The organism is Nocardia sp. NRRL S-836 (assembly GCF_001279525.1).
In the GTDB taxonomy this organism is placed as follows: Bacteria; Actinomycetota; Actinomycetes; order Mycobacteriales; family Pseudonocardiaceae; genus Lentzea.
Genome location: NZ_LGDY01000165.1, coordinates 1 through 57671 on the forward strand (window position 1 = coordinate 1; position 57671 = coordinate 57671).

The window sequence follows — 57671 nt, forward strand, 5'->3', positions numbered from 1 at the left end:
GGCCGACGCACGGCCCGGGACCGGCATGCGCGGCTACCAGGCGCGCACCACCCGGTGGCCGACGCACGGCCCGGGACCGGCATGCGCGGCTACCAGGCGGACGCCCGTGAGTGGCCGACGCTCGGCTGCCGGGCGCGCAGTGTTCGGTGGCCGACGTGGGGTCAGGTTCGGCACCGCTCGGTCGCCGACACGCGGCTCGGGGCGGGCACCGCTCCTGGCTGGCGTGCAGCTCGGGACCGGCACGCGAGCCTGAGGCGTGCCGAACCGGACCGCACAGCCGCACGCGTGACCGCCGCCGAACTCGCTCGCCGCGCCGCACACGCGGCTGAGGTGCGGCGCGGGACCGGCACCGCTCCCGACCGACGTACGGCCCAGGACCGGCACCCGCGACTCACGTACGCAGAACCCGCCCGCACACGTGACCGCCGCCGAACTCGCTCGGTGCGCGTTCGCCGACCTCGGAGCGGCTGCCGCAGGCGATGGCCAGCTCGCGCAGCGCCTCCTCGGCCACTCCACTCGTCGACACCGGCGCACCGCTCACCACGGCTGAGCCCAGCCGGCTGGTGCAGTCAGATCAAGTTGCTCCCTTCGCGTCCTCAGCGCGGCGCCACGCGCGGCCCGTCCGCCTCCGGCAGCGGCCGGGCCTGGTCCAGCACCTCGTCGGTGTACTTGTCGAGCAGGCGCGTGCCGATCTGCTGCGCGTACCCGAAGATCACGGCCCACAGCAGCAGCGCGGCGGCCGAGGGGATGCCGATCAGGCCGCTCGTCACGCCCGCTCCCAGCGCCAGGATGCCGACCACCGCCAGTGCCGCGCCGAGCATGATCTTGATCAGGGCCTGGTAGCCGATCATCACGTACGGCGAGAGCGATGGCCGGCGGCGTAAGAGCAGGACCACGGCCGCGAGCACGGCGCCGAACGCGCCGAGCACCTGCACCAGCCAGACGTCCACACCGGACGCCTTCGCGCCGCCGCCGGGGCAGACGGTCGGCAGCGCCTTCTCCTTGGGGTCGACGCACAGCGGGATGATGCCGGGCTTCACGATGCCCACGACGCCGAGCACGGTGTTGATCACCAACAGCACCAGGGACGCGGCGATCAGCTTGTTGCGCAGGGCGCGGGAGCCCGCGTGCGCGAAGTCCGAGTTGTCGTAGGCCGCCCGCAGCGCGTCCACCACGATCGCGCGCTCCACCGCGGGCGGGAACTCCCCCGGCCGCAACGCTTCCAGGGCGCCGCGGCGGGGGTCGTCGTCGTCCAGGTACTGCGCCACCCGCGCCCGCAACCCCGGCAGCCGCCCCAGGAACCCGCGCTCCGCCGAGATCGTCGCCACCTCGGCCTCGTGCAGCGCGCGCCAGGCCCGTTCGATGTGCCAGCCCGACCACCACGACGGGACCATGCGCCACCACGGCTCCCGCGCGTTCAGCATCGCCTCCACCACCGCCGCCTGCTCCTCGGCGGTGCGGCGCCAGACATCGCCCTCGGGGTCGACCGGGTCCGGCGGGCCGAGCGCGGCGAGATCCGCGCGGACCCGGTCCAACCGGGACTGCACGACGAGCCGCCAGTCGGTGACTCTGGGTTTGCGTTCGGCCATGGTTCGATGGTGACAGGCACCCCTGACAATTTCCGGAGCCATCCGTGTGACGTGCGGAAACGTCGCCAAAACCATTCATAGGCTTGCGCTTATATACGCAGCAAGTTATAAAACTGACCGTGGACGTCTTCGAAGCCGTGGCCGAACCCCACCGCAGGCACCTGATCAGCCTGCTGGCCGAACGCGAGCGCACGGCGGGCGAGCTCGTGGACAGCCTGCCGTCGCTCACGCAGCCGGCCGTGTCACGCCACCTGCGCGTGCTCAGGGAGGTCGGTCTGGTCGAGGTGAGGCCGGACGGTCAGCGCCGCATCTACGCGCTCAAACCCGATGGCCTGCAACGCATCGACGACTGGATCACCCCGTACCGCCGCTTCTGGCGCTCCCACCTCGACGCACTCGAACAGCACCTGGAGAACCGATGAACCTCGGCACCGTCACCGTCGAGGGCGACCACGCGGTCCTCGCCTTCGAACGCAGGCTCGGGTTCCCGATCGACCGCGTCTGGTCCGCCATCACCGACGACGCCGAGCGCAAGGCGTGGTTCGGCAACGGCACCGTGGACCCGCACGGCAAGCAGGTCGTCATCGAGCCCGAGGACCCGCCCGCGCCGATGGAGGCCAAGCGGGTCACCGGACGCATCCTGACCTGGCAGCCACCGGAGAACGGCCACGCCGTCTTCGAACACGAGTGGCACCAGCGGATCGTGGAGGACAGCGTCGTGCGCTACGAGCTCACGGCGGACGGCGACGCGACCGTGCTCCGGTTCACCCACCGTGGACTGTCCGAACGCAACGCCAAGGGGTTCGCGCCCGGCACGCACGCGTTCCTCGACCGCGCGGAGGCCCACCTGGGCCACGCCCCGCTGCCGAACTGGGGCGAGCGCTACGCCGAGGTCGCGCCGGACTACCCGGCCTGGCGCTAGTCCCGGCGGGCCGCCATCTCGTGCGCGGCGGCGAAGCGCTTGTCCGGATTGCCGAGGTACGCCCACGGCCACCGAGCGGCGCGCGGCCCGCTGCGTGCGAGGTGGGCGGCGAGCCGGTCGGGCACCTCGGCCTGGAAGTAGCACATCGCGAAGATCTGGTGCGCCCACAGCGAATACGGCCGGCCGTCGGCTCCCGCGAGCAGCCGGTCGGACACGGCGTCGACCTCGGCGCGCTGCTTCTTCCAGTACGAGAGGGTCGCGACCTGCCACATGCGGGACAGCTTGCCGCCCTTCGCCATCTTGTCGAGGTGCATCTCGATGTGCGCGATCGGGACCAGCGCGAGCAGCGGATGCCCGTCGGGCAGGCTCTCGACGCCGGACCGGGCGAACGCGAACATCTCGTCGTGGCTGCCGTACCACTTGGCGGCCTTCGTCTGCAGACGGCGCAGGTTCGCGTTGACCAGGTCGGGGACCCGCTTCACGACCTCTTCGTGGATCTCCGCGGGCTCACCGCGGTGAGTGGGCGCCCCGAGCGTCACGGATATCAGCGCCGCCCACGGCGCCACGTCATCGGGGGCGAGCTCCGCGGCCCGCAGCAGGGTCTGCCGTGCACGACCGGTGAAGTCGGCCAGGCCGGCGAACTGGTCGCGGCTCGTGTGCTTCGCCCGCGCGGCGGTACGGCTGGTCGCGGGTGGCACCGAGCAGGTCGAGGGCGGGACCGAGGTCGCCGGACACCAGGGCGACGGCGGAGCGCAGGAGCTCGTCGTCGTCGAAAGCCGTGTCGACGTAGGCGGGGAGCGAAGGCACGCGCGCAACCTAACAGCGCGTCAAGCGCGGCCGTCCGCAGTTGACCACCGGCGCCGGATCGAACGGACGGGAGGCGCCCCACGACGCCTCCCCCGCGCGGGCTCAGGCGGTCTGCGACGGCTCCACCAGCGCACGGAGCCGGGGCGGCATCCGCTTCTCCAGCCCGTACGGTTCGAGGTGCGCCTGCAACACCCCCGTGAACGCCCGCTCGACGGAAGCGGTGTCCCAGTTCTCGCTCTCCAGGATCGGCTGCTTGAAGTACGGCTGACCCACGATGTGCAGCTGCCGGCCGTTGCAGCGGACGACCTGCCCGGTGATCCCCTCCGACCGGTCCGACAGCAGGAACAGCACCAGCGGCGCCACCTTGCCCGGCGTGCGGTCGGCCGGAATGGCGCGCAGCGAACGCTCGGACTTCCACACCATCCGCGTGTGCGCGACGGGGCACACGGCGTTCACGCGGATGCCTTCCGGCTCGAGGTCGAGCGCCCACGAGTAGCTCAGCGAGGCGACAGCGCCCTTGGTGGCGGAATAGGTGCCGAGTTTGCGCTGCCCGAAGGACGCGCCGGAGGAAATGTTGATGATGGAGCCGCCGCCGAACCCGCGCATGGCGCGCATGGCGGCGATTCCGACGTAGATGACGCCGAGCACGTTCACCTCGACGACTTCCCTGATCGTCTCCGGGTCGTCCTCCCACGGCACCGTCTCGTAGTTCAGGCCCGCGTTGTTGACCAGGCCGTCGATGCGGCCGAATTCGTCGACGCACAGGTCCACGATCTTCGCGGCCTCGCTCGGGTCGGCCACCGTGTGGGTCGAGGCGACCGCGCGGCCGCCGTAGCCGCGGATGTGCTCCGCCACCTTCTCGGCCAGGTCACCGTCGTTGTCGTTGACCACCACCGAGGCACCCGCCAGCGCCGCGTGCATCGCGTAGGCCTCGCCGAGTCCTCGGCCGGCCCCCGTGATGACGATCGCCTTTCCGTCCAGGATCCCCATTGCACGCTCTCTTTCAGTTCTCGGCGGCGGTTCCCCGGAACCCCCCTGTGGTCCTGTATCCGCCTTCGACAAGCGTGCGGACCGAACGGAGCAGCGCAGCGAGTGTTTCGTTGAGGTGTCACCGCAGAGCGCCCAATGGCGCAGAAAGTTCACCCTTGCCTATGTCCTCGACTGATCGGCCCGGTGCCGATGAGGACTTTCGCCCTCAACCGATCGAGTGACCCACCACGACAAAACCGTGTCAAAGAGTCCCGAAGAGTATCGAAAAGGGCCGCCTTCCCGTGGGAAGACGGCCCTGAATTCGACAATTCACCTGTCCGTGTAGGTCAGGTTCTTCCCGCTCGACGGATCGAAGAGCTGGACCTTGTCCGCGTCGAACCAGATGTCCGCCGACGAGCCCGCGGTGGCACCCGACGCCGACGACAGCCGCGTCACGAGCGAGATGCCGTCACCCGGCACGTCGTCCGCGCCCATGTCCGCCGCGAGGTCCTGCAGGTCCGCGGAGGTCACCTGCTCGCCCTTGAGGTTGAAGTAGGCGTACTTGTCCGAGCCCATCGACTCCAGCACGTCCACGTGCGACGAGAACTTGCCGCCGGTGGACAGCACGGAGGCGTCCACCAGCTCCGCGTCCTCGAAGTGCTCGGGGCGGATGCCCATGATCACCTCGCGGGGCGCGTCGGCACCCTCCAGCAGCTGCCGCACCCGGTCCGTCAGCTGCACGTCGCCGAGCGCAGAGCGCAGGCTGCCGTTCTCCAGCGAGGCCGGCACGAAGTTCATCGACGGCGAGCCGATGAAGCCGGCCACGAAGAGGTTCGCGGGGTGCTCGTAGAGGAACTGCGGCGCGCCGATCTGCTGCACGATCCCGCCGCGCATGACCACGACCCGGTCGCCGAGGGTCATCGCCTCGGTCTGGTCGTGCGTCACGTACACCGTGGTCGTGCCGAGCTGCTTCTGCAGACGCGACACCGAGGTGCGCATCTGCACGCGCAGCTTGGCGTCCAGGTTGGACAGCGGCTCGTCCATGAGGAACGCCTTGGGGCTGCGCACGATCGCACGGCCCATCGCCACGCGCTGCCGCTGGCCACCGGACAGGTTGGACGGCTTGCGGTCGAGGTGCTGCGTGAGGTCGAGGATCTCCGCGGCCTCCTTGACCTTCTTCTCGACGGTGGCGTTGTCGACCTTCGCCAGCCGCAACGGGAAGGCCATGTTCTCCTTCACCGTCATGTGCGGGTAGAGCGCGTAGGACTGGAACACCATCGCGATGTCGCGGTCCTTGGGCGCCTTCTCGTTGACCCGCTGCCCGCCGATGCGCAGCTCACCGTCGGTGATGTCCTCCAGGCCCGCGATCATGTTGAGCGTGGTGGACTTCCCGCAGCCGGACGGTCCGACCAGGATGATGAACTCGCCGTCGGCGATCTCGAGGTTGACCTCCTGCACGGCCAGCGCGCCGTCGGGGTACCTCTTGGTCACCTTGTCCAGAACGATCTCTGCCATTGGTCAACTCACCCCTTGACGGCGCCGGAGGTCAGGCCGGCGACGATCCGGCGCTGGAAGAACAACACGAAGAGGATGATCGGGATGGTGATCACGACGGCGGCCGCCGCGATCGACCCGGCCGGGTCCTCGAACTGCGAGCTGCCGGTGAAGAACGACAGCGCCACCGGCACGGTCCGCGACTGCTCGGTCGAGGTGAGCGAGATCGCGAACAGGAAGTCGTTCCAGCAGAAGATGAACACCAGGATCGCCGTCGTGAACACACCCGGCGCGGCCAGCGGTGCGATGACGCGACGGAACGCCTGCCCCGGCGTCGCACCGTCCATCTTCGCCGCCTTCTCGAGCTCCCAGGGGATCTCGCGGAAGAACGCCGACAGGGTGTAGATCGCGAGCGGCAGCGCGAACGTGATGTACGGCAGGATCAGGCCGGGCCAGGTGTCGAAGAGGCCGAGCGAGCGCTCGATCTCGAACAACGGCGACACCAGCGAGACCTGCGGGAACATCGCGATCAGCAGCGAGACGCCGACCAGCACGTTCTTGCCCGGGAAGTCGAGCCTGGCGATGGCGTAGGCCGCCATCGTGCCGAACACCACGGCGATCGCGGTCGCGATGAGCGCGATGCCGATGGAGTTGACCAGCGCCCGCGTGAACTCGGTCGTCGAGAAGATGTTGCGGTAGTTCTCGAGACTCCACTCCCGCGGGATGAAGTTGCCGTCCGCCAGCGTCGCCGACGACTTGAACGACAACGACACGATCCACAGCACCGGCAACAGCGCGTAGATCACCACGACGGCGTTGAGCAGGCCCCAGCTCCACTTCTTGCCGGTGGTCTCCGCTCCTCCGATGCCCGCCATCAGCGCTTCCCCCCGTCGTCGCTGCCCGGGGCAGCGGTGCCGAAGAGCTTGATGAACACGAACGCGATGATCGCGACCATGATGAAGATCAGCACCGACATGGTCGATCCGATGCCGAGGTTCAAGCCCTTGATCAGGTTGTTGTAGGTCAGCATCGACACCGACGACGTGCCCTGCGAGCCCGAGGTGAGCACGAAGAGGTTGTCGAAGATGCGGAACGCGTCGAGCGTGCGGAACAGCAGCGCCACCAGGATCGCCGGCTTCATGATCGGCACGGTGATCTTGATGAACCGCTGCCACCCGCTCGCGCCGTCCATCGCGGCGGCCTTGAGCAGGTCGTCGGGAACGAGCGCGAGACCGGCCATCAGCAGCAGCGCCATGAACGGCGTGGTCTTCCAGATCTCCGCGAGACCCACGACCATGAGCGCCGGGATCTTCTCGGTGAGCACGGGCTCACCGCCGAGCGCCTCCGACAGGTAGCCGGTGCCGGGCGTCCAGGCGAAGCGCCAGGAGAACGCGGCCACGACCGTGACGATGCCGTACGGGATCAGCGTGGTCGTGCGGACGATGCCGCGACCGACCAGCGCGCGGTGCATGATCAGCGCGAGCGACATGCCCAGCACCAGCTCGACCGCGACGGTGACGACGGTCAGCACGACCGTCACCCACACCGCGTTCCACCAGTACGGGCTGCTGAGCACCGTGACGTAGTTGTCGAACCAGATCCACTCGGTCCGGTCGGGGAACTTCAGGTCGAACCGCTGCATCGACAGCAGCAGCGAGTAGATGATCGGCCAGCCCGTCACCGCGATCATGGTGAGCGCCGCCGGTGCGCAGAGCAGCCAGCCGAGCCTGCGCTCGGCCTTCTTGCCCTCGCTCAGCGCGACCTTCTTCTTGCCGGCAGCGGGTTCCGGTGCGACCTCGGTCCTCGCTGCTTGTTCTGTGGCCGCGTGACTCACGGCAGCACCCCCTTGGAGTCGAGTGCGTCCTGGAGCTCCTCGCGCAACCGGTCGCCCGTCGCCTTGGGGTCGATGCTCGCCGGCGGCGACAGGACCGTGGCGATGACGGTCGACGCGTTCTGGTACGCGGGCGTGAGCGGCCGGACACTCGCGTTCTTGAGCGTCTTCTTGATGTCCTCGCGCATCGGGTACGCCTCGGCCATCTCCGGCTCGTCGTAGACGGACTCGATGGTCGGCGGCACGCCGTCCTTGAGCGCGGCGAGCTTCTGGTTCTCCGCACTGCGCAGGCACAGCACCGCGTCGAACGACTGGTCCGGGTGCTTCGTGTAGGCGCTGACGGCGAAGTTGATGCCACCGACGGTGACCTTCGCCGAGTCACCGCCGAACGCCGGGTACGGCGCCCACTTGAAGTTCTTCGCGAACTCCGGCTTCTTCTGCGCCGCCGCGTAGACGTACGGCCAGTTGAGCTGGAACGCCGCGTTGCCGTTCTCCATGGCCAGCCGCGCGTTGTCCTCGGCGGCGTTGGAGAACGACGGGTCGATCGCCTTGGACGTGGCGAGCTTCTTCAGCGCCGCCAACGCTTCCACGGCCTTCGGGTCGACCTCGGCCTTGGTGCCGCTCTCGTCGATGATCTTGCCGCCGTTGGAGTTGACCAGCGTGTTGAACAGCACGACGAGCCCCTCGTACTGCTTGCCCTGCCCCACGATCTTGCCGGGCTTGCCCTGTGCGACCAGGGCTTCGGCCATGCTGATCATCTCGTCCCACGTCTTCGGCGGCGTCGGAACGAGGTCCGAGCGGTACCAGAGGAGCTGGACGTTCGTGTTGTCCGGGGCCGCGTAGAGCTTGCCCTCGTAGGTGGCGGTCTTCAGCGGCGTCTGCAGCGTGCCGCTCTCCACCTGGGACTTGACGGACCCCGTGAACTCCTTGAGCCAGCCCGCCTCCGCGAGCTCGGCGGTCCACGTGACGTCCAGACCGAGGACGTCCATGCTGTCGTCCTCGGCGGCGAGTCTGCGCACCATCTGCTCGCGCTGACCGTCCGCTTCCCGCGGCAGCTTGTTGTAGACGATCTTGTAACGCCCTGCGGCCTTGGCGTTGCAGTTGTCGACGATCGCCTGGAAGTTCTCCTGGGGATATTTGTAGACGTTGACGGTGACGCCTCCGTCGCTCGACCCGCACGCCGTGACGGTTGATGCCGCGAGCAACGCGACCCCCACCCCAGCGGCGAGTCGATAGCGCCGTTTCGCACCCATCGGCCCTGCCTCCTTCCCGACTACACGGAGGAGCCAGACCGCAATGCCCGGCACCTCGTCGTGCCACCGGCCGCACCGGGCGGACCGGTGCAACGAACCTAGGCCTGGTGATCACCAGCCGCAACCAAAGGAAGCAACGATTCAGAACCAATAGCTGTTCTTCATGTCTCAACAGCTAGGGGTTTGAAGGCCGCATGGCCAGCTTGGCCAGCAGGTCACGCCCCTTTTCGGCCGACTTCGGGTGGCACAGCACGTCATACCGCCCCGCCACCAACTGACTGGCCGACTGGAAGTCCCGCTTGCCCCGCGCCGACCCGTACCCGACCGCCGCGAACACCAGCCCGAAGAACACACCGGTGATGAGGCCCGTCAGAACCGGTCCGACGGTCACTCCGGGTTCCGGGCTGAAGAGGGTGAGCAACAGCCCGACGAACAACCCGAACCACGCCCCGCTGGCCGCCCCGGTCACGAGCACCCGGCCCCAGGTCAGCTTGCCGGTGACCCGCTCCACGAGCATCAGGTCGACGCCGACGATCGTCACGTCCTGCACCGGGAAGTCCTCAAGCGCCAGGAAGTCGACCGCCCGCTGCGCCTCCTCGTAGGTGGCGTACGAACCGATCGGCCACCCCGTCGGCGGGGTGGGCAGGCGGGGCGGGACACCGGGCCGGTTCGGGCTGGCGAACGGACTCGTCACAGGGACCACCTCTGTCGGACGCGCTGATCGTTCCATCCTGCCAGTGCCCGGTGTCGAGTGCTGAGACGCCTACGGGTGTTTTGCCGGGATCGGCCGAGCGGTCTCCGCAGCCGGAGATGGCCACGGCCGAGGTCACGACTACACCAAACCCCGCAGGCAACAGGAACTACTGGTTACGCCACTCATCGACAAACGGCTCCAGGAAGTTCTTAAATTCCTCGTCACTGACGTTTCCAGCACCAAATCCGACCCAATTGGAAAACGGATACAAGGATGCAATGGAGATATTGAACGCCAGATGGAAGGCGCCCACGAAGATCGATCCGCGCTTCTTCCACTCGAAGGAGCTGGAAATGAACTTGCCCAGCGCGAGCGGGTCCTCACCCGCTCGCGCCAGATCCTGCAGCTTCTCCGCAACTTGCGTAACAGACATGCTCACTTGGAGAAGGTTACACGCGCTTGCGTGTAGTTGCCAGGCACACCGATCAGATCGCGCTTATTCACGGTGATCCGAGTGAACCCGTACTTGGCCGCCATTTTTCCGGTAAACGTTTCCGCGGCAGCCTCCTCCAGAGAAAGCATGCTTTGCACGCCGGCATTGAAGCTCACCAGATTGTCCGACGTGCTGTACCAATTTCCCTTGATCGATCTAACATTCGGGCCCAATGCGTTCATCATGTCGGCGAACATCGTAGAGCCCCTTGTTTTTTCGCCGCCCTCGATGACATAGGTGAGAGCGCCCGCCTCGTCAATCTCTGACATGATGAAGTCCGGGCCACCGTAGTCGCGACTGAAGCTCTTACCACAAGTGTTGTGCACCAGGAAGTGGGCACTGGAACGACCATCCGAAACGTGGAACGTAGGGAGAACGGCAACAGCCAGGTTATAAGTCGTATCCACTTTGGACGACTCATGGTGGACGATGCCCACTACTTCTGCGGTTTCACCCTCAGCGGTACGCAGCCGATCACCTGATTGCAGCATCCCCGCATTTACCCAAGCCGACTGGTTCACACTGTAGAAGGGATGAATCTCTGTGGTTTTGATGACCTGCTTCTCGCCCGCAACCGACACACTGATGTCGACCAGGCTTCGATCTTTGTCGGTGACGAAAGTTCCAACAACGGAATGTGCCGCAAGTGCACCGGTTATCGGATCGCCGGCCACGACTTCATCGCCGACCTTGATCTCTTCGATCTTCCTTGAGTTGCCATCGGCCATCAGCACGGTAGTGTCACCAACGAAGCTGCAGGCCTTTGCCAGCGCTTTGGTGCCCTTAAGGCCTTTGCCCGCGTTGCCGAGCCCCTTGGACCCCACCACCGACTCGCCCACGATGACGACACCGCGGCCGATCGCGTACCCGTAGTCCTCGTCCTTGACCGCTTGGACGACGGGATCAGCCGCTGCGATCACACCGTTGATGAGCGTGCCGCCGGGATCAGACCCGAAGGTGATGACCCCCTGGGCGGCGGTGTCGATCGCGTCCGAACACTTTCCCGGATCGACGAGCTTCACGTCCAACGATGCGTTGACCGACACCCGGCAGGAGCCCACGAAGTCGACGGCTTCGACAGCGGTGTGGTAGGTCTCCTTGAAGGCGTCCTGAACGCCCTTCTGATACCGGGCTTGGTAGTTCACCTGCTTCTTGACCGGCATGCCGCCCGGCGCGTCAGAGCCGAGAAGGGGTGTGTAGCTCTCCCTCACGCCCTGTGAGCCGCAAGGACCGTCGTCCATGCAGCCCATTGCCAGCATGCCGGACGGGTCGCTCAACGTGATCGGCGAGTTGTTGCTGTAGGCATACCCGTTCCACTGCTGCGGGTCGGAGCCGTCCATGATCGGGTCGACGGAGACGAACCTGCCGACAGCGGGGTCGTACTGGCGTGCCCCGATGGACACGAGGCCGGTCGAGGCGTCGACGGTGCCGCCGACGAAGCCGCGCTCGCCGGGGAACGGGACCGCGGCGCCGCGGGGGGTGCCGAACGGCAGCTGGCGGCGGCGGTCCACGTTCAGCGTTGCCTTGTCCACCGCGATCTGGGCTGTGCCCTGGTGGTCTGCGGCCAGCCAGGTGATCTTCGTGAGGCCCTCGCGCATCGCCACGACCTTGCCGCCGTGCGAGTAGTAGCGGGTCACGGTCGGCTTGGTTGCGCCCTTGGCCAGGCGGAGCTCCTGGCCTCCCAGGTACAGGGTCGTGGCGTCGGGGTCGCGGCGCAGCAGGCGGGAGCCGTCGGCGCCGTGAACGAACTCGGTCTGCTTCGCGGTTCCCTCGGACACCGTGGCCAGGCGGCCCTGCACGTCCCAGTCCAGGGTTTGCTCGACGCCGGTGAGGTTGCGCGTCTTGGTGTTGCCGGACGCGTCGTAGGTGAAGCGGTCGAGCGTGGTGAGACCGGGCTTGGCCGTCGTCACGGACGCGAGCTCGTGGCCGCGCGGGTAGTCGTACGTGCGGGTCGTGTCGCCGGCGAGGGCGTGCTGCACCTCGGTCTTGCGGTTGCCCGCGGGGTCGTAGGTGTAGGAGTGCCAGTACGGGGCGGGGCCGGCCAGGCTGATCGCCGCCGGTTCCGCGTCGCACGCGGTGGACGGCGTCCACGCCTCGGTCAGGCGCTGGAGGTGGTCGTAGCGGAAGCACTGGCGGTCGAGCTGGTCGCCGGCCAGCGCGTCCGTCACGGACAGGACGTTGCCCGCCTGGTCATAGGAGTACCTGATGTCCGCCTGCATCGGAGACGCCACCTCGGCGTCGACGATGTAGCGGTCCATGCGGCGCTTGTTGATGTCGTAGTAGTACGACAACCACGTGCGGGCACCGGCTTTGCCGAGCTGCAGCTGTGAGAGCTCGCCGTACCGCGTGTACGTGCTGGCGGTGACGTAGTCGTCCTTGCCGTTGGTCGTCGTCGGGCGGCCGAGGTCGTCGAAGACGTACTTGATCGTCTCGGCGGCGAGGCTGATCGACGGCACGGCCGGGTAGGACTCGCCCTGCAGGCTGCCGTCCGGACCGTAGCTGAGGAACGACTTGTATTCGCCCCGGAGAGCTCCCTCGACGTCCGGGATGGTGGTGGACACGCTCTTCGGCTGGCCGAGGCCGTTGTAGCTCTGCACCGCCGACCTGTAGGCGTTGCCGCCGGTGTAGGAGGTCGTCGAGGCGGGCAGCCCGACTCCGTTGGTGGCCGTGTCGTACGTCTGCTCCCGCAGCAGCGTCGCGCCGTTGTGCACGGTCGACGGACGGCCGAGCTGGTCGTAGGCGTACGTCAGGGTCGTGTTGCGGGCGTCCGTCGTGGTCACGAGCTGGTTGGCGTCGTTGTAGGTCGACGTCGACGTGCCCTTGTCGACGTCCTCGGACTTCACCAGCCGGCCGAGCAGGTCGTGGTGCCACCGCCAGACGTTGCCGGCCGCGTCCTTCGCCGACGCCGGCTGTCCGGCGGGTGTGTAGCCGTACTCGGTGCGCTCGTAGTCGGTGAGCTGTGCGTTGTTCTTGTACTGCAGGAGAGCGGTCTTGCGCCCACGAGCGTCGAAGATCGTCGTCGTCGGCGTGCCACCCTGCGGCGGGCTGACGAACACCCTGTCGCCTTCGTAGGCGGTGGTGGTGACGTCCGTGTGCGGGCCGGCGACGTGGGTCGTCTTGACCGCACGGCCCACGTTGTCGTACTCCGACCTGGTGAAGCCGGGCATGTCGTTCTCGGAAGCGACCACGATCGAGTCGTCGATCGGGTTGTTGTTGAAGAACGGCTGCGTCACGCGTGCGGAACGGCCGTGCGTGTCGTAGCGCGTGTCGACGATGAGGCGGCCACCGTCTGCTGGCGTCTGCGTCTGCCGCACGCGGTACAGGCCGTCGTAGAGGATCTTCGAGCTGACGTAGCGGCCGTTCGGTCCGATCGTGGAGGACGTGACAACGGTCGGGCCGTCCTTGCGGACGTTGTACTCGAACCTGGCACTCGGGTCGTTCGGGTAGTCGGCCTTCGGGCGCAACGGGTTCCACGCGCGGACGGAACGGCCGAGGGCGTCGTACTCGGTCGTCGTGACCAGCGGGACCACGTTCGAGTCCGCCGTCTGCAGGACCGCGCCCCAGGCCGGCTCGTAGGTCTTGGTGGCCTTCTGCCCCGCCGCGTTCGTCGTCACCGTCTTGGTGAGCGGGCCGCCCGTCTTCGGCGTGTGCTCCACCGTCGACGTGTGGTCGAGCGCGTCCGTCGCGGTGGTGACCCGGCCGTGCTCGTCGTAGCCGAACGTGCCTTTCGTGATGTACTCGGGCTCTGCGGCGGGACGGCTCTTCGCGACCTGCGTCCTGGTCATGTTGCCGTACTGCGGGGCTGCGCCGAAGTCCTGGCCGTCGTAGGCGGACCTGGACGCGGACACGGCGTGGCCGGGGAAGACGGGCGGCGTGTCACAGCTGACCGAGACGGTCTCGGCCTCGTGCGGCAGCACCATCAGCCACTTCGACGTGTTGCGGACGTACGTCTGGGTGGAGCACAGGTCGTCCGTCGTGACCGCGAGGTCACCGAGGTCGTCGGTCTTGGTGACCTGGCCGTACTGGTCGACGGTCGTCTTCACCCTGGTCTGCCGCCAGCCGCGGTTCTTCAGGGCGGTGTAGGTGTCGGTCGTGCCGCCACCCACGAGGTACGCCTGGTAGATGCCGCGGGTAGCGGTCGGGCCCTGCCACTCCGGTGTGCTGATGACCTTGGACGACACCGTGTCGGACTCGCCCTCGTAGGTGATCGTCTCGTAGGAGAGGCCTGCCAGCCAGTCGTGGTCGACCCGTTCGCCTCCGGCGGTGTCCGACACCTTCCGCTGGGCGGTGTCGCCCTTGTTGCCGTCCATGCCGCGGTAGAAGCGCTGTTCGGTCATGGTGACCGGGGCACCTGGCACGTCCGGCTTGCCGACCCGGACGCGGACCCTGCCGTAGCCGCGGTAGTCGTCCCAGGTCTTCTTGTCGTTCTTGACGAACTCCGACTGGTCGAACCGCCAGGCCACACCGTCGAGGTACTCGTAGCGGACGAGCTGCTCGGTGTTGATGCCGGTCGCGTCGGAGGACGTGATCGACTCGACGACGTACTTGTGGAAATGGTCCAGCGTCTCGCTGAAGTCCTTCTTCCGCCACGTCACCGGGTAGCAGCGCAGTGTGTTGGACTGCGCGCTCGCCGGCACCGTTGTCTCGTTGCAGTTCGTGTCCGCGTACTTGATCGTCGTCACGCCGCCGGACTCGGTGACGATCGCGTTGACCCGGTAGCGGTTGATCGAGAACGCGCTGTCGTTCTTCGGCACGCGGTTGTTGAGCAGCTGCCCCTCGAAGGTCACCTGGGGCAGGTCGATGGCCTGGCCGACGTGGCCGGTGTGCTTGATGCCCTTCAGCCACAGCGCGGCGCCGTTGCCGTCCCTGGTGTCGGGGAACTGGTGGTCGAGGGTCCACGAGTCGACGTCGCCGTAGCTGCCGTCACCGCGCAGCACCTGCGCCGTGACCTTCGCCAGGCGCTTGGTGGACCAGAACGTGGGCGACCAGTGGTCCCGGCAGGTCGCGGCGTCGCACTTCTCTTCGAGCGGGACGTCGGGGAAGTTCTCCTTCGAGGCCTGTGAGCAGTTGCTGCCGGGCACGCACCGCTCCGCGGTCGAGAAGACGACCTTGCCGCTCGCCGGCGCCTGCACCCGCTCGTTCAGGCCGTACTCGATGGTGCTCAGCGCTCCACCGCGGGTGTAGGTCACCCCGGCGTCCTTCAGGTTCAGGCTGTACTTGTTCTTCTCGGCCACGTAGTTGTAGAGGATCACGTTGCCGTTGCGGTCGATGGCCTTGTCCAGGTTCCACCGCCAGCCCTGGTCGCACCACGAGCTGTCGAACGACGCCGTGTTGTTGCACGGTTCGTTCGCGTCGTCGCCGAAGACCGGAACGGTCCAGGTCGACTGCGACTCCGGGCGGGAGCCGAAGAAGTACTGGGTGCCGTCGACCGTCGTGATCTTCCAGTGCTCGCGGTCGTTGTCCCCGTTGTCGGGGCCGCCGGAGCCGGTGATCCGCTCGATGCGCGCGGCGTTGTCGGACTTCTGCCGCCACTTGGTCGGATCGCCGTCGTCCTTGATCAGGTCACCACCGCCACCGGGGTAGGACGCCGTCGCGTTGTCGCTGCGCCAGCACAGGTCACCCACCCGCGGAGGGGTGGTGCCCTCGGTGTCGTCGTTGCACGCGCCGTAGGTGCGCTGGATGAAGCCGGCACCCAGCGACCACCCGTCACCGGCCCAGCCGGGCTGGTTGTTGGTCGCGCTCGTCCGCCCGTCCACCAGGGACGACCGGTAGGACAGGCCGACCGACGGTGCGAAACCACCCGGCGCCGGCGGCACGCGCATCGGGTACGACCAGCTGAAGTCGCCGCTCTGGGCAGAGACCGTCCACGCCCCCGTGGGGCTCAACGGGGTCGCCGTGAACGAGCCGCCCCCGTCGGGACGTCCGCCGGTGTTCGCCGGTTGGTTGTTCTGCAGGGCACGGGTGGTCGCCTCGTCCGGGTTCCGGCTCTGGCGGGTTTCCGCGCTCACCGACACCGACGGGACGTCCGGCAGGGGCACCGAAGGGCCACCCACCGCGAACGCCGTCGGCGAGTCGGTCAGGTTGATCGCGCTGACGAGCATGGACACCGCGAGAGCTGCCGCGATACCCCGGAAGGTGCGCGTGGTGGAGCGCATGGGTTCTCCAGACCTGGCTGAGGGAAGGTGATCGCGGAACTCAGGCGGCCGGGACCACCGCGCGGGCGCGGATCTCGGCCTCGGTCAGCAGACCTTCGTGGACGCGGACCTCGTCGATCACGCCGGTGAAGCGCTCACCGAACGCGCCGCGGCCCTTGCCGTGGCCCATGGTGTAGCCGCCGTCGGACCGCCAGGGCAGCACCGCGGCGCTGGTCCCGGAGAGCTGGCCGTTGACGTAGATGCGGAGCTCACCGGCAACCCGGTCGTACATGCCGACCAGGTGCACCCATTGGCCCACAGCGGCTTCCTGCGCGGACAGCGCCTGCACCAGCGGCGCCTGGTCGTCGTCGCGGGCCGGCACGTTGAACGACCAGCGCTTGGACTCCGGGCGATATTGGAGCGCGAAGGCGTTGCGGCGCTGCCCTTGCTGTGCGAAGACGGTCTGCACGCCGGTGCCGCTCTCCAGCTTCGCCCACATCACGACGCCGAAACCGTCACCCATCTCCACCGCACGGAGGCCGGTGCCCCCGCCCGTGCCGTCGAAGCGGAGCGCCTTGCCCTTCACGCCGTCCACGAACGAGGTACCGCCGGACAGCGTCGCGTCGACCTTCCGCCACGTCGAGTCGTTCGCGGTGCTGTCGTCGAACGACCAGTTTCCCGAGGTGAGCAGGGGAACGTCGTTGTGCACCAACGCGACTTCGGCGTCGGACAGCGCCTTGCCGAACAGGCGCACCTCGTCGAGGACTCCGGGGAGGAACCCGGTCAGGGCACCGTTCAGCTTGCCGCGCCCCATCGACAGCGGTCCGGCGGAGGCCGGGATGGTCACCCCGATCTTCACCGCGGACAGCCTGCCGTTGACGTAGAGGCGCAACTGGCTCAGCTGGCCCGCAGGCGCGTCGTAGACGACCGTCACGTGCGTCCACGCCAGGGACAGCGATCGCTCGGAGGAGAGCAGCAGCGTCTCCGGAGAGTTGTCCACATCGGACTGCTGCGGTACCGCGACCGCCATCCTCTCCTCGGCTGGGCGGTACTGGAGCTGGAAAGCGCTGTTCCTGGTGCCGTCCTGACCGACGAGCACCCGGTTGCCCTGCACACCGCGGTCGGCGTAGACCCTGGCCGACACGGAGAAGCTGCGCGCCGTGTCCAGCGCGGGGGTGGCGGTCTGCGCGTAGCCGGAGGTGCCGTCGAACCGCGTGGCACCGACCTTGCGGCCACCGACCCGCGTCGTACCGCCGGTGACCGTCGCGGTGCGGTTGTTGACGCTGGAGTCCGCGGCGGTGGTGGTTCCGGTGGGCTCGTCCATCGCCCAGTACCCCTTGTCCGCCGGCGGGAGCGTGGCCGGCTCGGCGAGCGCGGGGTACGAGTCGTGCAGGGCGCGGACGCGGTCGCTGTCCAGTGCACCCGTGTACACCCGCACGTCGTCGACGTTGCCGGGCCAGAACTCGGCGGGCTGGCCGTTGGCCTTGCCCCGGCCGATCTGGAGACCACCGCCGGCGTGCCACGCCGTGTCGAGCACGCCGTTGCCGACGCGGTCACCGTTGACGTACAACCAGGTCGTCCTGCTCTGCTTGTCGTAGACGCCGACGAGGTGCACCCAGGTGTCGAGGTCGGACGGGATCACCGACACGGCCGCCTTGGTCACCCGTGCGTCGACCGCGTCCGACTCGGGCATCTCGAAGATCCAGACGCCGTCCGGCTCCTGGGTGAGGTGCAGCGTGTGGCCGAGCCGGAACTTGCTCGTCTGGACGCCGTCCAGGCTCACCGCGTCGAGCTGGCACCGCGTCTGGGCGCAGCTCTTGTCGGACAGGTAGACCCAGGTGGAGACCGTGAAGCTCGCGTCGGTGCGCAGGTCGGCGCCCGTGGTGGAGACCGAGTCGTCCACACCGTCGAACCGGGCCGCGGTGCCCACCCTGCCGGGCGCGAAGGTCGTGCCGGGCGAGAGCGTGCCGGTGCGCGCACCGACCGAGTCCGGCACCGTGCCGTTCTGTGAGCTGTCGAACCTGTACTGGTGGATCAGCGAGAGGTCGCGTCCCGCCAGCTCCCGCACCTCGTCGGCACCGAGCGCACGGCTGTAGGCCGAGACGTCGTCGATGGCACCGGTGAAGTGGTCGACGCTCGCGCCGTTCCACTGGGACCTGCCGATCAGCAGGCGACCCGCACCCCAGGCCTGCACGGGCGTGTGCGACTTCGTACCGACGACCACACCGTTGACGTACAGGGCCATCTGCCTGCTCGATGCGTCGTAGGTGGCGACGAGGTGGGTCCACACACCCGGTTGCACGGCAGAACCGGTGATCCTGTCGTGGGTGGCACCGCCACCGGTGGCGTCCTCCCCGAACATCCGGAACGCCCAATGGCCGTCAGAGGTCGCCTGCAGCTGGAACGAGCTCGTGACGTTGCCCTCCTGGGACACCACGGCCGGGGTGCCGTCGATCTTGTCGAGCTTCGCCCAGGCGGCCACCGAGAAGTTCCTGGCGGCGTCGACCACGTTCGGGGCGCTGACGTGCTGGGCCCTGAACCCGTTCAGGCTCACCGCCAGATCGGTCGCGCCGGGCATGGTGCTCTGCCCGTTCGTCCAGTCGGGTCCGTTCTCCAGGCGCGCGTCCCTGCCGCGGCCGGACGAGTCGGTGACGTCGCCGTCGAGCTTCCACTCACCGGTCTTGACGCCGGCCCTGCTGACGATCTCGCCGATCTCGCTCGCGGACACGACCCGGCTGTAGACCCGGACCTCGTCCACGACGCCGTCGAGGAACCCGGTGCGGCCGCCGGACCACTGCCCCGCGCCGATCACGAACGCGCCCGTGGTGTCCCGGGGAGCGGTCGCCGCGGCCGCGCTGACGATCGGCGTGCCGCCGTCGACGTACAACGACGCCTTCTTCTCCTTCGCGTCGAAGCTCGCGGTGAGGTGGGTCCACTGGCCGACGACGACGGAGTCCGCCGGCGACTCCGCGAGCACGTTCCACGTCACGTCGCCGTCAGCCGTGGTCATGCCGAACTGCCAGCGGCCGTCCTTCTCCCGCACCACGAACCCGCTGCTGGTGGCACCGTCCTGGGACAGCACGACCTGCGTGGCGCCACCCGTGGACTTCCTGTCCAGCTTCACCCAGGCGGATGTGGAGAAACTCCTGTCCGTGCGCACGGCGGGACGGTTCGTCGCGACGAGCCCCGTCGTGCCGTTCAGGTCGACGCCACCGTTCACGGCGGCGTTCTCGACCATCGACGCGCCGTTGGACAGCACCGCCATGTCGCCGCCGAGAACGGCGTTGCGCGCGGTCGTCCCTTCGAGGTCGTCGAACTTCCAGTGCGCGACCTGCACGCTGTCCCTGCGCACCTCCGCCTGCACCTCGGCGTCGGTGAGCGCCCGGTCGTAGAGCCGGACCTCGTCGATCATGCCCGGCCAGAAGTCGGTCGGGTTCTGGGTGCCCCAGTAGGTCTGGCCGATGCGCAGCGGTCCCTCGGCGTGCCAGTCCGACGCCGTGCGGTCGGTGGTGCCGGCGAGCTCACCGTTGACGTAGAGCTTCATCTTCCTGGCCGGCGCGTCGAAGACACCGGTGACGTGCGTCCACGTGCCGAGCGCGGGTGGCGCGCCCTGGCTCGACGCGAAGTTCGTGTCGGCCCAGCCCGACTTGGGCATGCCGAAGGTCCACTTGCCGCCGTCCTCCGGCCGGTACCAGAGCACGAAACCGGGATAGCTGCCGGCGCCGGTGTTGTTGGCGTCCTGGCTCACGATCGCCCGTGCGTATCCCTTGGTGTCGAGGTAGGCCCACGCCGACACCGAGAAGCTGTCGTCCGTGCGCAGCACGTTCGGAGCGGTCGCGTGCGGTCCTGGCATGCCGTTCAGCTTCAGCGCGGACCCGATCGCACCGGGTGCGTAGCCGGCCGTGCCCTGCAGACTGCCGTGCTTGGCGCCGAGGTAGGCGCTGTCCTTCACGTCGCCGTCGAGCGAGTACTGCGCGAGCGGGCCGTTGCCCGGCCGCACGTAGAGGTGCAGCACCTTGGGCGGGCTGGCGTTGCCGGCGCGGTCGACGCTGCGCACGTACAGGTCCTGCGGGCCGTCAGCAGGCGGTGCGATCCGCACGCTGGCGACGCCGCCGAGCTTGTCCGCCTCCGCCTTGAGCGGCGTGGTGTCGTCCCAGCCGTAGCGGAAGTGGTCGACGTCCGTGACGCCGTTGGACTCGAAGAAGAAGAGGCCGGCCACGCCGACGCCGCCACGCCAGGTGTTGTCCTCCTGGTAGGCGGCGCTCGACACCTTCGGCGCGACGGCGGGCGCCACCCGGTCGACGACGAAACCGTTGCCCCAGTACGCGGGACCGTAGTCGAGGTCGTCGCTCGCCCTGATCTGCCAGCGGACGAGCTTGTCGTTCTTGTCGGTCAGGTCGATGTCCGTGACGTGGTTGTAGCCGGACGCGATCGGTGAGCCGAGCACGTGCGGATCTTCCGGGCCTGGGTTGTCCGGCGTGGCCGGGTTGCCGCGGTTGACGATCAGGACGTCCTTGAGCGCGTGGCCGTCGTCGTCGGTCATGCGCGTGATCACGCGGAGGGTGGAGTCCTTCAGGTACGGCAGTCCGCCGCAGTGCCCGCACGCGGCCGGGATGGCGGGTTCCGTGCCCAGGAACTCCGGCGTGTTGGGCGGGGTGTTGAAGTTGATCTTCAGCTGCGTCCTGGCCGGGTCGAACTTGCGCCAGGCGTTCACGTCGTCCATGTTGTCCGGCGCGAGCATGAAGGTGGACGTCGTGCCCGGCCTGAGGCCGCTGCCCGCGGGGAAGGAGACCGCCTTGTTCCCGCGGCAGGTGCCGTCGCTGTCGACGGGAACGCTGATCGTGTCGCCGATCGACCCGGTCGCGGGCTGCTGGTTCCAGCTCGTGCCCTCGCCGACCGGGTCCGACTTGTAGAGGTGGAAGCCGCGGCTTTGCGCGCAGTCCGGGCCCCACACCACGACGGTGTTGAGCCACGCCCCGAGGTTCGTCTTGCCGGCCAGGAAGCCGGTGTCGAACTGGAAGTACGACTTCGTGCGCAGGTAGCTCTCGCCGTAGGCCCGGCCGGCCCTGGCCGTCGTCGTGCCCGTGAGCCACGACTTGGTCTCCGCCTGGGAGTTGTGGCCGTTCCAGTGCGTGCTGTTGGCGATGCTCGCGTCGTTGTCGTTCTTGTAGACCGTCGTCCACCCGGTCTTGTCCCGGTTCGCCTCGTTCAGGTGCGGGTCGATGATGATCGGAAACGTGGCGTCGGCGCTGGTGAGCAGCTTCTGGTCCGGCACCAGGGTGAGCGAGTCGGCGGTGATCTCCACGTCGACGTCCGCCCTCGGCGTCCCGGGCTTCGAGTCCCACATCTCCGACCGCGGCGACGTGAAGACCGGCTTGCCGGTGGGGTCGGCGGCCACGATCCCGCCGTCCGGGGTCCTGCTCACCGCCAGGTTCCTGGTGTCCAGGCCGAAGCGGACCCGAGCGAGATCGGGGTTCTTCGCCGCCTCGGGGGTTTTGACCACGAGGTACTGCCCGTACCCGTCGACCTCGACCGACATCTTCAGGTCGACGTCGGGCAGGACGTTCTCGTACGTGGCGACGTTGCCGTCCACCCTCGGCTGCGGCAGCGAACCGGTCCAGCGGAGGGCGAACTCGGTGTTCTCCGAGGTCAGGCGAACGAGCGTGGCATCACCGCCGCCGGAGAGCGACAGCGCGGTGCTGGTCGCCCTGGGCGTCACGCTGCCGTCTGGTCTTCGCTCCAGCGAGGCGTCCACCGGTGTCCAGCCGTCGCCACGCCGGACCCGCGTGGTCACGGCGCTGACCTCGGCGGTCGTGGTGCCGTTCGGCTCCGCGAAGAACGACCGCTTCTCCTCGCGCCGGTCAGCGATCTCGACCCTGGAGCCCTGCAGCTTCGCCGCGTGGAAGGCGGTCGCGGCATCAGGAGCCTCGGTGACCGGCACGACCACGGTCTGAGGGATGCCGGTCGACGCCACCACACCGGCGGCCACGGCGGCGCACACCGCCACGAGCACGACGACTCTGGACTTGGACGCGCGCAGGCCGAAGCGGCCCGCCGCAGAGCGGCCGGTGAACATGGTCTTCCCCCCAGGCTGAGGCCGTGAGTGCCTCCCCGAAGGCGCACGACCGGATTAGTCAGAAGGAGTCTGAACAACACACCGGTTTAACCCAATAGTCCGGATGGGTGACCCCAGTCACGTGTGACCGAAATGTGGTTTCGCGCATTTCGGGCACACCAGGACCATTGGAAACCGCAGATCGGCGGCTTCCGCAGGGGGCACGGACCCCATCGGACTAAGCGGGGAACATCAGCTCGAACCGGCGCGCGAAGGCCCGGTACGACCGCGCGTGGACGTCTCCGCTGTCCGCCACCCGCTCCCGCTCCTCCGCCAGCACCTCACCGGCCGCGGCCGCGTTTCCGTCGAGCACGTGGATGATCGCGAGCTTGCGAGCGCGCTCGAAGTCGAGCAACGACTCCGGCTTCGCCACCAGCTCGCGGGACAGCGCGTCCCACGTCGCGCACCTGTCGATGTACGGCTTGCCGTGCCTGAGGAACGTGTCGACCAACGCCGAGGCGATGCCCGCGTGGTCGCCGCCGGGCGTGAACGTCCAGCGCCAGACGGGCTTGTCCCCCATCAGGTGTCCCAGCGGCGTCGACGTGACGGGCGTGGCCGGCAAACCGACGCCCAGAGCGCGGCAGACCTCGTCGTAGCGGCGGAAGCAGACGCCCACCAGCGGGGTGAGCTCCAGCGAGCCCGTCACCCCGAAGCCGAGCCAGCCGCGGACGCCGTCGCCGCGCTCCTGCAGCCAGACGTGGCCGCAGCGCACGAAGCCGGTCGGGCGCAGCGCGGCGTCGACGGCGAGCAACGCGTCGGTCTTCGCTGAGGGCCTCACCGGCCCAGGGTGACAGCAGTCGGCGGTCAGCGCTGGGTGGTCACCGCGGTCGCCGGGGGCAGGGTGTGCGGGGGTTCGTCGGTGACCCAGGCGTACTCGATGGCGGACAACCGGCCGTTGGCGACCCACAGCAGCAGTTCGCCGATGTACTCGCCGTTCGAGTGCACCTCGGCGCTGACCGGCAGCACGCCGTCCGGCACGTCAGCCGCGGGGCCGGAGGTGTCGAGGTCGAGGCTGGCCGATCCGTCGTACCACGGTGCGCGCACCTCGACGTGGTCGAGCTGGGCGTGCAGGCCGGGGAGATCGGTGAGCAGGAGGGCCAGCAGTTCGCGTTCGGACGGGGCCAGTGGGCGCGGGTGGGCCGGGAGGTGGCGCAGGAGCTCGGCGGCGAGCAGGCGGAGCTCGGCCACTGCGCGGCAGTGGCCAGTGAGGTGACGTGCCAAACCGGGCCGGGGCCGCTCATCGTCTCCAGCAGGGTGTCGATGCGGTCGACGAACGGGGCGGCGGCCGGCGGGACCGGGTGTCGGCGTCGTCGTCGAACTCCAGGGCGAGCTCGTCGGTGGACGGAGCGGTGCCGATCGACTCCAGATGAGCGTGCTGGGCGGGGGCGGGCAGGCCCAAGCGGCGGGCCGGGCCGGCCAGGGGGTGGGTCATGAGGTCACCAGAGCATCGTCGAGCGTGTGGTTCGAGTGTGGACCTGCGGGCAACCGGGTTTCAGTGCAGCACCGGGCGGAGGAACCTCGTCAGCTCCGCCACGGCCTCCGGCGGCACCTCGTCGAGGTGTTCGGTGAGCTGCAACAGGATCCGGCCACCGCCGAGGTGTTCGACCGCGCAGCAGGGTGCAGTGGCGAGAACCTGTTGCACGCCACCGAGTGCGGCCACCTGACGGGGGCCGAGCAGGGTGGCCCAGTGCGGGCCGCGGGACAGTTCCGCTGCTGTGAAGAGGGATTCGTCGAGGCCGACGCCGGCGGTGACCTCGTGGGCGGTGCGCGGGCCGGTGCGGTCCAGGGTGATCCAGCCGCCCGAGGCGCGGAGCAGGGAGGCGCCGGAACGCAGGATCGACAGCCAGTTCTGTTGCACGGTATGGGAAAGCCAGCCGCCGAACAGCGAGCGGGCCGCGCAGACCACGACCTGGTGCGGGAAGTCGGGGTCGTCCTTCAGCAGGAGCTCCGCCGACCAGCCGCCGTCCACGAGCGGGAGGCCCTGGGAGTCGAGCTGGACCAGCTGCACGCGCAGGAAGGACGGCAGTGCGGCCAGTGCCGAGTTCCACGCTGCGGAGGTGAACTCGCCCGAGGAGAGCAGCAGGCGGGCGTAACCCGGCGGGCCCCACGGCGTTGTGTCGGAGGGGACGTAGTCACGGGCCACGGACACGAGCTCGTCGATCGAGGCCGGGCACAGGGGTGCCAGCAGGTCGGTGAAGAGCGTGCCGAACCAGGTCGCCAGGGCGGCGCGGTCGACGGGGCCGAAGGCGTCCAGCTCCATGCGGACCACGTGCGGCGGCGACACGGGTCTGGGCAGTGTCAGGTCGATGCTCAAGGTGAGCGAGACCCTAGGGCGCCCGACCGGGGAACGTCAGGGGCCACTCCCGTGAAAGAGTGACCCCCAACGGGCTAACCCCGGGACTGGTACTCGCGCAGCAGGCCGCGGGAGATGATCGTCTTCTGGATCTCCGAGGTGCCCTCGCCGATCAGCAGGAACGGGGCCTCGCGCATCAGGCGCTCGATCTCGTACTCCTTGGAGTAGCCGTAGCCGCCGTGGATGCGGAACGCCTCCTGGGTCACCTCGGCGCAGTACTCCGACGCGATGAGCTTGGCCATGCCGGCCTCGACGTCGTTGCGCCGGCCGGAGTCCTTGAGCCGGGCGGCGTTGACCATCATCAGGTGCGCGGCCTCGACCTTGGTGGCCATCTCGGCGAGCTTGAACGCGATGGCCTGGTGCTCGGCGATGGCCTTGCCGAACGTCTTGCGCTGCTGGGCGTACTCGATGGCGAGCTCGAACGAGCGGATCGCGATGCCGCAGGCGCGTGCGGCCACGTTGACGCGGCCGACCTCGACGCCGTCCATCATGTGGCGGAAGCCCTGGCCGGGGACGCCGCCGAGGACCTGGTCGGCGGAGATCTCGAAGCCGTCGAACACCATCTCGGTGGTGTCGACGCCCTTGTAGCCCATCTTGTCGATCTTGCCGGGGATCGTGAGGCCGGGCAGCACCTCTCCGTAGCCCTCCGGCTTCTCCACCAGGAACGTCGTGAGGTTCTGGTGCGCCTTCTCCGCACCCTCGTCGGTCTTGACGAGGACGGCGGTCAGGTTCGACGTGCCACCGTTGGTCAGCCACATCTTCTGGCCGTTGACGGTGTAGCCCTCGGGGCCCTTCACCGCACGGGTGCGGATCGCGGCGACGTCCGAGCCCAGCTCGGGCTCCGACATCGAGAAGGAGCCGCGCACCTCGCCGGCGGCCATCCGCGGCAGGTACTTCTCCTTCTGCTCCTGCGTGCCGTGCTGCTTGAGCATGTGCGCGACGATGAAGTGGGTGTTGATGACGCCGGAGACGCTCATCCAGCCGCGCGCGATCTGCTCGACCACGAGCGCGTAGGTCAGCAGCGACTCGCCGAGCCCGCCGAACTCCTCCGGGATCGTCAGGCCGAAGAGGCCCATCTCCTTCATGCCCTCGACGATGTCCGCGGGGTAGGTGTCCCCGTGCTCCAGCGCCTGGGCGTGCGGAATGATCTCCTTGTCCACGAACGTGCGCACGGTCGCGAGGATTTCTTCCTGGATGTCCGTGAGACCCGCGGTCTGGGCGAGGCGCGCCATCGCACTTCCCTTCCAAGGCTTTGGTTACCGGCGAGTATGGACCGGTTAACGCCCGTTTGCGACCGCGGTGTGCTCTCCGCAACAACGGACGCCCCACCTGTACCGAAACAGCATCTCTGACAGGTGTAATCGCGCACCCATGCGCGACGAATGAACAGTGCGGACCTAAGATCCCGCCTCATCACTTCTAGGGGGACCAGCGATGACCTACGACCCGTACAACCCGAAGCAGGACCCGTTCGGCCAGCCACCGGCCCAGCCCTACGGCCAGCCCGGCCCGTACGGCCAGCAGCCGGCGTACGGCTACGGCTACCCGCCGCCCGTGCAGAAGCCGCAGACGAACGCGATCCTGGCGCTCGTGCTGTCGTGCGTGGGTATCGCGACCTGCGGTCTGACGGCCATCGCCGGCGTCATCTTCGGCCACATCGCGATGGCGCGGATCAAGCGGGGCGAGGAGGACGGCCGCGGCATGGCGCTCGCGGGCGTGATCGTCGGCTACGTCGTGATCGTCGGCTACCTGCTGTACCTGGCGGTCATCGTCATCGCCATCATCGCGGCGGCCAAGCAGGGCAGCACGTACTAGCGGTGGGCTCAGCCCGCGAGGGCGATCTCCAGGGTGCCACCGCAGTGGCGGCAGACGTCGGCGAACACGTGGACGTCGGCGTCGCAGCCGGGGCAGCTGCGGAAGCTGCGCTCGAGCAGGTCGTCCTCGCGCCGTTTGAAGAGCCGCAACCGTCTGCTCGTCTTGCCGTTACTCGAACGTGACATGCCATGAGCATGCACCGACGGCGGGGCGAGATCGCAAACTCCGGTGACGGATTGTGCGCCACCTCACCCGTTTTGAACGCAACTCGTGACGGTCGAACACGTCCAGTGACGTTCAGGGTGAAATGGCGCACAATCCGTAACGGAAGTGAGCCGGTGGCTCAGTCCTCCGGCGGGGTCCAGACGTCCGACCGCGACATGCCCGCGGCACGGCCCTTGCCAGAGATCACCAGCGCCATCTTGCGCGAGGCCTCGTCGATCATCTCGTCGCCGAGCATCACCGCGCCGCGCTTACCGCCGGCCTCGGAGGTGTAGTACTCGTACGCGTCGAGGATGTTCTCGGCGTGGTCGTAGTCCTCCTGCTTCGGGCTGAACACCTCGTTGGCCGCGTCGATCTGGCCGGGGTGCAGCACCCACTTGCCGTCGAAGCCCAGCGCCGCGGACCGGCCGGCGACCCGCTTGTAGCCGTCGACGTCGCGGATCTGCAGGTAGGGGCCGTCGATGGCCTGCTTGTCGTGGGCGCGCGCGGCCATCAGGATGCGCATCAGGATGTAGTGGTAGGCGTCGCCGACGTCGTAACCGGGCGGCTGCTCGCCGACCACGAGCGACTTCATGTTGATCGACGCCATGAAGTCCGCCGGGCCGAAGATGATCGTCTCGACGCGCGGGGACGCGGTGGCGATCGCGTTGACGTTGTTCAGGCCCAGGGCGTTCTCGATCTGCGCCTCGATGCCGATCTTGCCGACCTCGTAGCCCATGGTCTTCTCGATCTGCGTGATCAGGAAGTCGAGGGCGACGACCTGCTCGGGCGTCTGGACCTTCGGCAGCATGATGCAGTCGAGGTTCGCTCCGGCGCCCTCGACGACCTCGGTGACGTCGCGGTAGGTCCACTCCGTCGTCCAGTCGTTGACGCGCACGACACGGGCCTTGCTGCCCCAGCCGCCTTCGTTGAGCGAGGCGACGATGGTCTTGCGGGCGTCCGGCTTGGCCAGCGGCGCGCAGGCGTCCTCCAGGTCCAGGAACACCTGGTCCGCCGGCAGCGTGCGGGCCTTGTCGATCATCTTCTGGCTCGAGCCGGGGACCGCCAGACACGAGCGACGGGGACGCTGCTGGTCGACCACTGGAGTACCTCCTCGTACCGGCCGGTAACTGTGGCGCCACAGTGGCACGCATCAACTCCGGCCGCATATCCGCTGAGTCCGGTCTCACAGACCCTGGCAGTCTGAACCGGTGGAGATCACTCGAATCCTGGACGCGGCACTGCGGAAGGCGGCGGCCGTGTGGATCACCTCACCCGGTCACGAACCGAAGCTCGTGCACGCCCATTGGCGCGACGACGCGCTGTGGGTGATCACCGGCGGCACGGAACAGGTGGTGCCGGGCCTGTCCGACCAGGCGCGGGTCACCGTCACGGTCCGCTCCCCCAGCACCCACTCGCACCTCGTCGACGCCCAGGCGACCGCGCACCTCACCGAACCGGACGACGAGACGGCGCAGGCGCTGAAGACGGCGCGGCTCAACACGAAACCCGAGTGGGAGGCCGTGTACCGGCTGGAGTTCGGCGCATGATCACCGTGCCGGAGGGCTTCGGCCGCGAGCTCGGCGAGGGCGCGCCGGAGTGGGTCGCGAGGCTGCCGACGCTGGCCACCAAGGCGTGCGCGCGCTGGCAGCTCACCCCGGACGGCCCGCTGATGCACGGTCTCTGCGCCGTCGTGCTGCCGGTCCGCCGGGCCGACGGGCACCCGGCCGTGCTCAAGCTGACGTGGGTCGACCGCGAGACCGAGCACGAACCGCTCGCGCTGCGGCTCTACGACGGCGACGGCGTGGTCCGGCTGCTCGGCCACGACGCGGAGCTGGGCGCGTTGCTGCTGGAACGCCTGGACCAGCACTCGCTCGACGACGAACCGATCGAACTCGCGATCAGCGTGATCGGCGGCCTGCTGCGCCGCCACAGGCACCTCCGGGCCCCCGACGGCTTCCGCAGGTTCCAGGACACCCTCAAGGACCACCCCGCCGTTCCCCGCACGGTGCTCGACGCGGCCAGGGAGGCCGGCACCCGGCCGATGGGCACGTCGCTGGTCAACGAGGACCTGCACTACCGCAACGTGCTGCGCGGCGACCGGGAACCGTGGCTGGTGATCGACCCGAAGCCGCTGTCCGCCGACCCCGAGTACTGCGTGATCCCGTTGCTGTGGAACAGGTTCGGCGAGCTGGACGGCCACCGCGGGCTGACCGACCGGTTCCGCGCGCTGTGCGACGTGGGGGAGCTGGACGTGGCGAAGGCACGCGACTGGACGTTGCAGCGCGCGGTGGCGAACTGGATCTGGTGCCTGGAGGAGGATCTGCCGGACCAAGCGGCCATCTGCGCCGAGATCGCCCGGTGGGCGGTCAGGTCCTGATCTAGTCTCGGTGTCGTGGTGGCCGTGAACCGGATCTACATCGCCCAGCTGGCCGGACTTCCCGTGTTCGGCCCCGATGGTGAACCCATCGGCAAGGCCAGGGACGTCGTCATCAGCCTCCGCATCGACCGGCAGCCACCGCGCGTGCTCGGCATGGTCGTCGAGCTCGCCACCCGCAGACGGATCTTCGTGCCGATGCTGCGGCTCACCTCGATCGAGCCGAACGCCGTGACGCTCGCCACCGGGTCGGTGAACCTGCGGCCGTTCCACCAGCGGGTCAACGAGGTGCTGGTGATCGGCGAGGTGCTCGACGCCAAGGTGGAGGTCGAGGACGGTGCCACGGCGACGGTCGTGGACGCCGCGATGGAGCTCACCCGCACCCGCGACTGGCGCATGGTCAAGGTCGCCGTCCGCCGGCGGACCGGGCGGCTAGGGCGGCGCGGGCCGGTGCAGGTGTGCCGGTGGGACGAGGTCGGCGGGCTCAGCGTCAACGAGCTCGCGGGCCAGCCGCAGGGCGCCCAGCAGCTGGTCGCGGTGTTCGAGGGCATGCGCGCGGCCGACGTGGCGCACGCGCTGCACGAGCTGCCACCCAAGCGCCGCCACGAGGTCGCGGACGCGCTCGACGACGAACGGCTCGCCGACGTCATCGAGGAACTGTCCGAAGAGGACCAGAAGGACGTCCTGTCGCACCTGGACGAGGAACGGGCCGCCGACGTCCTGGAGGCGATGAACCCCGACGACGCGGCCGACCTGCTCGCCGAGCTGTCCGAGGTGACCAAGGACCGGCTGCTCGACCTGATGGAACCCGAGGAGTCGGCGCCGGTCCGCCGCCTGCTGGAGTACTCCTACGACACCGCCGGTGGTCTGATGACGCCGGAACCGATCATCCTCACGCCGGACGCGACGATCGCGGAAGCGCTGGCACGGGTGCGGAACCCGGACCTCACACCGGCGCTGGCGTCGATGGTCTTCGTCTGCCGCTCCCCCTCCGCGACGCCGACCGGCCGCTACCTAGGCTGCGTGCACATCCAGCGGCTGCTGCGCGAGCCGCCGTTCGACCTCGTCGCCGGAGTGCTCGACACGGACCTCGCGCTGCTGTCGCCGAACGCCTCGCTGAGCGACGTCACCCGCTACTTCGCCACCTACAACCTGGTGTGCGCGCCGGTGATCGACGAGTCCGAGCACCTGCTCGGCGCGGTCACCGTCGACGACGTGCTGGACCACCTGCTGCCGGACAACTGGCGCGAGACGGGACTGAGCCATGCCTGAACTGCTGCCGCGGCGCAGACTCGACCAGCCGCGCGAACCCCGTGGCTTCCGCCTGTCGATCGACCCGGACGCGTTCGGCCAGTTCTCCGAACGGCTCGCCCGCTTCCTCGGCACGGGCAAGTTCCTGTTCTGGCAGACGCTGATCGTCATCGCGTGGATCACGGTGAACCTCGTCGCCGTGTCGCTGCGGTGGGACCCGTACCCGTTCATCCTGCTGAACCTGGCGTTCTCGACGCAGGCCGCCTACGCCGCGCCGCTGATCCTGCTGGCGCAGAACCGGCAGGACGACCGGGACCGGGTGTCGCTGGAGGAGGACCGGGCACGGGCGGCGCAGACCAAGGCGGACACCGAGTTCCTGGCGCGGGAGCTGGCGGCGTTGCGGCTCGCGGTCGGCGAGGTGGCGACGCGCGACTTCATCCGGGGTGAGCTGGAGAAGCTGGTGAAGGAGCAGGACAACCGCAAGAAGGTCCGGCCGTGAGCCCGGTCAGGGCCTGACCAGGCCGCTGGCGACCAGGTCGGCCAGCACCTCGTGGATCGCGGGCGCCGTCTCGGCGTGCGCGCGGTACTCGGCACGCGTCACCCACGTCAGCTCGGCGATCTCCCCCGTCGGCCGCGGCGTGCTTTCGAGCGCCGCGGTGAAGCACGTCATGTCGACCATCGCGCCCTCCCCCTCGCCGTAAGCCGGGGCGACGTACCGCTTGAGGACCTCGGGGCGGTCGAGCTCGACGCCGAGCTCCTCCCGCACCTCACGACGCACCGCTTCCACCGGGGTCTCGCCCGGCTCGATCTTGCCGCCGGGGAGGTAGAAGGCCTTCTTGTCACGTGAGCGCACGACGAGGAGACGACCGGCCTCGACGTGCACGAGCCCCACCACGGTGATCACGGGAACACGTCGTCCGCGGCCAGGCGGTCGCAGGTGCGCCCGAACGCCTCCAGCTCACCGGGGCCGAAGCTCTCGCCGAAGTGCTCGGCGACGCCCGCCAGGTGGGTGGCGGAGGCGGTGCGCAGGCGTTCGGCGCCGAGGGGTGTGAGCACGGCCACGATGCCGCGTCCGTCACCGTCGGCGCGTTCGCGACCGACGAGCCCAGCCCGTTCCAGCCGGTCCACGAGGCGCGTCACGCCGGATCGGGACAGCAGGACGGCGTCGGCGAGTTCGGTCATGCGCATGCGCGTGGAAGGCGCTTCGGCCAGTTGAACCAGCACGTCGTACGCCGCGAGCGAAAGGCGCTGCTCAGCAATCAGTTCGGTCTCGAGGACCCGCGTGATCCGTGCATGCGCGCGGAGGAACGATCGCCACACCCCGAGCTCGACACGGGTGGGCAACCGGGAACTACCCGATTCCGGCACGGACGTCGATGTTACGGACAGCTGCCACCCGGCTACGACCTGGCCCTGTGCTCGAATGTGACCGGCTGGTAGGTGCGGGCCGCGCCGGACGTAGCATGGCTGGTGTGACCACCACGCAGCCCCTCCCCACCGCGGAGGACGTCCGCAAGGCGCTCTCCGGTGTGCAGGACCCCGAGATCCGCCGTCCGATCACCGAGATCGGCATGGTCAAGGACGTCGAGGTGGGTGCGGACGGTTCGGTCGTCGTCGGGGTGTTCCTGACGGTCGCGGGCTGCCCGATGCGGGACAAGATCACCGCTGACGTGACCGCCGCCGTGTCGGCACTCGACGGTGTGTCGTCCGTCCGCGTCGACCTCGACGTGATGAGCGACGCCCAGCGCACCGAGCTGCGCAAGACGTTGCGCGGCGGCACCGAGGAACCGGTCATCCCCTTCGCCCAGCCGGGCTCGCTGACGCGCGTGTACTGCGTCGCGTCCGGCAAGGGCGGCGTCGGCAAGTCGTCGGTCACCGTGAACCTGGCCGTGGCGATGGCCGCTCGCGGCCTGTCCGTCGGCATCGTCGACGCCGACATCTACGGCCACTCGATCCCGCGCATGCTCGGCGCGGACGGCCGTCCCACCCAGGTCGAGAAGATGATCATGCCGCCGCAGGCGCACGGCGTGAAGGTGATCTCGATCGGCATGTTCACCCCCGGCAACACGCCGGTCGTGTGGCGCGGCCCGATGCTGCACCGCGCCCTGCAGCAGTTCCTGGCCGACGTGTTCTGGGGCGACCTGGACGTGCTGCTGCTGGACCTGCCGCCGGGCACCGGTGACGTGGCGATCTCCGTGGCGCAGCTGGTGCCGAACGCCGAGATCCTCGTCGTCACCACCCCGCAGACCGCCGCCGCCGAGGTGGCCGAGCGGGCCGGGTCGATCGCGCTGCAGACGCGGCAGCGGGTCGCGGGCGTGATCGAGAACATGTCGTGGCTGGAGATGCCCGACGGCACGCGCATGGAGGTCTTCGGCTCGGGCGGCGGTGCGGCCGTCGCCGAGTCGCTGACCCGGTCCGTGGGGTCCGAGGTCCCGCTGCTCGGCCAGATTCCGCTGGACCCGCGCCTGCGGGAGAACGGCGACGCGGGCACGCCGATCGTGCAGGCCGTGCCGGACTCGGCCGCCGCGCAGGTGCTGTCGGACATGGCCAAGAAGCTGTCGGTGCGGTCCCGCGGCCTGGCGGGCCGCCTGCTGAACGTCTCCCCCGCAGGCCGCTAGCCCCCGGTCCTCCCGCTTTTCTGACCGCACGCGGGCACGCCGGGCGGCTCGCGTCGCGTGCGGTTCAGGCAGCGGCCGGGATCAGAGCGCGCTCGGGAGCAAGGCACGCCGTCGCGCGTCCGGGATCAGGTCGCGTCGCCGTCGCGCGTCGGGGATCAGGTCGCGTCGGGGTCGTAAGGGGGGCGCTCGCCGGGGGCGAGGGGGCGTTGCTCCGGTGCGGGAGGTGTCGCCGGGGTCGGGTAGCCGTTGGCCTTCGCCGGCTCCGGGTCGTCGAACAGGTGCTTGGTGACCGCGCGCTTCGGATCGAAGTTGCGCAGCTCACGCAGGTCTTCGAGGGGTTTGCGGAGCTGTTCGAACTCCGGGCCCATCTCCTGCTTGAGCTGTTCGCGCGCGCCGGTCGCGTACTCGCGCACCTGGCGCACCGTCTTCCCCAGCCACGCGGCGGCGGAAGGCAGTCGTTCGGGGCCCAGGATGAAGAGACCCGCGACGACGATGATGAGGATCTCGACCCATCCGATGCTGTCGAACACGGTCCCCAGCCTACTTGTCAGTCGGACTTGAGCGTGACGTCGATTTTCAACTCACGTCCTTGGCGCGCAAGGACGACCTGCACCGTCTCGCCGATCTCGTGCTCGCGGACCGCCACGACGAGCTCGGCGGCGTTGCGGACCATCCGGCCGCCCACCTTGGTGATCACGTCACCCTCCTGGACACCGGCGGCCGCAGCGGCCCCACCAGCGGGAACGTTCTGCACCTGGGCGCCCTCGGAGGTCTCCGCGGACACCGACTTCACGTTGACGTTCATGTCGGCGTGCTTCACCGAACCGCTGCGGATCAGCTCCTGGCCGATCTTGCGGGCCTGGTTGCCGGAGATCGCGAAGCCGAGGCCGACCGAACCGCCGGTCTCGGTGCGGATCGAGGAGTTGATGCCGACCAGCGCGCCGCGCGAGTCGACCAGCGCGCCACCGGAGTTGCCGGGGTTGATGGCGGCGTCGGTCTGGATCGCGTCGTAGGTGACCTGAGGGCCGCCGTTCTCGCCCGCGGCGGTGACGGGGCGGTGCAGGGCGGAGACGATGCCCTCGGTGACGGTGTTGGACAGCTGCAGCGGCGAGCCGATGGCGATCACGGAGTCGCCGACCTGGAGCTCGTCGGAGTTGCCGAACTGCAGGACGGTCGGGTTCGTGACCTCGACCTTGATCACGGCGAGGTCGGTCTTGGGGTCGCGGCCGACCACACGGGCCTGGGCGCGGGTGCCGTCGGTGAAGACGGCGCTGAGCTTTGCGGAGGCGTCCTGGGCAGCGGGGGCGACGACGTGGTCGTTGGTGAGGATGTAGCCACCGGACTCGATGACGACGCCGGAGCCGACACCGGCCACGTTCGCGCCCTTGAACTCGATCGAGACCACGCTCGGGGTGACGCGCTTCGCGATGTCGGAGACCGAGCCGGCCGGGCGTTCCTTGCCCGCCTCGACCTCGGCCAGGGTGACCGTCGAGTCGGTCAGCGGGTTGCCCGCGCGGCCGATCAGCCAGCCGACGAGACCGCCCGCCGCGCCGACCAGCAGGGCGGCGGCCATCAGCAACGCCAGGGCGGCCGGCTTCACGCGGCGGCCGAACAGCAGCTCGGGGACGCTCAGCTGCGGGCCGGGCTCCTGCGGCTTCTCCTCCTCGACCGGCGGGTCCTCGCCCACGGCGGGCGGGCCGATGACGGCGCCGGCGGCCGGGTCGCGCCACGGGTCGGCGGCGGGCTCGCCGTCCCAGAAGACCGGGTCGACCCCCGCTTCCGGGGTGCTCGCGGGCTGGTGGCCGGGCGGGCGCTGCAGCAGCTCACCGGAGCCCTGCCGCCCGAAGGCGGTGACCAGCGACTCCGGCGGTGGCGGCGCGGACTGCACCGGGGGGACCTGCACGTGCCGTGCGGCGAACGCGCCCTCGACGCCGCTGGGGCGGCCGAAGGCGGTGGCGTAGGTGGGGTCGACCGGCGGCTGCACGAGCGGCCGCGGCCGGAGCCTGCGGTGCGCTCCGTCGTCCACTCCGGACACAGGTGTGGGCGTCTGGCCGTTGGGCGACTGCTGGCTCATCTCTCCCCGAATTTTCCGCTAGGAGTGCTGAACCACAGCCTGCCTGACGAGCGGTGAAATACCTGTCAGCGGGTGCCGACCAGCGCGCCGCTCAGGTCCTGGTGGATCAGTGGCGCCGGCTGGGCCGGTGCCTCCGGCTCGCCGTCCGGGGTGACGAACGCGAGCGCGCTGAGCAGCATGCCGCTCACGACGACGCCGGCGCCCTGCCGGGCTCTGCGGCCGCTGAACCAGCCCTGGCTGCCCAGCGGCTTGGACGACCCCAGCACGGGGCCGGAGCCGAACGCGGGCTTGTCCGTGCGCTGCACGGTGACGAACTGACCGTCCTCGGTGATCGCGAGCCCGTCCGGAGCGGACGGCAGCTCGACCTCCTGCGGGATGGCGCCGAGCCGGTCGAGCAGCGAGGCCGACGCGGTGGGAGCCGACGCGGTGCGCACGGCGGCGCGCGCCTGCTGCTGCGTGTAGGTCTCCAACGCGCAGAAGCCACAGCGCTGGATGTGCGCCGAGGCTCGCTCGTGGGCGACCGAGGACAGCTCCCCGTCCACGAACGCGACCACGGCATCCGGCAACAGGTGCTGCTCAGGCAGGCCCCAACCACGCAGGTCGGTCATGCAGAGTCCTCCAGCAACGATTCCTGACGACGGCGTTCCAGTGCGACCTTCAGGGCCTGGCGGCCCCGGTGGATCCTGCTCCTCACGGTACCCATCTTCACCCCGAGCGTGGCGCCGATCTCCTCGTAGGAGAGTCCTTCCACGTCACAGAGCACGACGGCCGCGCGGAACTCGGGCGGGAGCTCGTCGAGCGCCGCCTGCAGGTCCGGGTCGAGGTGGTTCTCGTCGTAGATCTCCTCGGGGGACAGGTCGTCACCCTCGAGGCGGTCGTTGTCCTCGGGCAGCGCCTCCATGCGCACGCGGCTGCGCCGGCGTGCCATGTCCAGGAAGAGGTTGGTGGTGATGCGGTGCAGCCACCCCTCGAAGGTGCCCGGCTTGTACGACGCCAGGGAGCGGAAGACGCGGATGAACGTCTCCTGCGTGAGGTCCTCGGCGTCGTGCTGGTTGCCGGTCAGGCGGTACGCCAGCCGGTAGACCCGGTCCGCGTGCTCGCGAACGATCGCATCCCACGAGGGCGGCGTCCAGTCGGCCGTCTCGATGGGCGCGACGGCCTCCGGCGAACTCGACTGCGTGCGCATCAGGTGTTTCGGCACCTCCAGGTGGGCCGCCCGGCGACCCTTATGCGGCTCAACGGTCGACGGGTCCGGCTTGTTCCCGCCTCGAGCCTGGCTTCTTGCCTCTGTACCTTCTCCTGCCCGGTTTAAACGATCGTGAGAGCTGGCTGAGAGCACCCTGAGAATCTCGGTTCGGGCCGCGTTCACCCGTTTTGGGCACGACTGGCACTAGCCTGCGTGCTTGTGACACCGGAATCGGCCCTGCGGGAGTACGTCGAGCAGTACCTCCCCGAGGACGACGTGTACCTGGCAGCGCGCACACGCGGCCAGGAGCTGGGCTGCGTGCCCATCGGCGCGGGCGGCGGCGCCGCCCTCAGGTTCCTGGCGACCGCCCTGCAGGCGAAGGCCGTCGTCGAGATCGGCACCGGAGCGGGCACCAGCGGCCTCTACCTGCTCTCCGGCATGCCGTCCTCCGGCGTGCTCACGTCGATCGACGTCGCCCCCGAACACCAACGCGCCGCCCGCGAGGCGTACACCGCGGCCGGCATCTCGCCGTCGCGCACCCGCCTGATCATGGGCAAGGCGCTGGAGGTGCTCCCCCGCCTCACCGACGCCGCCTACGACCTCGTCTTCGTCGACGCCTACAAGCCCGAGTACCCGCAGTACCTCGAACACGGGGTGCGGATGCTGCGGCCCGGCGGCGTCATCGCGTTCGACAACGTCCTGTGGCACGGCAAGGTCGTCGACCCGAAGGTGAAGGACGAGTCGACGCAGGCCATGCGGGAGATCGCGAAGTCGTGCCGGGAGGACTCCCGGCTCGTGCCGGTCATCCTGCCGCTGGGCGACGGACTGCTGGTCGCCGCACGCCGTCCCTGACGGCCACGCGGGTTGCCTGCGTGCGCAAGAAGCCACGCGAGGCTCCCGCGTGGCGTGTCGAGGGAACGCAGCGGCCCCGCGTGACCTTGAGAGGAAACGCGGGGCTTGCGTGGTGTGTCCAGGAGCGTCGGAGGGCTACGTGACGGCGTCGGCAGGTGGCTGGCGGCGCTAGTAGGCCCGGACGCCCTTGCCGAGGACCGTGATGCCGCTGGCGGAGACCGTGTAGCGCTCGCGGTCCATCGGCGCGTCCACGCCGATGAGCGCGCCGTCGGGCACCACGACGTTCTTGTCGAGGATGGCCCGGCGGACCACGGCGCCCTTGCCGATCCGCACGCCCGGCAGCAGGACGGAGCCCTGCACCACGGAGCCGACCTCGACGGTCACGTCCGACGAGATCACCGAGCCGTGGATCTTGCCGGAGATGATGGAGCCGGGGCCGACCATCGAGTCCTCCGCCGACCCGCCCGCGATGAACTTCGCGGGCGGCAGCGGCGGGGTCGCCGTGCGGATCGGCCACAGCTCGTTGTAGAGGTTGAAGATCGGGTGGACGGAGACCAGGTCCATGTGGGCGTCGTAGTAGGCGTCGATCGTTCCCACGTCGCGCCAGTAGCCGCGGTCGCGGTCGGTCGCGCCGGGCACGACGTTGTCCTGGAAGTCGTACACGTGGGCCTTACCCCGGTCGACGAGCATGGGGATGATGTCGCCACCCATGTCGTGGTCGGAGTCCGGGTTCAGCGCGTCCCCGCGCAGCGCGTCGAGCAGCGCCTCGGTCGTGAAGACGTAGTTGCCCATCGACGCGAACGTCACGTCCGGGTCGTCCGGCACGTGCGGCGGCTCCGAGGGCTTCTCCAGGAAGCGGGTGATCTTGCCGGAGGCGTCCGAGTCGATGCAGCCGAAGGCCTTGGCCTCGGTGCGCGGCACGCGGATGCCGGCGACGGTCACCGCGGCGCCGGACTCGACGTGCTGCGAGATCATCTGGCCGGGGTCCATCCGGTACACGTGGTCGGCACCGAAGATCACGACGTGGTCCGGCTTCTCGTCGTGGACGAGGTTCAGCGACTGGAAGATCGCGTCTGCCGAGCCGGTGTACCAGCGCGGGCCCAAACGTTGCTGGGCCGGTACCGGCGTCACGTACTGACCGAGCACATTGGACAGGCGCCACGTCGTCGAGATGTGGCGGTCCAGCGAGTGCGACTTGTACTGCGTCAGCACGCAGAGCTTCGCGAGCCCGGCGTTGACCAGGTTGGACAGCACGAAGTCCACCAGCCGGTAGTTGCCCCCGAAGGGCACAGCCGGTTTCGCGCGGTCCGCCGTCAGTGGCCACAGGCGCTTGCCCTCACCACCGGCAAGCACAATTCCGAGAACGTGCGGCTGCCCCTTCACGGTATGTGACCCTATCCGTGCGATCGATCTCGAACCAGACGCAGAGCGGTTTGTCCCGACAAGTACCGCCGTGATCTACGGTAAGTGCGTGCGAGTTGCTCTGATGACGCGGGAGTACCCACCGGAAGTCTACGGTGGCGCTGGTGTGCACGTGGGATTCCTCGTCCCCCACCTCCGCGGGCTCGTCGAGGTGGACGTGCATTGCTTCGGCGCGCCCAGAGGTGATGCCACGGCGCACAACGCTCCCCACTCTCTCGAACACGCAAACGCGGCGTTGACCACACTTGCGGTCGACCTCGAAATGGCGGCGGCGGTGTCCACGGCGAACCTCGTGCACTCGCACACGTGGTACGCGAACATGGGCGGCCACCTCGCCAAACTGCTGCACGGCGTTCCGCACGTGGTGACCGCGCACTCGCTGGAGCCGCGCCGGCCGTGGAAGGCCGAGCAGCTCGGTGGCGGGTACCGGATCTCGTCGTGGGCCGAGCGGACCGCCTACGAGCACGCGGACGCGGTGATCGCGGTCAGCGAGGGGATGCGCGCGGACGTGCTCGACGCGTACCCGGCGCTGGACCCCGCGAAGGTGCACGTGGTCCGCAACGGGATCGACTCCGTCGCCTACCACCCGGTCACGGAGACGGACGCCCTGACGTCCCGTGGGATCGATCCCACGAAGCCGATCGTCGCGTTCGTGGGGCGGATCACCCGGCAGAAGGGCGTCGGGCACCTCGTCGCCGCGGCGCACCAGATCGCGCCGGAGGCGCAGATCGTGCTGTGCGCGGGCGCGCCGGACACCCCGGAGATCGCCGAGGAGACCCGGCTGGCCGTGAGCGAGCTCGCGGCGGCGCGGGAGGGCGTCTTCTGGATCCAGAAGATGCTGCAGCCCGCCGAGGTCCGGCAGATCCTCAGCCACGCCACGGTGTTCGTGTGCCCGTCGGTCTACGAGCCGCTGGGCATCGTGAACCTGGAGGCGATGGCGTGCGGCACGGCGGTCGTGGCCTCCGACGTCGGCGGCATCCCCGAGGTCGTCGCGCACGACGAGACGGGGCTGCTGGTCCACTACGACGAGCACGACACGTCGACGTACCGGCACGAACTGGCCGAGGCGATCAACTCGCTCGTCGCCGACCCGGAACGGGCGCGGCGGTTCGGCGTGGCCGGGCGCAAGCGCGCTGAGCAGGAGTTCTCCTGGGCCTCGATGGCCGAGCAGACGGTCGAGGTCTACCGCAGCGTGATTTGAGCCACACTTCTGCCGGGCAACCCGGAGGTGTGAACGCCGCCTTTAACCAGTAGTGACATTTCGGTTCCGACTGGTGAGGGGCGCGAGGACTGTGCGTTGTGCGGTGCTGGGTCTGACGGTCCTCCTGGCGGCGGCCGGATGTGCCACAGCCCCGAAGGCCGAGTCGACCGCGGTCACGCTCACCGTCGACGGCAAGAAGCTCGCCGGCGCCTCCGAGCTGCAGTCGCAGGCCGAGGCGCAGATCTCGTTCACGCTGGAGTACGGCTACGTCGCACGGGCGGGCGCGGCGGCGGTGAGCTGCTGGTTCGCCAAGACCGGTGTCGACGCGGAGGTGGACCGGCGGCTGTGGTGCGGTCCGGTGCAGGTGCCCGGCACCGGCGCCTCGACCGACTGGGTGCCCGTGCCGCTCAAGGAGGTCGCGAAGTCCGACGAGGAGGTCCGCTTCGAGGTGCAGTCGCCGCAGGTGCCGGAGAGCGGCAACCGCAGCACCCCGGTCGGCACGCTGGTCCGCACCGACGGCAAGCAGTTCGACCCGACGAAGCAGCAGGACCTGACCGCGGGCAAGGACTTCCTCGCGGTGCTGCCCGACGACGGCAAGCGGCCCAACTCCGACCTCGGTCTCGGCGGCCTCGACGTGAAGCTGCGCGACGACCTGCTCTCCACCGGCGTGACCGGCTGGGCCGACCCGGACCTCTGGCACACCTCCGACGGCACCGTGCGCGCCGAGCCCGGTTCCCGGCTGCGCGTGCTGCGGATGAAGGTCGAGAAGCTCAACGAGACCGACAGCGGCTACCTGCGCACCAACTGGCAGGGGTTCGCCCCGCAGCCCTCCGAGCTCGCGCTGGAGCTGCCGGGCAAGCGCCAGGTGCTGCCGCAGGACCGCCTGCCCGCCAACGGCTCGGTGTTCGTCGTCTACACCGTGCCCGACCCGCAGGCCGGCGCCGAGCACCTCTCGCTGGGCACGCTCGGAGCCAAGTCGCTGGAGCAGCGCGTCGAGATCCCCTCCGGCAAGCGCGCCGAGAACCCGCCGCCGGTGCTGCTGCGCGCGGCCGGTCCCGGCCACTTCCAGGAGCAGACCCAGAAGGTCAGGCTCGGCGGCAACGCCATGGGCATGAAGGTCACCGGCATCAAGCTCGGCCGGCAGCGCCCGGTCAAGCTCGGCCCGAGCCAGTACGACGTCGCCACGATCTCCGCGCCCGACAAGGCGCTGCTGGAGGTGCGGCTGGAGGCCACCGGTGACGTGCCGGACACCGCGGGCGGCCTGATGACCAAGGACCTGATCACGGTGACCCTGCCGGACGGCACGGTCGCACCGCAGGTCGGCGCCCGCTACGACGGCGGCCCGCTGCCCTTCGCGGTCGTGGTGGAGATCCCGGCGGACACCCGGTCGGTCTCGGTGGGCCTGGTCGACGGCAGCCCCGACCTGCCCAGGCTCGGCAAGGTCGCGCTCATGCCGGTCGACCCGCGCCTCACGCTCGCGTTGGAGTTCTGAACGAGCATCGCGGCGAGCGCCAGCCAGCCCAGGACCACCGCCACGAGCCCACCCCAGCCCCACTCGCCGAACGCCGTGCTGCCGGCCGTGCCGCCGACGCTGCTGCCGACGTAGAAGCCCAGCAGGTAGAGCCCGGACGCCTGGCCGCGGGCGTGTCCGGGGGCGCGGGCACCGACCCAGCCGCTGGCCGTGGCGTGCGCGGCGAAGAACCCGCCGGTGACGACCGCCAGCCCGAGCGGCACCCACAGCAGGCTCGCGAGCGCGCCCAGGGCGAGGACCCCGATGCACGCGAGCAGCACCCGGCCGCGTCCGAACCGGTCGGAGAACCGGCCCGCGAACGCCGACGCGACGCTGCCGACGCCGTAGAAGAGGAAGACCAGGGACTCCAGCCACGTCGGGCCGGCGAGCTGGAAGCCCACGACGTTGTAGAACGAGATGAACGACCCGACCAGCAGCACGGACACCGCGTAGAGCGCGAGCAGCACGGGGTCCTTCAGCGCGGCCTTCATCGCCCGTGGCGCACGCTGGGGCCGGTTGTGCGCCGGTGGCAGGAAGAACACCACCACGGCCGCCGCGACCAGCCCGAACACACCCGCCGCGAGCAACGAGCCACGCCAGCCCAGCCAGTCGGCGGTCAGCCCGGAGACCAGCCGCCCGAGCATCCCGCCCACGCTGTTGCCCGCGATCAGCGCGCCCATCGCCGCGCCGAGCCCGCCGTTGTCCAGCTCGTCGGCGAGGTAGGCCATCGCCGCCGCGGGCACCCCGGCCACCGCGGCGCCCTGCAGCACGCGCAGCAGCAGGAACACGTCGAAGTCGGGCGCGAACGGCAGCGCCAGCCCGATCAGCCCGGCCAGCAGCACGCTCGCGACGATCACCGGCCGGCGCCCGACCCGTTCCGACAGCGTCGCCACCGGCACGACCACCAGCGCCAGCGCGATCGTCGACGCCGAGATCGCGAGCGACGCACCGCCCGGCCCCAGCCCGTACTCGTCCGCGATCAGCGGCAGCACCGGCTGCGGCGCGTAGAGCAACGCGAAGCTCGCGAGCCCCGACGCGGCGGTGGACGCGGTCAACCTGTTCACCCACCTGACGCTAAGCCATCCGTCCAATACGGAAATGCGCCAGAATCGATCCGTGGACGAATTGGAGCTGGCCCCGAAGCTGGCGGTGCTGAAAGCGCTTGCCGCCGACGAGCACGTGACCCGTGCCGCAGCGCGCCTCGGCCTCCCCCAGCCCACGGTCAGCCGGTGGCTCGCGGAGCTCGGCGAGGCGCTGGGCGCACCCGTGATCGCACGCTCCGGCCGCCGCGTCCGCCTCACCCGCGCCGGCCGCCTGCTCGCCGAGGCCGCCACCCGCTCGCTGGCCGCGCTCGAACCCGGTCTGCGCGCGGCCGAGGAGGAGCTCGACCCGGAGAAGGGCCGCGTGGTGCTCGGCTTCCTGCACATGCTCGGCCGCTCGGTGGTGCCCGAGCTGGTCCGCGGCTTCCGCGCCGACCACCCGCACGTGCGGTTCGGCCTGGTCCAGGACGCGCGCCAGGGCGTGGTCGACAAGCTCGTCTCCGGCGAGATCGACCTCGCGCTGGTCGCCCCGCCGCCGACCGGCCCGGAGTTCTCCTCGGTGGTGCTGTTCGAGCAGGAGCTGATCGCCGTCGTGCCAGCGACACACCGGCTGGCCGCGCGCAGGGCCGTGCGGCTGACGGACCTGCGCGACGAGGACTTCATCGTCCTGGAGCACGGCTACGGGCTGCGGCAGATCACCGACGACCTGTGCGCGGCGGCCGGGTTCACCCCGCGGATCGCGTTCGAGGGGCAGGAGACCGAGACCGTGCGCGGGCTGGTCGCGGCCGGGCTCGGCGTGGCGCTGCTCCCGCACCCGGAGTTCACGCCTCCCGCCGGGGTGCGGGAACTACCGCTGGTGCCGCGGTCGAGCCGGATGTTCGGGTTGTCGTGGCTGACCGGCCAGCCGATGCCGCCGGCGGTCGAGGCGTTCCGGGATCACGCCCTGTCGAGCAAGCGGTCGTAGGACGCGGCCTCGACCGGCACACGGGTGGGAACGGCGGACAGGTCGTCCTGGGCGCCGCGCCTGCCGTGCACGAACAACACCGACAGGCGCCCCTCGCCCACCGCGCGCGGCAGGGACCCGTCCACCTCCAGCAGCGCCGCGACGCGGTGCATCGCCGCGTACACCTTGGGGAAGTCCGCCACCCCGCACACCGAGGAGGACGACAACCCGGAATGCGGCAGGCGCTCACCGAGAGCCTGGTCGAGAACGGCCACCGCGCCGGCACCACCGGGTCCGACCGGGCCGAACGCCACGAGGGTGACGCGGCTCCCCCTGGTCCGGCCGTAGTCCGAGATCAAGACGAAGTCGACGGGCACCTCGTCGGCGAGTCCCGCGACAGGCACGATCCGCGTGCCGAAGGGTGACCACCGCGCAACCAGCAGCGGGCAGTCCGACACCACCTGCCGGACATCGGCGGGACCTCCACCCCGCTCCAGGACGGCTCGAAGCACCTCCTGCCCGTGCGCGAGGTCCTCCCCGCGGCGGTCCCACCCCGTGTTGGTGATCGGCATGCCGGCGACCCGGTGCGGAAAAGCCGCCCGCACGAGCTCCTCGGCCACCACGTGCAGGCCCTCGACCGTGCTCACACCCTTCACGTCGGCCAGCATCGGCGAGTACCCGGCCACGTCCGCCGCGTCCACGCCGTGCCACACCGGCAGCACCCGCCGTTCGCCGTTCGCCGCGGCCATCAGCCCCGCCAGCTCACGCCGCGGCCACTGCTTCGCGAAGAACGCCTCGCTCAGCACCACCACGCCGTAGCGCGACGACCCGAGGCCGCGGTCGATCTCCCGCAGCACCGAGTCGCCGACGCGCAACGTGAAGTCGTCGTACCAGACCGAGAACCCGGCCGACCGCAGGTAGTGGGCCAGCGGGCCCGCCACGAGCCGCTTGTCCTCACTGGCGTGGCTGATGAAGAAGTCCCAGGACGACCCGTCACGGGGCCCAGCGCTGTGCACCCGACCAGGTTCGCAGGTACGACTCCGCCCCGCCCAGCATGTCCGTCACCAGCCGGTCCCCGCCCAGCTGGCGCACCTGCTCCACCCAGTCCGGCAGCAGCCCGATGTGCGCCCCGCCGTCGGTGTTGATGTCCCACACCCGCTCGCCGGTGCGCTGCCGGTCCACCAGCGGCCCGTCCGGGTAGCTGCGGAACGGGTAGGTCACGCCGGTGCGCGGTGACGGGTGCGAGCCGACGCCGTTGAAGTCGCTGCCGAACCCGAGGCCCACGTCGTACTTCCGGCGCAGCGCCTCGGTGGCGGCGGCCTGGACGACGTAGCCGTCGGCGTCGTTCTCGTAGCCCGCCACGAAACCGCCGAGGCGGTAGACCTGCTCGGTCCACTGCGCGTCCATCCAGCTGTGGCTCGACAGCACACCGGGGTACCTCGCGGCGGCGGCCAGCTCCAGGGTGCGGCCTGCCGCCTTCACGCTCATGTGGTCGACCTCGATCATCATGTGCCGCCGCATCATGCCCTGCGCCGCGTACTCGCCGAGCGCCGTCAGGCCGCGCACGTTGCAGCGCTTGGCCGGGTCGTAGGACGGTGCCACGACGGTCGCGGGGATCAGGGCGTTCGGGCCGGCGAAGCCGATCGGGTTGTCCTGCTGCGGGCCCTTGCACTGCTCGGTCGTCCACCACGTGCCGGTGCGCAGGAACTGGCCGGCGTTGAGCACGCCGCCCTGCACGCCGGAGTCGAACCGGACGCCGCACAGCGCGTTGTCGAACTTGTGGCACAGGAACGCGCTGCGCACGCCGAGCGCGTAGACCTCGTCCAGGCCGCGGTCGATGTCGGCCTTGCCGCACAGCGGGAGGTCGAGGAGCTGGCGGCAGCCGAACAGCTCGGAGGTCTCGATGCCGAGCACCACGGCGAGCTTGCCCTGCTCGACCACGGACCTGGCCTGCTCGGCCGACGTGACGACGCGGAACCAGCCCTTGCCGGGGCCGCCGAAGACGCGGTCGACGAAGTCCTGCAGCTCGTAGGTGCGCTTGGCCTGCAGCCGCACGGACGTCATCTCGTCGCACGGCCGGTCCTTGAACGGGTAGATCACGCACAGCTCGGCGTTGCTGGTCAGGTCGGTCACCAGCACCCGCTGGCCGCCGCGCCACGCCCGTTCCAGCCAGGCGTAGTAGTTCTGCTGGTGCGACACCGTCTTGTACGACGGCCAGTCGCGGAACGTCGGCCAGCCCACCGGGTCGTGGCCGTCGAAGTCCGAGGTCACGATGGCCTCGAAGATCGCGCCGAGGCCGGCGGGGTGGTGCTCGGGGCAGTCCTGCAACGCCTGGGGCGCACCGCCGTCGGCGAACACGCCGCCGCAGATCAACCGGCCACCGAACGCCTCGCCCGTCATGAGGTGGTTGTGCGCGTCGACCAGCCCGCGCACCCGGCCCTGGCCGTCCGTCCCGCGGAACGGCTCGCCGGTCACGTTGATCTGCGAGTCCTGCGCGGGCCGGGCGACCGGTTCCCACCACGGCGTGCCGGCGACGGCCGGTGTCAGCGCGGACAGGAGCAACGAGACGGCGAGAGCCAGGCGGAGTAACACGAGCCGCTCCTCTACATCGTTGTGAAGGAGCTCACATCATGCAGGGAACGCCGCCGTCTCGGATCGGCCATCAGTCGGTTAACGCGAAAAAGTTTCAGCAAGTTCGACGAGGGTGCGCGCGCCGAAGCCCGTGGCGCCCGCGACGACCTCCTCGTAGACCTTCTCCGAACGGGCCGGGCCCGCGATGTCGAGGTGCGCCCAGCGCACGTCGCCCGCGAACTTCTGCAGGAACAGCGCCGCCGTGATGCCACCGGGGCCGGGCGGGCACTGCCGGTAGTCCGCGATCTCGCTGTCCACGGCCTCGACGTGCTCCTCCAGCAGCGGCATCCGCCACCAGCGCTCGCCCACCCGCTCGCCCGCGTCGGCCACGGCCCGCGCCAGCGTCGCGTCCGGGGTGAACAGGCCGCCCGTGCGCAGGCCGAGCGACACCTTCATCGCGCCGGTCAGCGTGGCCACGTCGACCAACAGGTCCGGCTTGAGGTCGCGCACCGCGTAGGCCATCGCGTCGGCGAGCACCATGCGGCCCTCGGCGTCGGTGTTCTGCACCTCGGTCGTCGCGCCGCCGTAGTGCCGCACGACGTCACCGGGGCGGTACGCCGAGCCGGAGATGTGGTTCTCGGCACACGGCACCAGGCCGGTGACCCTGATCGGCAGCCCGCGCCGGGCCACGGCCAGCAGCGCGGAGATCACCGCTGCGCCGCCGGCCATGTCGGTGCGCATGAGGTGCATGCCGTCGGCCGGCTTCACCGAGATGCCGCCGGTGTCGAACGTGATGCCCTTGCCGACGAACACCAGGTGCGGGCCCTGGCCGCTGTCGTAGGTCAGCTCCAGCAGCCGCGGCGGGCGGGCCGATCCGCCACCGACGGCGAGCACGCCGCCGAAGCCCTGCTGCGCCAGCCACTTCTCGTCGCGGACGACGGCGGACAGCCCCGGCACCTTCTCGGCCAGCCTGGCGGCGGTCGTGGCGAGCCAGCGCGGGTCCTTCACGTTGGAGGGCGTGTTCGCGAGGTCCCTGGTCAGGGCGGTCGCGGTCGCGAGGGCGTGCGCCTTCAGCGCGGCCGAGGTCAGCACCTCCTCGAAGCCCTGGTCGGGCGTGACCAGCCGCAGCGAGCCGACCCGTGCGGGCGCGTCCTCGCCGGTGACCTTGAAGCGGTAGCCGCCCAGCGCCGCGCCCAGCACGAACGCCCGCACCCCGTCGGCGTCGAAGTCGGCGGTCAGCAGCACGTCGGCGGTCTTGGGAGCGTCGTCACCGCTCAACGCGCGCACGAGCGCCGCACCGGCCGTGCGGTAGTCGCTCAGCGACCCGGTGCCGACGCCGAGCGTCCAGGTGCCGGAGGAGCGGTGCCGGACCGCCTCACCGGCCTTGCCCGTCAGGTCGGCCGTGTCGAGGTCGTCGCCGCCCGGTCCCAGCGCCGGCCCGGTGCCCACGAGGACGACCGGCGGCACGCCGCGCCGGGCGGTGGTCGCCACCTCCACGTCGACGAGCTTGGTTGGCACTGACGGAACCGTCGACCCCACGACCCAGACCTCTCCCTATGCAGCAAAGACCGCTCATTCTCACCCAACGCGGGAACAAGCGATGCCCCGGTCTCCACTGTGGAAACCGGGGCCGTGGTGCTTCTCTCGCCGGGTGCCTCAGCCGGCGGCGGCCTTCAGCGCGTCGCCCAAGGCGCTGGCCTCGTCCGCCGACATCTCGACGACGAGGCGCCCACCACCCTCGAGCGGCACGCGCATGACGATGCCGCGTCCCTCCTTGGTGACCTCGAGGGGACCGTCGCCGGTCCGGGGCTTCATGGCCGCCATCGCGTGCTCCCTCCGTCAACTCTTCCCCGTCCGGCCAGGCCGGATCTGCTCCATTCTCCCCTATCGCGACTTGAGCGCGAAACCGAACCGATCTTTTGGCGAGTCCCGGCCACAGTTGTGGATCTTCATTTGTCCCTGGTCAGTCGCTGGATTGACGACCGCGCAACACTTTCGGCACAGCCCGGCGCGGCGTGACAGACTCAACAGGGTGCGAGCCAGATCCGCGCTCTTCGACGTCTACGGCGGCCACCTGCGCGAACGCGGTGGTGCCGCCACCATCGCCGCCCTCGTCCGGTTGCTGGAACCGCTGGGCTTCGCCGCGCCCGCCGTCCGCACGGCCGTGTCGCGCACGGTCCGGCAGGGCTGGCTGCACCCCGTGCGGCTGCCCGACGGGCCGGGATACGCGATGACACCTCGCGGGGAACGACGGCTCGACGAGGCCGCTGCCCGCATCTACCGCACCCGGCCGTCCACGTGGGACGGTCGCTGGCACGTCGTGGTGCTGGAGGAGATGCCCGGCCGCGACTCGCGCGACCACCTGGCCTCGGAGCTGCAGCTGCTCGGCTACGGCGCGCTCGGGCCCGTGACGTGGATCGCACCCCGGCCCTCGCCGGAGCTGACCGACGTGCTGGCCGCCGAGGAGGTTTCCGCACGAACTTTTCACGGTTCACACGACGGTGCGGACGCCGAGCTGGCGGCGAAGGCCTGGGACCTGGCCGAGCTCGGCCGCGACTACGCCGCGTTCGTGGCCCATTGGCAGCCGATCGTGTCCGTTGTGGACGATTCGGGCGGCACGAACGGCGCCGCGGCGTTCGCCGCCTCCCAGCAGCTGCTGCACGCCTGGCGGAAGTTCCTGTTCCGCGATCCCGGTCTTCCTGCTGAACTGTTGCCGGAGGACTGGCCGGGCCAGCGGGCAGGGTCGTTCTTCGACGAACAGACGCTGCGGCTGGCACCGGGCGCGAGCCGCTTCGTCGACGAGTGCCTGCGGCCGGTCCGCAACGTTTCCACTGCTTGATGGAGGTCCCGAGTGTCCGAGCTCCTCGTCGACGACGCTGACGGAGTGCGCACGTTCACGTTCAACCGCCCCGAGTCGTTCAACGCCTTCACCACGGCGCTGAAGGTGGCGTTCCTCGACGCGCTGAAGGAGGCGGCGGCCGACCCGTCGGTGCGCGCGGTGGTGATCACGGGTGCGGGCCGGGCGTTCTGCGCGGGCCAGGACCTCAAGGAGCACATCGGGTTGCTGCAGGCCGGTGACCCCGCGCCGCTGAGCACGGTGGAGGAGCATTACAACCCGATCGTGCGGGAGCTGATCGGCATGCCGAAGCCGGTGATCGCGGCGGTCAACGGCAGCGCGGCCGGTGCGGGCGCGTCGTTCGCCTACGCGGCCGACCTGCGGATCGCGGGCAGGTCGGCGAAGTTCCTGATGGCGTTCGCGAACGTCGGCCTGACCGCCGACTCCGGTGCCTCGTGGACGTTGCCGCGGCTGATCGGCCACGGCCGCGCGATGGAGATGATGCTGCTGGCCCAGCCGGTCGGCGCCGAGGAGGCGCTGCGGATCGGCATGGTCAACCAGGTCGTGCCGGACGAGGAGCTGCTGTCGACGGCACACCTGCTCGCCGCGAAGCTCGCCGCCGGTCCGACGACGGCCTACGCGAAGATCAAGGAAGCGCTCGCCGCGGCCGCGGACGGCACGCTGGAGGACGCCCTGGAGGCCGAGCGCCGCACCCAGGCCGACTGCGGCGCGACCCAGGACCACCGCGAGGCCGTGGACGCGTTCGTGAACAAGCGCGCCCCGGAGTTCATCGGCCGCTGACCCCGGGAGGGTCCGCGGGCACCGCCGGACCGGTGGTGCCCGCGAACGGCCTCAGGCGGTAGCGCGGAAGCAGGTCGCGATGTGGTCGTCGACCATGCCGGTGGCCTGCATCAGCGCGTAGCAGGTGGTGGGGCCGAGGAACTTGAACCCGCGGCGCTTCAGCTCCTTGGCCATCGCCTTGGACTCCTCGGTGATCGCGGGGACGTCGGTGATCGTCGCGGGGCGCACGTGCTCGGCCGGTGCGAACGACCACAGCAGCGCGTCGAGGTCGAGGTCCTGCTCGGCGATCACGCGGGCGTTGTGCACCGCCGCGTCGATCTTCAGCCGGTTGCGGACGATGCCGGTGTCGGCCATCAGCCGTTCCACGTCGGCCGGCCCGAACTCGGCGACCCGCTCCGGGTCGAAGTCGGCGAACGCCGCGCGGAACGCGGGGCGCTTGCGCAGGATCGTGATCCACGACAGCCCGGACTGGAACGCCTCCAGCGACATCCGCTCGTAGAGCTCGTTCGTGCCGTGCAGCTCGACGCCCCACTCGGTGTCGTGGTAGGCGACGTAGTCCGGGGTGGAGTTGCCCCACGGACAGCGCTCAAGCTCGGTCACTGCTGCTCTCCAGCTCCCGCACGCGCTCCCGCAGCGTCTCGACCTCGGTCGCGAGCCGCTGCAGGACCCAGTCGACCTCGCTCATCTTGTAGCCGCGGAACACCTGCTGGAACTTCAGCTCGCGGACGTGCTCCGCGGTGATGTCGTCCGCGGGCAGCCTCGTCGGCGAGGCACCGGGCGGCAGCGGGGCGAGCTCCTCGCCGCGCCCGAACACCAACGCCGCGAGCAGGAACACGACTGCCGCGACGGCCACCATCACGATCAGATAGATCAGGGCGTTGGTCACGCGACGATCGTGGCACAGCTCAGGCAGCAGCGAGCGAGCAGACCGAGCCGGACGATCACCGTCCAGGTGATCAGGCTGACGATGCTCATCGGCAGCGACTGCAGCAGCCGGGACGGGTCGAGGTGCGCGGTGGCCGCGATGATCGCGGCGTTGCCCAGCAGCACCACCCCCACCGCGGCCAGTGCGATGGCCGCGCCGACCCTGGCCAGCAGCCTCGTGTCGTACCTGCGCGCCACGGCCCGGCCGAGCACGAGCGCGGCCAGCGCGACGCCCGACGCCACCCCGCTGGCCAGGTCGTTCGCCTTGGCGACGAACAGGTACCACTGCGGTGGCATCGTGCCGAAGTCCTGCCACGGCCCGATGAGCAGCATCCGGCCGTATTCCCACGCCATGTGCATCAACGGCAGCACGACCGCGAGCCAGATGAGCGTTCTCGTGCCGTAGGCGACGGCGAGCTCGGCCTGGTACTCGTTCGCGATCTCCTTGACCGGTCCGAACTCGGTGACGGCGCGCTGCTGCGCCTCCTGCTCGGTGAGCCCGCGGCCCAGGTGCGCCTCGGTGGCGTCGGCCAGGCTGTCGCGGGTCTCCGTCAGCAGGTCGCGCACCTGCTTCTTCGAGCCCTGCAGCCGTGACCCGAGCTCGGTCACGTACCGCTCGATCACGTCTCCCCCGATCACGTCTGCGCCCACCTGCCACCTCCCAGCACGCCCTCGATGACCGTCGTGAACTCCCGCCACGCGCTGCGCTCGGCCAGCAACGCCTTCTGCCCCGCCGACGTGAGCCTGTAGGTGCGGCGCTTGCGACCGCCGACCGTGCTCCAGTCGCTGGTGACGTGGCCCGCGCGCTCCAGCCGCCGCAGCGCCGGGTAGACCGTGCCGGTGGGCAGGTCCAGTGCACCGCCGCTGAGCTGCTGCAACGCCTCGATGATCGCGTAGCCGTGCAGCTGCCTGCCGTCGAGCGTCGCGAGCAGCAACGCGTCCAGGTGGCCACGCAGCGCGTCGGGCTTCATGAGTAGTGACTCTACTGATGCCGGGGGTCGGGGAAGCCCTGAGATGTCCCTGATATCGCGGGAGATCGGGCTTTATGTAGACACGCTACGCATACCGTGCCTACCTATGAGCGCAGCAGACCTCGCCCGCGTCCAGTTCGCGGTGACGACCTCGTTCCACTTCCTGTTCGTGCTGCTCACGCTCGGCCTGGTGACGCTACTGGTGATCATGCAGACCCGGTACGCGATCACCGGCGCGCCGGTGCACGAGCGGATGACGCGGTTCTGGGGCCGCGTCTACGTGATCAACTACGCGCTGGGGATCGTCACCGGCATCGTGATGGAGTTCCAGTTCGGCCTCAACTGGTCGGGCCTCGCGACCTACGCGGGTGACGTGTTCGGGGCGCCACTCGCGCTGGAGACGCTGGTCGCGTTCTTCCTGGAGTCGACGTTCCTCGGCCTGTGGATCTTCGGCTGGGGCAAGCTCAACCGGTGGGTGCACCTCAGCCTGCTCTGGCTGACGGCGCTCACGGCGTTCGCGTCGGCGTTCTGGATCATGGCGGCGAACGGGTTCCTGCAGCACCCCGTCGGCTACCGGGTCGAGGGGAACGTGCTGCGGCTGGACGACTTCTCCGCGCTGCTGACCAACCCCACGTTCACGTCGGCGTTCCCGCACGTGGTCTTCGCGTCGATCACGGCCGGCGGCGTGTTCGTGACCGGGGTGTCGGCGTACCACTTCATCCGGCGCACCGCCGAGACCGACTTCTTCCGCCGGTCGCTGCGGCTGGGCGTGGTCACCACGGCGCTGGCCACGCCGTCGCTGATCGGGGCCGGTTTCGCGCAGTTCCCGGTGATCGGGACGTACCAGCCGGGCAAGGCCGAGGCCGCGCACTGGCTCGGGGCGCCACTCGGGTTCATGATCATCATCGGCATGGCGCTGACGACGGCCAGCTGGCTCACGCTGCCGCTGCTGATCAGGGACGCGGTGGTGCGCCTGCGGTTCCCGTTGTACCTCATGGTGATCGGCATTCCGCTGCCGTTCGCGGCGGCCGTCTTCGGCTGGCTCTTCCGCGAGGTCGGCCGGCAGCCGTGGCTGGTGTACGGGCTGCTGCGGACGGAGGACGCGCTGTCGCATGTGGACGCTGACCGGATCCTGTTGTCGCTCATCGTGTTCACGTCGTTGTTCGCACTGCTGGCCGTCATCGACTGGGCGTTGATCGCACGTGCGGTCCGCCGCGGTCCGGACACGACGCCGGCCCCGGTCTCCCCGTTGGTGGTGACGCTGTGATGGAAACGCTCTGGCTCGTCGTGCTCGGCACGCTGACCGCCGGCTACTTCGCCCTGGCCGGGTTCGACTACGGCACCGGGCTGCTGCTCCCGTTCCGCGGACGGACGGCGGCGCTGCACCGGATGACACCGTTCTTCCTCGGCAACGAGGTGTGGCTGGTGGCCGCGATCGGAGTGCTGTTCGCGGCGTTCCCCCGGCTTGAGGGAGAGCTGCTTTCCGGCGCGCACAGCACGTTCACGCTCGTGCTGGCCGGACTGGTGCTGTTCATGGCCGCGGTGCAGCTGCGGTTGTGGTGGTGGCTGGTGTTCACCGGCGCGCTGGCGGTGTCGGTGGGCTGGGGGCTGTTCCTCGCGCACCTGCTCGACGCGCCGTGGCCGGTGGCGCTGGTCATGCCGGTGCTGTTCGCCGTGCACGGGTGGGTGTTCCAGACGCGGCGGTGGACGGTGTTCCCGCTGACCGCGCTCGCGGCGGCATTGCCGATCCCGCTGGCGTTCAGCCGCATCGACACGACCGGACTGATGGCGCACGCCGACACGCTCGGCCTGCTCGCGTGGGTCGCGGTCCCGATCATCCCGCTGGTGGTGCTGGTGCAATGGTCGATCGTCGCCATCTCCTCGCGCTGATCCCGGTCCCGTTCCTGGTCCTGGCGCAGGCCGAGCTGCTCGCGTCGGTGCTTGTCGGCGGCACCGGGTTGTCGTTGCTGTGCCTGGTGATCGGCCTGCGGGTGCTCGTGTGGTGGGGGCACCGGGCGTGGGCGCACCGGGCGGCCGAACGCACCCGCACCCGGCTGCGGGAGGCCTTCCTGCGCACACCGGGCACCAGAGCGGGCGAGGTCGCGACGCTGGTCACGCGGGGCGTGCACGACGTCACGCCGTACGTCGTCGGGTACCTGCCGCAGCAGGTCCTCGCGGTCACCGTGCCGCTGGCGGTCGTGGTCAGGCTGGCGTTCGCGGACCTCACGGCGGCGCTGACGATCCTCGTGACGCTGCCGCTGCTCCCGGTCTTCGGTGCGCTGGTCGGTGCGCACACCCGCGAGCGGACCGCGCGGCAGTGGGACGCGCTGGCCGCACTCGGCGGGCACTTCCTGGACGTGGTCAAGGGCATCGGCACGCTGCGGGCCTTCGGGCGGGCACAGGCGCAGTCGGCCACGGTCCGCGAGCTGGCCGCGCGGCACCTGGCCGAGACGATGTCGGCGCTGCGGGTGGCGTTCCTGTCGGCGTTCGTGCTGGAGCTGGTGGCCACGATGTCCGTGGCGCTGGTCGCGGTGCCGGTCGGGCTGCGGCTGCTCGGCGGCGGCGTGCCGCTGCACACCGCGCTGCTCGTGCTCTTCCTCGCGCCGGAAGCGTTTCTGCCGTTGCGTGCCGCCGGGGCGCAGTACCACGCGAGCGCGCAGGGGCGTGAGGTGCTGACCAAGGTTCCGGCGCCCGTCGGCCACACCGGCCTGACGCCGCCGGACCTGGCGCGGGCCGAGATCGTGTTCGACGACGTGAGCGTGCGCAGCCTGCGGAACTTCTCGCTGCGGATCGAGCCCGGCGAACGGGTGGCGCTGGTCGGCCCGAGCGGGGCGGGCAAGAGCACGGTCCTGGGGCTGCTGCTGGGGTTCGTGCGGCCCGACACCGGCCGGGTCCTGGTCGGCGGCGTGGACCTGCGCGAGATCGACCGCGACCAGTGGCTGGCGGCGCTGGCGTGGGTGCCGCAGCGGCCGACGCTCGTACCCCCGAACCTCTCGTCCGGCGAACGGCAGCGGGTCGCGCTCGCCACCGCGCTCGACCGGCGGCAGGCCGGGCTGTTCCTGCTGGACGAACCGACCGCGCACCTCGACGCGGAGACGGAGGCGCTCGTGCTGGAAGCCACGAGGGAGTTCACGAAGGGCCGCACCGCCGTGATCGTGGCGCACCGGCCGGCGCTGCTGCGCGAGGTCACGAGGGTGGTGGCGGTGTGAAGCTCGCGGTCCTCGTCGGCACGCTCGCCGAACTGGCCGGTGTCGGCCTGACCGCCACGGCGACCTGGCTGGTCGTGCGGGCCGCCGAGCACCCGCCGGTGCAGGCGCTGACCGTCGCGATCGTCGCCGTGCGCACGCTCGCGCTGGCCAAGGGCGCGTTGCGCTACCTGGAACGCCTGACCAGCCACCGGGCCGTGCTCGGCGAGGCCGTCGAGCTGCGCGGCCGGGTCTACGACGAGTTGGCGAACCGCACGCACGTCCCGTCCGGCACCGCGCTCACCCGGATCGTCACGAACGTCGACCAGCACCTCGACGCCCGGCTCCGCACGACGCTGCCGTGGCTCACCGCCGCGCTGACCGGCGCGGTCGTGGCCGCGGTCTCCGGGTTCTCGCTGCCGCTGGTCGCCGGTCTGCTGATCAACCTCGCCCTGCTCCCCTGGCTCGCCACGCGCACGCGGGAGGACCTCACGCCGTTGCGCGCCCGGCTCACCGAGCAGGCCACCGAACTGGTCCACAGCCGTGAGGAGCTGATCGCGCACGGCCTGTTCGCCGACCGGCTCGCCCAGGCCACCACGACCGCGAAGGCGTTGTCCCGCAAGGAACGCACCCGCGACCTGACACCGTTCGCGATCGCCGTCCAGTTCGGCGCGGCGCTGCTGGTGCTCGCGCAGCACGAACCCGCGTGGCTGGTCCTGGCCGCCATCGCGGTGTTCGAGCTCACCGTCCCGCTCGCCGCACTGGCCAGACCGGCCCCGGAGCCGACCGGCGAACCGGAACCGGCCGAGGTGCACGACATCCCGGTCCTGCACGGCAGAACGGCGATCGTCGGCCCGAGCGGGTCGGGCAAGACCACGCTGCTCAACGCCATCGCCCACCGGCTCGAACCCAGCGGGGGCGCGCTGGCCGACGCGCACGTCTTCCACACCACGGTCCGCACCAACGTCCTGCTGGCCAAACCCGGTGCCACGCAGGAGGAGCTCGACCGGGCCGCGCGGATCACCGAGCTGGACCTCGACTGGGACCGGGTCGTCGGCGAGCGCGGCGAGGAGATCTCCGGCGGCCAGCGGCAGCGCCTGGTCCTCACCCGGTCGGTGCTCGCACACCCCGAGGTGCTGCTGCTGGACGAACCGACGGAGGGCCTCGACCCGAGGCAGGCCGACCGCGTGCTGCGCCAGGTCCTCGACGACTGCGGCGGCACGGCGCTCGTCGTGACCCACCGCGAGGAGCAGCTAGCGCTCTTCGACCACGTGCACCATCGGGGGCCGGTCGGCGACGAGCACATCGGCCGAGTCGGGTAGCCACTCGCCGTCGACCTGCACGAACTGCGTCAACGGCCCGGACTCCAGCGGCACCCCGCAGCGGGCCAGCGCGGTGCCCATGATCTGCGCGGACATCACGCCGAGCTGCAGCAGCGACCGGTTGCGGTGCTTGCGCACCCCCAGGTTCACCTGCGCGAGCGCCGGCAGCCCGTAGATCCGGTGCGCGTCCAGCAGCAGCCCGATCTCCACGCCGTAGCCCGCGGCGAACGGCACGGACTCCAGGAAGGACCGGGTGGCCGCGTACTCGCCGCCCAGCGGCTGCACCACGCCGGACAGCTCCGGCCGCAGCGTGTTCAGCAACGGCCGTGCCACCAGCTCGGTGACCCGTCCGCCGCCCGTGCTCTCCAACCGCAAGGGCCGCCGGTAGAAACCCTTCACCAGGTGCACGTCGTCGTGCAGCAGCAACGGTCCCAGCAACGCCGTCACGAACGCCGTCTCCGGGTCGACCAGGTCGGAGTCGAGGAAGACGACCAGGTCACCGGTGGTCGCGGCCAGCGACCGCCACAGCACCTCGCCCTTGCCGGGCACCGGTTCCAGCCACGGCACGACGTCCTCGCGGGACACCACCCGCGCGCCCGCCGCCGCGGCCACCTCGGCGGTCCGGTCGGTGGAGCCGGAGTCCACCACGACCAGCTCGTCCACCAGCGTCCCGAGCAACGGCCGCACGACCGCGACGACGGCGCCGACGGTCTCCTCCTCGTCCAGCGCCGGCAGGACCACCGACACGGTCCGGCCGCGCTTCAACGCCACCAGCTCGCCGGCCGTCCAGGACGGCTGCTGCCAGGTGTGCGTGCCGAACCAGTCCTCCACCACGGGCAGCATCAGGCGAGCGCCCGCACGGCCCTGGCGGGCGGGCGGGTTCCCGTCACGCTCGCGACCATCTCCACGACCTTCCTCGCCTGCCGCACGTCCGCCGCCCGCACCGCGCGGGCTCCGGACAGCGCGGCCACCGTCGCCGCCGCGAGGGTGAAGTCCTCGTCCCCCGGCGGAATCGTCACCACGTCCACCGTTTCGCTGAGCGACGGCAGCTCCAGCTCGCCCTCGAACTCGACGACGTCGGCGCCGTCGGCGACGGCCTGGTCCACCGCGTCGGCGCTGGTCAGGTGTGCGACGACCAGGACGCGGTCTTCCGGCAGCTCACTGACGCGGAATCGGTTCACGCCACCCAGCGTAAACAGTGACCTGACTCACAGCTTCTTGCTACCCATGAGTAGCTCTCTGCTTTACTCCCGAGTAGCAACCCTGTGTGATCTACGTCATGGTCAAGGAGGACCAGCGTGCGACGATCACTTGTTCTGGTCCTGGTACTCCTCGCGACCCTGCTCGGTGCCCCTGTGGCCGACGCGGCTCCCGGACACCAGATCTCGTACAAGTCCATCCCCGGCGTCGGCGGCACCGCCCTCAAGGCGTTCGTCATCGAGCCGACCGGTCAGGGCCCCGGCCCGTTCCCGCTGCTCGTCATGCCGTCCAGCTGGGCGGTCCCCAACATCGAGTACGTCGGCGCGGCGGCCAAGCTCGCCAAGGAGTCCGGCTACGTCGTGGTGAGCTACACCAGCCGCGGCTTCTGGGACTCCGGCGGCGAGATCGACATCGCCGGTCCGGAGACCGTCGGTGACGTCAGCTCGGTCATCGACTGGGCCATCGCCCACGCCCACGCCGACGCCACGAAGGTCGGCGTCGCCGGGATCTCCTACGGCGCCGGGCAGTCGTTGCTCGCCGCCGCGAACGACCGGCGGATCAAGGCGGCCGCGGCGCTGAGCACGTGGACCGACCTGGCCCGCTCGCTGTACCCGAACAGCACCGTGAACAATCAGGCCGTCGAGGTGCTGCTCGCCGCGGGCCACGCCACCGGGCGGCCGGGACCCGTTCTGCTGGAGGCGGAGGACGCCTACCGCG

General features: G+C 70.0%; 55 protein-coding genes (1 of these 55 running past the window's edge). 18 read left to right on the forward strand and 37 right to left on the reverse strand.

Annotation, left to right across the window (positions count from 1 at the left end; all coding sequences use genetic code 11):
• Positions 1-391 precede the first annotated feature (391 nt).
• Entirely contained in the window at positions 392-526 is a 135-nt protein-coding gene (locus ADL03_RS50365; RefSeq protein WP_255353471.1) for a hypothetical protein, read from the reverse strand.
• A gap of 70 nt (positions 527-596) precedes the next feature.
• Positions 597-1589, reverse strand: coding sequence for a hypothetical protein (locus ADL03_RS42635; RefSeq protein WP_157529763.1), 993 nt, complete (start codon positions 1587-1589; stop codon positions 597-599).
• A 119-nt stretch (positions 1590-1708) separates the two neighbouring features.
• Between ADL03_RS42635 and ADL03_RS42640 the strand changes: the two genes are divergently transcribed.
• Both ADL03_RS42640 and ADL03_RS42645 read left to right on the forward strand, forming a co-directional pair.
• Positions 1709-2011, forward strand: a complete 303-nt coding sequence (locus ADL03_RS42640) for a helix-turn-helix transcriptional regulator (RefSeq protein WP_053739364.1) — start codon at positions 1709-1711, stop codon at positions 2009-2011.
• A complete protein-coding gene (locus tag ADL03_RS42645; protein ID WP_053739365.1) occupies positions 2008-2511 on the forward strand; it encodes an SRPBCC domain-containing protein in 504 nt (167 codons plus the stop codon). Before ADL03_RS42640 ends, ADL03_RS42645 begins: the two co-directional genes overlap by 4 nt.
• Here ADL03_RS42645 and ADL03_RS42650 read toward each other — a convergent pair.
• From ADL03_RS42650 to ADL03_RS42715, 15 genes are all read right to left on the reverse strand, one after another.
• Positions 2508-3209: a hypothetical protein gene (locus tag ADL03_RS42650; protein WP_053739366.1), complete on the reverse strand. Its 702-nt coding sequence runs from the start codon at positions 3207-3209 to the stop codon at positions 2508-2510. The two genes, ADL03_RS42645 and ADL03_RS42650, sit on opposite strands and share 4 nt — an antisense overlap.
• A 211-nt stretch (positions 3210-3420) precedes the next feature.
• Entirely contained in the window at positions 3421-4308 is an 888-nt protein-coding gene (locus ADL03_RS42655) for an SDR family NAD(P)-dependent oxidoreductase (RefSeq protein WP_053739367.1), read from the reverse strand.
• Between the two features lie 309 nt (positions 4309-4617).
• Complete coding sequence (locus ADL03_RS42660) at positions 4618-5802, reverse strand: ABC transporter ATP-binding protein (protein ID WP_053739368.1); 1185 nt, start codon at positions 5800-5802, stop codon at positions 4618-4620.
• An 8-nt stretch (positions 5803-5810) separates the two neighbouring features.
• On the reverse strand, positions 5811-6656 hold the full coding sequence (locus ADL03_RS42665; RefSeq protein ID WP_053739369.1) for a carbohydrate ABC transporter permease: 846 nt from the start codon (positions 6654-6656) through the stop codon (positions 5811-5813).
• Positions 6656-7615 (reverse strand): carbohydrate ABC transporter permease, encoded by a 960-nt coding sequence (locus ADL03_RS42670; RefSeq protein ID WP_082374012.1) that lies wholly within the window; start codon positions 7613-7615, stop codon positions 6656-6658. Before ADL03_RS42670 ends, ADL03_RS42665 begins: the two co-directional genes overlap by 1 nt.
• Positions 7612-8865: an ABC transporter substrate-binding protein gene (locus ADL03_RS42675; RefSeq protein WP_053739370.1), complete on the reverse strand. Its 1254-nt coding sequence runs from the start codon at positions 8863-8865 to the stop codon at positions 7612-7614. The genes ADL03_RS42670 and ADL03_RS42675 overlap by 4 nt, the downstream gene beginning before the upstream one ends.
• A 175-nt stretch (positions 8866-9040) precedes the next feature.
• Positions 9041-9559 (reverse strand): general stress protein, encoded by a 519-nt coding sequence (locus tag ADL03_RS42680; protein ID WP_197289144.1) that lies wholly within the window; start codon positions 9557-9559, stop codon positions 9041-9043.
• Between the two features lie 166 nt (positions 9560-9725).
• Positions 9726-9998 (reverse strand): hypothetical protein, encoded by a 273-nt coding sequence (locus ADL03_RS42685; protein ID WP_157529764.1) that lies wholly within the window; start codon positions 9996-9998, stop codon positions 9726-9728.
• Positions 9995-16207 (reverse strand): polymorphic toxin-type HINT domain-containing protein, encoded by a 6213-nt coding sequence (locus ADL03_RS42690; protein ID WP_053739373.1) that lies wholly within the window; start codon positions 16205-16207, stop codon positions 9995-9997. Before ADL03_RS42690 ends, ADL03_RS42685 begins: the two co-directional genes overlap by 4 nt.
• Before the next feature lie 40 nt (positions 16208-16247).
• Entirely contained in the window at positions 16248-22262 is a 6015-nt protein-coding gene (locus ADL03_RS42695) for a LamG domain-containing protein (RefSeq protein ID WP_053739374.1), read from the reverse strand.
• A 217-nt stretch (positions 22263-22479) separates the two neighbouring features.
• Positions 22480-23079 carry a hypothetical protein gene (locus ADL03_RS42700; protein WP_053739375.1) on the reverse strand — a complete coding sequence of 200 codons (600 nt, stop codon included), beginning with the start codon at positions 23077-23079 and terminating at the stop codon, positions 22480-22482.
• Positions 23080-23105: 26 nt separating this feature from the next.
• A complete protein-coding gene (locus ADL03_RS42705; protein ID WP_053739376.1) occupies positions 23106-23489 on the reverse strand; it encodes a hypothetical protein in 384 nt (127 codons plus the stop codon).
• Between the two features lie 49 nt (positions 23490-23538).
• Positions 23539-23733: a hypothetical protein gene (locus ADL03_RS47870; RefSeq protein ID WP_157529765.1), complete on the reverse strand. Its 195-nt coding sequence runs from the start codon at positions 23731-23733 to the stop codon at positions 23539-23541.
• Between the two features lie 60 nt (positions 23734-23793).
• The gene (locus ADL03_RS42710) at positions 23794-24615 is read right to left on the reverse strand and encodes a hypothetical protein (protein ID WP_157529766.1); all 822 of its coding nucleotides are present in this window, start codon (positions 24613-24615) and stop codon (positions 23794-23796) included.
• Between the two features lie 74 nt (positions 24616-24689).
• Positions 24690-25886: an acyl-CoA dehydrogenase family protein gene (locus ADL03_RS42715; RefSeq protein ID WP_053739378.1), complete on the reverse strand. Its 1197-nt coding sequence runs from the start codon at positions 25884-25886 to the stop codon at positions 24690-24692.
• Between the two features lie 202 nt (positions 25887-26088).
• On the opposite strand from ADL03_RS42715, the gene ADL03_RS42720 reads away from it, so the two are divergent.
• A complete protein-coding gene (locus ADL03_RS42720; RefSeq protein ID WP_053739379.1) occupies positions 26089-26469 on the forward strand; it encodes a DUF4190 domain-containing protein in 381 nt (126 codons plus the stop codon).
• An 8-nt stretch (positions 26470-26477) separates the two neighbouring features.
• Here the strand turns inward: ADL03_RS42720 and ADL03_RS47875 are convergent, their stop codons facing one another.
• Positions 26478-26654 carry a hypothetical protein gene (locus ADL03_RS47875; RefSeq protein WP_157529767.1) on the reverse strand — a complete coding sequence of 59 codons (177 nt, stop codon included), beginning with the start codon at positions 26652-26654 and terminating at the stop codon, positions 26478-26480.
• Between the two features lie 158 nt (positions 26655-26812).
• On the reverse strand, positions 26813-27772 hold the full coding sequence (locus ADL03_RS42725) for a CoA ester lyase (protein WP_053739380.1): 960 nt from the start codon (positions 27770-27772) through the stop codon (positions 26813-26815).
• A gap of 109 nt (positions 27773-27881) precedes the next feature.
• Here ADL03_RS42725 and ADL03_RS42730 point away from each other — a divergent pair, with 109 nt between their 5' ends.
• From ADL03_RS42730 to ADL03_RS42745, 4 genes are read left to right on the forward strand one after another with little or no spacing between them, the layout of a single operon-like run.
• Complete coding sequence (locus ADL03_RS42730; RefSeq protein ID WP_197289145.1) at positions 27882-28220, forward strand: hypothetical protein; 339 nt, start codon at positions 27882-27884, stop codon at positions 28218-28220.
• Positions 28217-29050 (forward strand): aminoglycoside phosphotransferase family protein, encoded by an 834-nt coding sequence (locus ADL03_RS42735; protein WP_053739381.1) that lies wholly within the window; start codon positions 28217-28219, stop codon positions 29048-29050. Before ADL03_RS42730 ends, ADL03_RS42735 begins: the two co-directional genes overlap by 4 nt.
• A gap of 15 nt (positions 29051-29065) precedes the next feature.
• A complete protein-coding gene (locus ADL03_RS42740; RefSeq protein WP_053739382.1) occupies positions 29066-30319 on the forward strand; it encodes a magnesium transporter MgtE N-terminal domain-containing protein in 1254 nt (417 codons plus the stop codon).
• Positions 30312-30797, forward strand: coding sequence for a DUF1003 domain-containing protein (locus ADL03_RS42745; protein WP_053739383.1), 486 nt, complete (start codon positions 30312-30314; stop codon positions 30795-30797). Before ADL03_RS42740 ends, ADL03_RS42745 begins: the two co-directional genes overlap by 8 nt.
• Positions 30798-30803: 6 nt before the next feature.
• On the opposite strand, the gene ADL03_RS42750 is transcribed toward ADL03_RS42745, so the two are convergent.
• Together ADL03_RS42750 and ADL03_RS42755 are read right to left on the reverse strand one after the other, a co-directional pair.
• A complete protein-coding gene (locus ADL03_RS42750) occupies positions 30804-31202 on the reverse strand; it encodes an NUDIX domain-containing protein (RefSeq protein ID WP_053739384.1) in 399 nt (132 codons plus the stop codon).
• Positions 31199-31666, reverse strand: a complete 468-nt coding sequence (locus ADL03_RS42755; protein WP_053739385.1) for a MarR family transcriptional regulator — start codon at positions 31664-31666, stop codon at positions 31199-31201. Before ADL03_RS42755 ends, ADL03_RS42750 begins: the two co-directional genes overlap by 4 nt.
• Before the next feature lie 95 nt (positions 31667-31761).
• On the opposite strand from ADL03_RS42755, the gene ADL03_RS42760 reads away from it, so the two are divergent.
• Complete coding sequence (locus ADL03_RS42760; protein ID WP_157529768.1) at positions 31762-32916, forward strand: Mrp/NBP35 family ATP-binding protein; 1155 nt, start codon at positions 31762-31764, stop codon at positions 32914-32916.
• Between the two features lie 155 nt (positions 32917-33071).
• Here ADL03_RS42760 and tatB read toward each other — a convergent pair whose 3' ends face one another.
• The 4 genes from tatB to sigE all read right to left on the reverse strand — a co-directional run bounded on the left by tatB (position 33072) and on the right by sigE (position 36176).
• The gene (gene tatB / locus ADL03_RS42765) at positions 33072-33446 is read right to left on the reverse strand and encodes a Sec-independent protein translocase protein TatB (protein ID WP_053739387.1); all 375 of its coding nucleotides are present in this window, start codon (positions 33444-33446) and stop codon (positions 33072-33074) included.
• Positions 33447-33463: 17 nt separating this feature from the next.
• On the reverse strand, positions 33464-34990 hold the full coding sequence (locus ADL03_RS42770; RefSeq protein WP_053739388.1) for a S1C family serine protease: 1527 nt from the start codon (positions 34988-34990) through the stop codon (positions 33464-33466).
• Between the two features lie 65 nt (positions 34991-35055).
• On the reverse strand, positions 35056-35598 hold the full coding sequence (locus ADL03_RS42775; protein ID WP_053739389.1) for an anti-sigma factor: 543 nt from the start codon (positions 35596-35598) through the stop codon (positions 35056-35058).
• Positions 35595-36176 (reverse strand): RNA polymerase sigma factor SigE, encoded by a 582-nt coding sequence (sigE, locus tag ADL03_RS42780; RefSeq protein ID WP_082374044.1) that lies wholly within the window; start codon positions 36174-36176, stop codon positions 35595-35597. Before sigE ends, ADL03_RS42775 begins: the two co-directional genes overlap by 4 nt.
• 219 nt (positions 36177-36395) lie before the next feature.
• Between sigE and ADL03_RS42785 the strand changes: the two genes are divergently transcribed.
• A complete protein-coding gene (locus ADL03_RS42785) occupies positions 36396-37028 on the forward strand; it encodes an O-methyltransferase (protein WP_082374014.1) in 633 nt (210 codons plus the stop codon).
• Between the two features lie 168 nt (positions 37029-37196).
• Here ADL03_RS42785 and glgC read toward each other — a convergent pair whose 3' ends face one another.
• A complete protein-coding gene (gene glgC, locus ADL03_RS42790) occupies positions 37197-38411 on the reverse strand; it encodes a glucose-1-phosphate adenylyltransferase (RefSeq protein ID WP_053739391.1) in 1215 nt (404 codons plus the stop codon).
• Between the two features lie 88 nt (positions 38412-38499).
• Between glgC and glgA the strand changes: the two genes are divergently transcribed.
• On the forward strand, positions 38500-39651 hold the full coding sequence (glgA, locus tag ADL03_RS42795) for a glycogen synthase (RefSeq protein WP_157529769.1): 1152 nt from the start codon (positions 38500-38502) through the stop codon (positions 39649-39651).
• A 1329-nt stretch (positions 39652-40980) separates the two neighbouring features.
• Here glgA and ADL03_RS46345 read toward each other — a convergent pair.
• Positions 40981-42225 carry an MFS transporter gene (locus ADL03_RS46345; RefSeq protein WP_082374015.1) on the reverse strand — a complete coding sequence of 415 codons (1245 nt, stop codon included), beginning with the start codon at positions 42223-42225 and terminating at the stop codon, positions 40981-40983.
• 52 nt (positions 42226-42277) lie between these two features.
• Here ADL03_RS46345 and ADL03_RS42810 point away from each other — a divergent pair, with 52 nt between their 5' ends.
• Positions 42278-43165: a LysR family transcriptional regulator gene (locus ADL03_RS42810; protein WP_231642844.1), complete on the forward strand. Its 888-nt coding sequence runs from the start codon at positions 42278-42280 to the stop codon at positions 43163-43165.
• Here the strand turns inward: ADL03_RS42810 and ADL03_RS42815 are convergent.
• The 4 genes from ADL03_RS42815 to ADL03_RS46350 all read right to left on the reverse strand — a co-directional run bounded on the left by ADL03_RS42815 (position 43138) and on the right by ADL03_RS46350 (position 47539).
• Entirely contained in the window at positions 43138-44160 is a 1023-nt protein-coding gene (locus tag ADL03_RS42815) for a toll/interleukin-1 receptor domain-containing protein (RefSeq protein ID WP_053739396.1), read from the reverse strand. The genes ADL03_RS42810 and ADL03_RS42815 overlap by 28 nt on opposite strands.
• Positions 44138-45736, reverse strand: coding sequence for a hypothetical protein (locus tag ADL03_RS42820; RefSeq protein ID WP_053739397.1), 1599 nt, complete (start codon positions 45734-45736; stop codon positions 44138-44140). Before ADL03_RS42820 ends, ADL03_RS42815 begins: the two co-directional genes overlap by 23 nt.
• Before the next feature lie 78 nt (positions 45737-45814).
• Positions 45815-47233, reverse strand: a complete 1419-nt coding sequence (locus ADL03_RS42825) for a M17 family metallopeptidase (RefSeq protein WP_231642845.1) — start codon at positions 47231-47233, stop codon at positions 45815-45817.
• A gap of 138 nt (positions 47234-47371) precedes the next feature.
• Entirely contained in the window at positions 47372-47539 is a 168-nt protein-coding gene (locus ADL03_RS46350) for a DUF3117 domain-containing protein (protein WP_065914675.1), read from the reverse strand.
• 208 nt (positions 47540-47747) lie between these two features.
• Between ADL03_RS46350 and ADL03_RS42830 the strand changes: the two genes are divergently transcribed.
• Both ADL03_RS42830 and ADL03_RS42835 read left to right on the forward strand, forming a co-directional pair.
• Entirely contained in the window at positions 47748-48554 is an 807-nt protein-coding gene (locus ADL03_RS42830; protein WP_053739399.1) for a PaaX family transcriptional regulator C-terminal domain-containing protein, read from the forward strand.
• Positions 48555-48566: 12 nt separating this feature from the next.
• Positions 48567-49352: an enoyl-CoA hydratase-related protein gene (locus ADL03_RS42835; RefSeq protein WP_053739400.1), complete on the forward strand. Its 786-nt coding sequence runs from the start codon at positions 48567-48569 to the stop codon at positions 49350-49352.
• A 51-nt stretch (positions 49353-49403) separates the two neighbouring features.
• Here ADL03_RS42835 and ADL03_RS42840 read toward each other — a convergent pair whose 3' ends face one another.
• From ADL03_RS42840 to ADL03_RS42855, 4 genes are read right to left on the reverse strand one after another with little or no spacing between them, the layout of a single operon-like run.
• The gene (locus tag ADL03_RS42840; RefSeq protein WP_053739401.1) at positions 49404-49952 is read right to left on the reverse strand and encodes a DNA-3-methyladenine glycosylase I; all 549 of its coding nucleotides are present in this window, start codon (positions 49950-49952) and stop codon (positions 49404-49406) included.
• Positions 49939-50238, reverse strand: coding sequence for a DivIVA domain-containing protein (locus tag ADL03_RS42845; RefSeq protein WP_053739402.1), 300 nt, complete (start codon positions 50236-50238; stop codon positions 49939-49941). Before ADL03_RS42845 ends, ADL03_RS42840 begins: the two co-directional genes overlap by 14 nt.
• Complete coding sequence (locus tag ADL03_RS42850; protein ID WP_053739403.1) at positions 50235-50927, reverse strand: permease prefix domain 1-containing protein; 693 nt, start codon at positions 50925-50927, stop codon at positions 50235-50237. Before ADL03_RS42850 ends, ADL03_RS42845 begins: the two co-directional genes overlap by 4 nt.
• Positions 50912-51247 carry a PadR family transcriptional regulator gene (locus ADL03_RS42855; RefSeq protein ID WP_053739404.1) on the reverse strand — a complete coding sequence of 112 codons (336 nt, stop codon included), beginning with the start codon at positions 51245-51247 and terminating at the stop codon, positions 50912-50914. Before ADL03_RS42855 ends, ADL03_RS42850 begins: the two co-directional genes overlap by 16 nt.
• Before the next feature lie 106 nt (positions 51248-51353).
• Between ADL03_RS42855 and ADL03_RS42860 the strand changes: the two genes are divergently transcribed.
• The 4 genes from ADL03_RS42860 to ADL03_RS42875 are packed head-to-tail and all read left to right on the forward strand — an operon-like array spanning position 51354 to position 55754.
• Positions 51354-52514 carry a cytochrome ubiquinol oxidase subunit I gene (locus ADL03_RS42860; RefSeq protein ID WP_053739405.1) on the forward strand — a complete coding sequence of 387 codons (1161 nt, stop codon included), beginning with the start codon at positions 51354-51356 and terminating at the stop codon, positions 52512-52514.
• Positions 52514-53137 carry a cytochrome d ubiquinol oxidase subunit II gene (locus tag ADL03_RS42865; RefSeq protein WP_053739406.1) on the forward strand — a complete coding sequence of 208 codons (624 nt, stop codon included), beginning with the start codon at positions 52514-52516 and terminating at the stop codon, positions 53135-53137. Before ADL03_RS42860 ends, ADL03_RS42865 begins: the two co-directional genes overlap by 1 nt.
• Positions 53107-54456, forward strand: a complete 1350-nt coding sequence (locus ADL03_RS42870) for an ABC transporter ATP-binding protein/permease (RefSeq protein WP_053739407.1) — start codon at positions 53107-53109, stop codon at positions 54454-54456. Before ADL03_RS42865 ends, ADL03_RS42870 begins: the two co-directional genes overlap by 31 nt.
• Entirely contained in the window at positions 54453-55754 is a 1302-nt protein-coding gene (locus tag ADL03_RS42875; protein WP_053739408.1) for an amino acid ABC transporter ATP-binding/permease protein, read from the forward strand. The genes ADL03_RS42870 and ADL03_RS42875 overlap by 4 nt, the downstream gene beginning before the upstream one ends.
• On the opposite strand, the gene ADL03_RS42880 is transcribed toward ADL03_RS42875, so the two are convergent.
• Positions 55686-56597: a glucosyl-3-phosphoglycerate synthase gene (locus ADL03_RS42880; RefSeq protein WP_053739409.1), complete on the reverse strand. Its 912-nt coding sequence runs from the start codon at positions 56595-56597 to the stop codon at positions 55686-55688. The genes ADL03_RS42875 and ADL03_RS42880 overlap by 69 nt on opposite strands.
• Positions 56597-56935: a hypothetical protein gene (locus tag ADL03_RS42885; protein WP_053739410.1), complete on the reverse strand. Its 339-nt coding sequence runs from the start codon at positions 56933-56935 to the stop codon at positions 56597-56599. Before ADL03_RS42885 ends, ADL03_RS42880 begins: the two co-directional genes overlap by 1 nt.
• Before the next feature lie 117 nt (positions 56936-57052).
• Here ADL03_RS42885 and ADL03_RS42890 point away from each other — a divergent pair, with 117 nt between their 5' ends.
• A protein-coding gene (locus ADL03_RS42890; RefSeq protein WP_053739411.1) for a CocE/NonD family hydrolase crosses the window boundary here: on the forward strand, positions 57053-57671 show its beginning. Its footprint extends 875 nt past the window's final position; the window shows 619 of its 1494 coding nt (coding positions 1-619); its start codon is at positions 57053-57055; the stop codon falls past the right edge of the window.

Excerpts from the sequence above, each read along its gene's own strand:
- ADL03_RS47870 (WP_157529765.1), bottom strand. The coding sequence starts at position 23,733 with ATGACCCACCCCCTGGCCGGCCCGGCCCGCCGCTTGGGCCTGCCCGCC.
- ADL03_RS42720 (WP_053739379.1), top strand. The coding sequence starts at position 26,089 with ATGACCTACGACCCGTACAACCCGAAGCAGGACCCGTTCGGCCAGCCA.
- ADL03_RS42865 (WP_053739406.1), top strand. The coding sequence starts at position 52,514 with ATGGAAACGCTCTGGCTCGTCGTGCTCGGCACGCTGACCGCCGGCTAC.
- ADL03_RS42855 (WP_053739404.1), bottom strand. The coding sequence starts at position 51,247 with ATGAAGCCCGACGCGCTGCGTGGCCACCTGGACGCGTTGCTGCTCGCG.
- ADL03_RS42635 (WP_157529763.1), bottom strand. The coding sequence starts at position 1,589 with ATGGCCGAACGCAAACCCAGAGTCACCGACTGGCGGCTCGTCGTGCAG.
- ADL03_RS47875 (WP_157529767.1), bottom strand. The coding sequence starts at position 26,654 with ATGTCACGTTCGAGTAACGGCAAGACGAGCAGACGGTTGCGGCTCTTC.
- ADL03_RS42660 (WP_053739368.1), bottom strand. The coding sequence starts at position 5,802 with ATGGCAGAGATCGTTCTGGACAAGGTGACCAAGAGGTACCCCGACGGC.
- ADL03_RS42760 (WP_157529768.1), top strand. The coding sequence starts at position 31,762 with ATGGCTGGTGTGACCACCACGCAGCCCCTCCCCACCGCGGAGGACGTC.
- ADL03_RS42770 (WP_053739388.1), bottom strand. The coding sequence starts at position 34,990 with ATGAGCCAGCAGTCGCCCAACGGCCAGACGCCCACACCTGTGTCCGGA.
- ADL03_RS42690 (WP_053739373.1), bottom strand. The coding sequence starts at position 16,207 with ATGCGCTCCACCACGCGCACCTTCCGGGGTATCGCGGCAGCTCTCGCG.
- ADL03_RS46350 (WP_065914675.1), bottom strand. The coding sequence starts at position 47,539 with ATGGCGGCCATGAAGCCCCGGACCGGCGACGGTCCCCTCGAGGTCACC.
- ADL03_RS42675 (WP_053739370.1), bottom strand. The coding sequence starts at position 8,865 with ATGGGTGCGAAACGGCGCTATCGACTCGCCGCTGGGGTGGGGGTCGCG.
- ADL03_RS42695 (WP_053739374.1), bottom strand. The coding sequence starts at position 22,262 with ATGTTCACCGGCCGCTCTGCGGCGGGCCGCTTCGGCCTGCGCGCGTCC.
- ADL03_RS42870 (WP_053739407.1), top strand. The coding sequence starts at position 53,107 with ATGGTCGATCGTCGCCATCTCCTCGCGCTGATCCCGGTCCCGTTCCTG.
- ADL03_RS42745 (WP_053739383.1), top strand. The coding sequence starts at position 30,312 with ATGCCTGAACTGCTGCCGCGGCGCAGACTCGACCAGCCGCGCGAACCC.
- ADL03_RS42775 (WP_053739389.1), bottom strand. The coding sequence starts at position 35,598 with ATGACCGACCTGCGTGGTTGGGGCCTGCCTGAGCAGCACCTGTTGCCG.
- ADL03_RS42735 (WP_053739381.1), top strand. The coding sequence starts at position 28,217 with ATGATCACCGTGCCGGAGGGCTTCGGCCGCGAGCTCGGCGAGGGCGCG.
- ADL03_RS42665 (WP_053739369.1), bottom strand. The coding sequence starts at position 6,656 with ATGGCGGGCATCGGAGGAGCGGAGACCACCGGCAAGAAGTGGAGCTGG.
- ADL03_RS42655 (WP_053739367.1), bottom strand. The coding sequence starts at position 4,308 with ATGGGGATCCTGGACGGAAAGGCGATCGTCATCACGGGGGCCGGCCGA.
- ADL03_RS42715 (WP_053739378.1), bottom strand. The coding sequence starts at position 25,886 with ATGGCGCGCCTCGCCCAGACCGCGGGTCTCACGGACATCCAGGAAGAA.
- ADL03_RS42860 (WP_053739405.1), top strand. The coding sequence starts at position 51,354 with ATGAGCGCAGCAGACCTCGCCCGCGTCCAGTTCGCGGTGACGACCTCG.
- ADL03_RS42645 (WP_053739365.1), top strand. The coding sequence starts at position 2,008 with ATGAACCTCGGCACCGTCACCGTCGAGGGCGACCACGCGGTCCTCGCC.
- ADL03_RS42880 (WP_053739409.1), bottom strand. The coding sequence starts at position 56,597 with ATGCTGCCCGTGGTGGAGGACTGGTTCGGCACGCACACCTGGCAGCAG.
- sigE (WP_082374044.1), bottom strand. The coding sequence starts at position 36,176 with ATGCGCACGCAGTCGAGTTCGCCGGAGGCCGTCGCGCCCATCGAGACG.